This window comes from Blastococcus jejuensis, from assembly GCF_039534705.1.
Taxonomy (GTDB): Bacteria; Actinomycetota; Actinomycetes; order Mycobacteriales; family Geodermatophilaceae; genus Blastococcus_B; species Blastococcus_B jejuensis.
Genome location: NZ_BAAAVV010000002.1, coordinates 169,749 through 227,021, shown reverse-complemented (window position 1 = coordinate 227,021; position 57,273 = coordinate 169,749). Strand labels below are relative to the sequence as shown.

General features: G+C 71.7%; 51 protein-coding genes (2 of these 51 running past the window's edge). 27 read left to right on the top strand and 24 right to left on the bottom strand.

All coding sequences use genetic code 11. From position 1 onward, the window contains the following. On the top strand, nt 1-30 hold the final stretch of the coding sequence (locus ABD644_RS04790; protein WP_344687447.1) for a hypothetical protein. Its footprint begins 1,254 nt before the window's first position; 30 of the gene's 1,284 nt are visible here — the last part of the coding sequence; the start codon falls outside the window, past its left edge; its stop codon occupies nt 28-30. Between the two features lie 27 nt (nt 31-57). After that, nucleotides 58-786, top strand: coding sequence for an enoyl-CoA hydratase/isomerase family protein (locus tag ABD644_RS04785; RefSeq protein WP_344687446.1), 729 nt, complete (start codon nt 58-60; stop codon nt 784-786). 8 nt (nt 787-794) lie between these two features. Here the strand turns inward: ABD644_RS04785 and ABD644_RS04780 are convergent, their stop codons facing one another. The 3 genes from ABD644_RS04780 to ABD644_RS04770 form a co-directional block, all read right to left on the bottom strand. Next, the gene (locus ABD644_RS04780) at nt 795-1,589 is read right to left on the bottom strand and encodes an enoyl-CoA hydratase/isomerase family protein (RefSeq protein WP_344687445.1); all 795 of its coding nucleotides are present in this window, start codon (nt 1,587-1,589) and stop codon (nt 795-797) included. 97 nt (nt 1,590-1,686) lie between these two features. Beyond that, nucleotides 1,687-2,166: a DUF1707 SHOCT-like domain-containing protein gene (locus tag ABD644_RS04775; RefSeq protein WP_344687443.1), complete on the bottom strand. Its 480-nt coding sequence runs from the start codon at nt 2,164-2,166 to the stop codon at nt 1,687-1,689. A gap of 196 nt (nt 2,167-2,362) precedes the next feature. Then, nucleotides 2,363-3,169: a DUF6884 domain-containing protein gene (locus ABD644_RS04770; protein WP_344687442.1), complete on the bottom strand. Its 807-nt coding sequence runs from the start codon at nt 3,167-3,169 to the stop codon at nt 2,363-2,365. A gap of 275 nt (nt 3,170-3,444) precedes the next feature. Between ABD644_RS04770 and ABD644_RS04765 the strand changes: the two genes are divergently transcribed. Next, a complete protein-coding gene (locus ABD644_RS04765) occupies nt 3,445-9,327 on the top strand; it encodes an anti-phage protein ProA (protein ID WP_344687441.1) in 5,883 nt (1,960 codons plus the stop codon). A 36-nt stretch (nt 9,328-9,363) separates the two neighbouring features. Here ABD644_RS04765 and ABD644_RS04760 read toward each other — a convergent pair whose 3' ends face one another. From ABD644_RS04760 to ABD644_RS04740, 5 genes are all read right to left on the bottom strand, one after another. Beyond that, the gene (locus tag ABD644_RS04760; RefSeq protein WP_344687440.1) at nt 9,364-10,434 is read right to left on the bottom strand and encodes a DUF3048 domain-containing protein; all 1,071 of its coding nucleotides are present in this window, start codon (nt 10,432-10,434) and stop codon (nt 9,364-9,366) included. A gap of 146 nt (nt 10,435-10,580) precedes the next feature. Next, entirely contained in the window at nt 10,581-11,273 is a 693-nt protein-coding gene (locus ABD644_RS04755; protein WP_344687438.1) for a maleylpyruvate isomerase family mycothiol-dependent enzyme, read from the bottom strand. 17 nt (nt 11,274-11,290) lie between these two features. Further along, a complete protein-coding gene (locus ABD644_RS04750; RefSeq protein ID WP_344687436.1) occupies nt 11,291-12,256 on the bottom strand; it encodes a 2-hydroxyacid dehydrogenase in 966 nt (321 codons plus the stop codon). A 22-nt stretch (nt 12,257-12,278) separates the two neighbouring features. After that, the gene (locus ABD644_RS04745; RefSeq protein ID WP_344687435.1) at nt 12,279-14,459 is read right to left on the bottom strand and encodes a SpoIIE family protein phosphatase; all 2,181 of its coding nucleotides are present in this window, start codon (nt 14,457-14,459) and stop codon (nt 12,279-12,281) included. Between the two features lie 10 nt (nt 14,460-14,469). Continuing rightward, the gene (locus ABD644_RS04740; protein ID WP_344687434.1) at nt 14,470-14,835 is read right to left on the bottom strand and encodes an STAS domain-containing protein; all 366 of its coding nucleotides are present in this window, start codon (nt 14,833-14,835) and stop codon (nt 14,470-14,472) included. 104 nt (nt 14,836-14,939) lie between these two features. Between ABD644_RS04740 and ABD644_RS04735 the strand changes: the two genes are divergently transcribed. After that, a complete protein-coding gene (locus ABD644_RS04735) occupies nt 14,940-15,335 on the top strand; it encodes an ATP-binding protein (protein WP_344687433.1) in 396 nt (131 codons plus the stop codon). Here the strand turns inward: ABD644_RS04735 and ABD644_RS04730 are convergent. From ABD644_RS04730 to ABD644_RS04710, 5 genes are all read right to left on the bottom strand, one after another. Next, entirely contained in the window at nt 15,328-15,837 is a 510-nt protein-coding gene (locus ABD644_RS04730) for a flavodoxin family protein (RefSeq protein WP_344687432.1), read from the bottom strand. The genes ABD644_RS04735 and ABD644_RS04730 overlap by 8 nt on opposite strands. Nucleotides 15,838-15,932: 95 nt before the next feature. Then, the gene (locus tag ABD644_RS04725; protein WP_344687431.1) at nt 15,933-16,544 is read right to left on the bottom strand and encodes a hypothetical protein; all 612 of its coding nucleotides are present in this window, start codon (nt 16,542-16,544) and stop codon (nt 15,933-15,935) included. Between the two features lie 42 nt (nt 16,545-16,586). Continuing rightward, nucleotides 16,587-17,534, bottom strand: a complete 948-nt coding sequence (locus ABD644_RS04720) for a D-2-hydroxyacid dehydrogenase family protein (RefSeq protein WP_344687429.1) — start codon at nt 17,532-17,534, stop codon at nt 16,587-16,589. Between the two features lie 75 nt (nt 17,535-17,609). Next, nucleotides 17,610-17,774 carry a hypothetical protein gene (locus tag ABD644_RS04715; protein WP_344687426.1) on the bottom strand — a complete coding sequence of 55 codons (165 nt, stop codon included), beginning with the start codon at nt 17,772-17,774 and terminating at the stop codon, nt 17,610-17,612. A 101-nt stretch (nt 17,775-17,875) separates the two neighbouring features. Beyond that, nucleotides 17,876-18,067: a hypothetical protein gene (locus tag ABD644_RS04710; RefSeq protein WP_344687425.1), complete on the bottom strand. Its 192-nt coding sequence runs from the start codon at nt 18,065-18,067 to the stop codon at nt 17,876-17,878. A 126-nt stretch (nt 18,068-18,193) separates the two neighbouring features. Here ABD644_RS04710 and ABD644_RS04705 point away from each other — a divergent pair, with 126 nt between their 5' ends. Beyond that, complete coding sequence (locus tag ABD644_RS04705; protein ID WP_344687423.1) at nt 18,194-19,096, top strand: SMP-30/gluconolactonase/LRE family protein; 903 nt, start codon at nt 18,194-18,196, stop codon at nt 19,094-19,096. A gap of 33 nt (nt 19,097-19,129) precedes the next feature. Here the strand turns inward: ABD644_RS04705 and ABD644_RS04700 are convergent, their stop codons facing one another. Continuing rightward, nucleotides 19,130-19,300, bottom strand: a complete 171-nt coding sequence (locus ABD644_RS04700; RefSeq protein ID WP_344687422.1) for a hypothetical protein — start codon at nt 19,298-19,300, stop codon at nt 19,130-19,132. 71 nt (nt 19,301-19,371) lie between these two features. Between ABD644_RS04700 and ABD644_RS04695 the strand changes: the two genes are divergently transcribed. Genes ABD644_RS04695 through ABD644_RS04680 form a run of 4 tightly spaced genes read left to right on the top strand, consistent with a single transcriptional unit; the run spans nt 19,372 to nt 22,175 of the window. Beyond that, complete coding sequence (locus ABD644_RS04695) at nt 19,372-19,569, top strand: ribbon-helix-helix protein, CopG family (RefSeq protein ID WP_344688019.1); 198 nt, start codon at nt 19,372-19,374, stop codon at nt 19,567-19,569. Continuing rightward, on the top strand, nt 19,566-19,943 hold the full coding sequence (locus ABD644_RS04690) for a type II toxin-antitoxin system death-on-curing family toxin (RefSeq protein ID WP_344687420.1): 378 nt from the start codon (nt 19,566-19,568) through the stop codon (nt 19,941-19,943). The genes ABD644_RS04695 and ABD644_RS04690 overlap by 4 nt, the downstream gene beginning before the upstream one ends. A gap of 50 nt (nt 19,944-19,993) precedes the next feature. Further along, nucleotides 19,994-21,262 (top strand): hypothetical protein, encoded by a 1,269-nt coding sequence (locus ABD644_RS04685; RefSeq protein WP_344687419.1) that lies wholly within the window; start codon nt 19,994-19,996, stop codon nt 21,260-21,262. After that, nucleotides 21,255-22,175 carry a carbohydrate kinase family protein gene (locus tag ABD644_RS04680; protein ID WP_344687417.1) on the top strand — a complete coding sequence of 307 codons (921 nt, stop codon included), beginning with the start codon at nt 21,255-21,257 and terminating at the stop codon, nt 22,173-22,175. Before ABD644_RS04685 ends, ABD644_RS04680 begins: the two co-directional genes overlap by 8 nt. On the opposite strand, the gene ABD644_RS04675 is transcribed toward ABD644_RS04680, so the two are convergent. Both ABD644_RS04675 and ABD644_RS04670 read right to left on the bottom strand, forming a co-directional pair. After that, nucleotides 22,156-23,841: a CocE/NonD family hydrolase gene (locus ABD644_RS04675; protein WP_344687416.1), complete on the bottom strand. Its 1,686-nt coding sequence runs from the start codon at nt 23,839-23,841 to the stop codon at nt 22,156-22,158. The two genes, ABD644_RS04680 and ABD644_RS04675, sit on opposite strands and share 20 nt — an antisense overlap. Before the next feature lie 188 nt (nt 23,842-24,029). Continuing rightward, entirely contained in the window at nt 24,030-25,544 is a 1,515-nt protein-coding gene (locus tag ABD644_RS04670) for an aldehyde dehydrogenase (NADP(+)) (protein ID WP_344687415.1), read from the bottom strand. Between the two features lie 118 nt (nt 25,545-25,662). On the opposite strand from ABD644_RS04670, the gene ABD644_RS04665 reads away from it, so the two are divergent. The 9 genes from ABD644_RS04665 to ABD644_RS04625 all read left to right on the top strand — a co-directional run bounded on the left by ABD644_RS04665 (nt 25,663) and on the right by ABD644_RS04625 (nt 34,327). Next, complete coding sequence (locus ABD644_RS04665) at nt 25,663-26,385, top strand: GntR family transcriptional regulator (RefSeq protein WP_344687414.1); 723 nt, start codon at nt 25,663-25,665, stop codon at nt 26,383-26,385. Then, on the top strand, nt 26,382-28,028 hold the full coding sequence (locus ABD644_RS04660) for a thiamine pyrophosphate-dependent enzyme (protein ID WP_344687413.1): 1,647 nt from the start codon (nt 26,382-26,384) through the stop codon (nt 28,026-28,028). The genes ABD644_RS04665 and ABD644_RS04660 overlap by 4 nt, the downstream gene beginning before the upstream one ends. Next, entirely contained in the window at nt 28,025-29,158 is a 1,134-nt protein-coding gene (locus tag ABD644_RS04655; protein WP_344687411.1) for a mandelate racemase/muconate lactonizing enzyme family protein, read from the top strand. Before ABD644_RS04660 ends, ABD644_RS04655 begins: the two co-directional genes overlap by 4 nt. Next, nucleotides 29,155-30,075: an NAD-dependent epimerase/dehydratase family protein gene (locus tag ABD644_RS04650; RefSeq protein WP_344687410.1), complete on the top strand. Its 921-nt coding sequence runs from the start codon at nt 29,155-29,157 to the stop codon at nt 30,073-30,075. Before ABD644_RS04655 ends, ABD644_RS04650 begins: the two co-directional genes overlap by 4 nt. Then, entirely contained in the window at nt 30,072-30,557 is a 486-nt protein-coding gene (locus tag ABD644_RS04645; protein ID WP_344687409.1) for a RidA family protein, read from the top strand. The genes ABD644_RS04650 and ABD644_RS04645 overlap by 4 nt, the downstream gene beginning before the upstream one ends. Before the next feature lie 83 nt (nt 30,558-30,640). Then, nucleotides 30,641-31,654 (top strand): TRAP transporter substrate-binding protein, encoded by a 1,014-nt coding sequence (locus ABD644_RS04640; protein WP_344687408.1) that lies wholly within the window; start codon nt 30,641-30,643, stop codon nt 31,652-31,654. Further along, complete coding sequence (locus ABD644_RS04635) at nt 31,654-32,196, top strand: TRAP transporter small permease (RefSeq protein ID WP_344687406.1); 543 nt, start codon at nt 31,654-31,656, stop codon at nt 32,194-32,196. Before ABD644_RS04640 ends, ABD644_RS04635 begins: the two co-directional genes overlap by 1 nt. Continuing rightward, nucleotides 32,193-32,999, top strand: a complete 807-nt coding sequence (locus tag ABD644_RS04630) for a creatininase family protein (protein WP_344687405.1) — start codon at nt 32,193-32,195, stop codon at nt 32,997-32,999. The genes ABD644_RS04635 and ABD644_RS04630 overlap by 4 nt, the downstream gene beginning before the upstream one ends. After that, nucleotides 32,999-34,327 (top strand): TRAP transporter large permease, encoded by a 1,329-nt coding sequence (locus ABD644_RS04625; protein WP_344687404.1) that lies wholly within the window; start codon nt 32,999-33,001, stop codon nt 34,325-34,327. The genes ABD644_RS04630 and ABD644_RS04625 overlap by 1 nt, the downstream gene beginning before the upstream one ends. 130 nt (nt 34,328-34,457) lie before the next feature. Here ABD644_RS04625 and ABD644_RS04620 read toward each other — a convergent pair whose 3' ends face one another. Continuing rightward, the gene (locus ABD644_RS04620) at nt 34,458-36,113 is read right to left on the bottom strand and encodes a nuclease-related domain-containing DEAD/DEAH box helicase (RefSeq protein WP_344687403.1); all 1,656 of its coding nucleotides are present in this window, start codon (nt 36,111-36,113) and stop codon (nt 34,458-34,460) included. Nucleotides 36,114-36,255: 142 nt separating this feature from the next. Here ABD644_RS04620 and ABD644_RS04615 point away from each other — a divergent pair, with 142 nt between their 5' ends. After that, a complete protein-coding gene (locus tag ABD644_RS04615) occupies nt 36,256-37,665 on the top strand; it encodes an ADP-ribosylglycohydrolase family protein (RefSeq protein WP_344687402.1) in 1,410 nt (469 codons plus the stop codon). A 61-nt stretch (nt 37,666-37,726) separates the two neighbouring features. Further along, nucleotides 37,727-39,205 carry an aldehyde dehydrogenase gene (locus ABD644_RS04610; RefSeq protein WP_344687400.1) on the top strand — a complete coding sequence of 493 codons (1,479 nt, stop codon included), beginning with the start codon at nt 37,727-37,729 and terminating at the stop codon, nt 39,203-39,205. Nucleotide 39,206: 1 nt separating this feature from the next. On the opposite strand, the gene ABD644_RS04605 is transcribed toward ABD644_RS04610, so the two are convergent. Continuing rightward, nucleotides 39,207-39,902 carry an alpha/beta fold hydrolase gene (locus ABD644_RS04605; RefSeq protein WP_344687398.1) on the bottom strand — a complete coding sequence of 232 codons (696 nt, stop codon included), beginning with the start codon at nt 39,900-39,902 and terminating at the stop codon, nt 39,207-39,209. Between the two features lie 158 nt (nt 39,903-40,060). Here ABD644_RS04605 and ABD644_RS04600 point away from each other — a divergent pair, with 158 nt between their 5' ends. Genes ABD644_RS04600 through ABD644_RS04580 form a run of 5 tightly spaced genes read left to right on the top strand, consistent with a single transcriptional unit; the run spans nt 40,061 to nt 50,200 of the window. Beyond that, nucleotides 40,061-40,687, top strand: coding sequence for a hypothetical protein (locus ABD644_RS04600; RefSeq protein ID WP_344687397.1), 627 nt, complete (start codon nt 40,061-40,063; stop codon nt 40,685-40,687). A 50-nt stretch (nt 40,688-40,737) separates the two neighbouring features. Continuing rightward, on the top strand, nt 40,738-42,831 hold the full coding sequence (locus ABD644_RS04595; protein ID WP_344687396.1) for a hypothetical protein: 2,094 nt from the start codon (nt 40,738-40,740) through the stop codon (nt 42,829-42,831). Beyond that, on the top strand, nt 42,821-43,744 hold the full coding sequence (locus ABD644_RS04590; RefSeq protein ID WP_344687395.1) for a hypothetical protein: 924 nt from the start codon (nt 42,821-42,823) through the stop codon (nt 43,742-43,744). The genes ABD644_RS04595 and ABD644_RS04590 overlap by 11 nt, the downstream gene beginning before the upstream one ends. Nucleotides 43,745-43,763: 19 nt before the next feature. Then, nucleotides 43,764-49,229 (top strand): DEAD/DEAH box helicase, encoded by a 5,466-nt coding sequence (locus ABD644_RS04585; RefSeq protein WP_344687393.1) that lies wholly within the window; start codon nt 43,764-43,766, stop codon nt 49,227-49,229. Continuing rightward, nucleotides 49,226-50,200, top strand: coding sequence for a PD-(D/E)XK nuclease family protein (locus ABD644_RS04580; protein WP_344687392.1), 975 nt, complete (start codon nt 49,226-49,228; stop codon nt 50,198-50,200). The genes ABD644_RS04585 and ABD644_RS04580 overlap by 4 nt, the downstream gene beginning before the upstream one ends. 529 nt (nt 50,201-50,729) lie before the next feature. Here the strand turns inward: ABD644_RS04580 and ABD644_RS04575 are convergent. Both ABD644_RS04575 and ABD644_RS04570 read right to left on the bottom strand, forming a co-directional pair. Further along, entirely contained in the window at nt 50,730-51,692 is a 963-nt protein-coding gene (locus ABD644_RS04575; RefSeq protein WP_344687391.1) for a NaeI family type II restriction endonuclease, read from the bottom strand. Nucleotides 51,693-51,809: 117 nt separating this feature from the next. Next, nucleotides 51,810-53,075, bottom strand: a complete 1,266-nt coding sequence (locus ABD644_RS04570; RefSeq protein ID WP_344687390.1) for a DNA cytosine methyltransferase — start codon at nt 53,073-53,075, stop codon at nt 51,810-51,812. A gap of 110 nt (nt 53,076-53,185) precedes the next feature. On the opposite strand from ABD644_RS04570, the gene ABD644_RS04565 reads away from it, so the two are divergent. Beyond that, nucleotides 53,186-53,686 (top strand): very short patch repair endonuclease, encoded by a 501-nt coding sequence (locus ABD644_RS04565; RefSeq protein ID WP_344687389.1) that lies wholly within the window; start codon nt 53,186-53,188, stop codon nt 53,684-53,686. A 226-nt stretch (nt 53,687-53,912) separates the two neighbouring features. On the opposite strand, the gene ABD644_RS22685 is transcribed toward ABD644_RS04565, so the two are convergent. Together ABD644_RS22685 and ABD644_RS04560 are read right to left on the bottom strand one after the other, a co-directional pair. Beyond that, nucleotides 53,913-54,611, bottom strand: a complete 699-nt coding sequence (locus tag ABD644_RS22685) for an HNH endonuclease (RefSeq protein WP_425547394.1) — start codon at nt 54,609-54,611, stop codon at nt 53,913-53,915. Nucleotides 54,612-55,026: 415 nt separating this feature from the next. Further along, a complete protein-coding gene (locus ABD644_RS04560; protein ID WP_344687388.1) occupies nt 55,027-55,200 on the bottom strand; it encodes a hypothetical protein in 174 nt (57 codons plus the stop codon). Nucleotides 55,201-55,390: 190 nt separating this feature from the next. Here ABD644_RS04560 and ABD644_RS04555 point away from each other — a divergent pair, with 190 nt between their 5' ends. Beyond that, on the top strand, nt 55,391-56,638 hold the full coding sequence (locus ABD644_RS04555; protein WP_344687387.1) for an MFS transporter: 1,248 nt from the start codon (nt 55,391-55,393) through the stop codon (nt 56,636-56,638). Nucleotides 56,639-56,644: 6 nt separating this feature from the next. Here the strand turns inward: ABD644_RS04555 and ABD644_RS04550 are convergent, their stop codons facing one another. Next, nucleotides 56,645-57,178 carry a DUF4916 domain-containing protein gene (locus ABD644_RS04550; protein ID WP_344687386.1) on the bottom strand — a complete coding sequence of 178 codons (534 nt, stop codon included), beginning with the start codon at nt 57,176-57,178 and terminating at the stop codon, nt 56,645-56,647. A 72-nt stretch (nt 57,179-57,250) separates the two neighbouring features. Then, a protein-coding gene (locus ABD644_RS04545; protein ID WP_344687385.1) for a YybH family protein crosses the window boundary here: on the bottom strand, nt 57,251-57,273 show its final stretch. Its footprint extends 355 nt past the window's final position; 23 of the gene's 378 nt are visible here — the last part of the coding sequence; the start codon falls outside the window, past its right edge; it ends in the stop codon at nt 57,251-57,253.

Here is a 57,273-nt window from a genome sequence, read left to right as displayed (position 1 = left end):
ACCCAGATGCTCTGGCTGCTCGGGCCGTGAGCACTCTCCGTGCGCCACGATGGCCGCATGCTGATCAGCGAGGACCACGGCGACGTCACCGTCGTCCGCATCGAGCACGGGCCGGTCAACGCACTCGACCTCGACCTGCTGGAGGCGCTGACCGCCACCGTGACCGGTTCGGACCGGGCGCTGGTGCTCACCGGGACCGGCTCGGCGTTCTCGGCCGGGGTCGACCTGCGCCGGGTCATCGACGGCGGCCGGGAGTACACCGAGGCCTTCCTGGCGGCCCTGTCGCGGATGTTCCGCGCGGTGTTCGAGCACCCGCGCCCCACGGTCGCCGCGATCAACGGGCACGCCATCGCCGGTGGTGGCGTGCTGGCCCTCGCCTGCGACGTCCGCCTCATGGCCGGTGGGCGGATCGGCCTGAGCGAACTCGCGGTCGGCGTGCCCTTCCCGGTCGCCGCGCTCGAGATCGTGCGGCACGCGCTGGGCCCGGGTGCGGACCGCGCAGTGCTGCTCGCCGAGACCGTCGGCCGCGACCGGGCGCTGGAGCTCGGGTGGGTCGACGAGGTGACCGACGACCTGCTCCCCCGGGCGACGTCACTGGCGGCCGAGCTCGCCGCCCGAGCCCCGGAGCCCTACCGGATGGCGAAGGAACGCCTGCACCGGCCGGCGGTCCAGGTGATGGACGAGGGCGCCGAGCACGACGCCGACGTGCGTGCCACGTGGACGTCGGCCGATGCCCGCGGCCGGATCGAGGCGATGCTGCGGGAGCTGGCCGCCCGGCGTCGCTGATCAGCTGTTCAGCGACCGGTCCAGGTCGGCGGGCGCTTCTCGAGGTGGGCGGCGATGCCCTCCTTGCGGTCCTCGGACAGGTACGGGTTGGGGCCGACGTCGAGCCGCAGCGCCTGCCAGAGCGGGAGCTCGAGGCCCTTGACCGCGGTTTCCTTCATCCGCCGGACGCTGATCGGCGCGTTGGCGGCGATCGCCTCGGCCAGTCGCAGCGCCGTCGGCCGGACGTCGTCGGCGTCGACGAGCCGGTTGACCAGGCCCCACCGCTCGGCGACCTCGCTGGTCACGTACTCGCCGGTGTACAGCAGCTCGAGCGCGATGCCCATCGGGATGCGCTTGGGCAGGACGACGGAGCCGAAGTTGGCGCCCATGCCGATCTTCGCCTCGGGCAGGCCCATCGGGATGCCGCGGGCGGCGACGCGCAGGTCGCAGGCCAGAGCCAGCTCGAACCCGCCGGCGACGGCGGCACCCTGCAGCGCGGCGACGATCGGCACCGGCGTCTCGGTGACGACCTCGAACAGCGAGCGGGTGGGCCGGTTCATGGGCGGGCGGAAGTGCTCGCCCCGCTGGTCGCCCTCGCGGATCTCCTTGAGGTCGAAGCCGGCGCAGAAGGCGGGCCCGTTGCCGGCGAGGACGACCGCCCGCACCTCGCCGTCCTCGGCGCAGGTGAGCAGCTGCTCGACGAGGTCGGCCTGCAGGGCGGTGGAGAGCGCGTTGCGCCGCTCGGGCCGGTCCAGCGTCAGCACGCGAACGTGGCCGCGCGTCTCGACGATCAGTCCGGACTCGGTGCGCGTCGGCTCGCTCATGACCTGCACCTTTCGGGCGATCACGGCCGGGGGCAAGTGGGGTCGGCGATGCTTGTGCTCTGCCCACCACGGTGGGCAGAGCACAAGCATCCGCAGGTCACCTCTCGCCGGGCCCCCGGTGGGCGTTGCGGACGGCGAGCGTCGCGAACGTCGCCCCGGCCAGCGCCGTACCCGGGACCAGCAGCCACATCGGCCAGAAGTACGTGATCTCGCCGTTGCCCACGCCGACCAGGAGCCAGACGGTCAGGTTGACGGCCATCGCGACCGACCAGATCGACCACAGGATCTTGAGGGCCAGCGGCAGCCGCGCGAAGCCGGTCGCCAGGGCGTCGGGCTGCCGCACCGGAGCGGCGGGGGGCGGCGGCGTCGGCCGGACGGCGACCGGCGCGGGCGACGCCGTCGGGAGGTCGCCGAAGAGCTGGTCGAGGTCGGCGTAGGTGACGGCGCGGTAGGCCAGGCCGAGCCGGTGGTCGTACTCGTGGAAGTCCAGCCGGCCTTCCTCCAGGGCGCCCTTCAACCGGTCGGCGGCGGCCTGCCGCTCCCGGTCCGACACCCGCATCTCACGTCCCGTGGTCATGACTCCTCTTCCGCCCGGTTCGCCGCATCGTCGCACCGGCGGCACCCATCCGGAACGATTCAGGCCGGGTCGGGGAGGAGAACCGAGATCACGACGCCGACGCGTTCCCCTCGGCGCGCACGGCGAGTCGTGGTCGTTGGGCTGGCGACGCTTGTGGTCGGGGCCCGAAGCACCGAGGGCGGGACAGTTCCCCCGGTCAGGACGCCGATGCGTGCCCGCGGTGGCCGCCCATCAGATCGCGCAGCCGGTGCAGCGCCGCCTTGACCGGGGTCTCGGGCTCGTCGGCGTGCGACGTGCCGTCGGCGTCCCCGCCGTGGTCGGTGTCCCGCCACGAGCCGGGCAGGGGCAGGTCCAGCGACGCGCCGCGGCGGGTCAGCGGCTGGCGCAGCGGCTGGGCGAAGTCGACCCCGCCGTGCACCTCGACCGTCACGCCCTCGAGTGGCACCCGCTCCCCGAGCTGAGCCACGACCCACTCCCCCCAGGCCGCGCGGTACGCACCCGAGCGCTCGTCGATCTGCACGTCGTACGGGCCGACGACGTCCTCCGGATCGAGCAGCCCGTGCTTGGCGCTGAGCACGAACCAGGGCAGCCCCGACCGTTCCGCGTGCGCCCGGGCGCCGGCGAACTGAGGGCTCCGGAACAGCGTGGCCACCGGGACCGGGGCGTCCCCGTGCTCCCCGGAGGAGGCGATCAGGACCACGCGGAGGACGACGCGCGCCGGTGCGTCACCGACCGGGACCTCGACCGACGGCCCGCGGTACCGCTCGTAGAGCCCGCGGTCGACCCGGTGCAGCAGCGGCGTGCGGCCGGCGAACGGGTTGTGCCCGGCCGAGCCGGAGTTCGCCGTCGCGAACTGGACGTGCGTGGCGATCGAGGCGACGCCGACGTCGGGACGGCGGGCGCTGACCCAGTTGATGAGCGCGGCACGGCTGAAGGGCTCGGGCAGGGCACCCGCGGCCTCGGCCACGAGCTCCCAGATGGTGGGCAGTCCCCCAGCGCTCACAGTGCGCTCCTCGATGACGATCGACGGCCCGCACGCTAACCCCGTCGGAACACTCGCGGCCCGGTCACGAGCGCAGAAGCACGCAATCGGGGGTCCCTCTCCCGGGGACGCCTGCGGACCGCCCGGTTCCCGATCGGCAGCCACCGGCCGACATGGCACCGGTCGTCGATGCCACAGTTGTGATTCCGCGCATCGAACCGCCGCATCCGTCACACCCGTCCCACGCGTCGGGGACGATGGACGGACCGATCCCCCCGACCCGGTAGACAGGTGGCATGGAGATCTCTGCCGACACCCAGGTGGGCGACGTCGTCGCGCCGCGGGCGGCCGTCTCCATCGAGATCACGTCCACGCCGGTGCTCAGCTACGCACTGGCGCACAACCGGATCCCGGTCATCAGCCGGCTGGCGCTGACCTGCGACGCGACCGTGCGCGGCGCGACCGTGCGGCTCGGGGTCCGCGATGCGGAGGGCCCGATCGCCCGCGCCGTCGAGCTGCTCGTCGACCTCGACGAGGGCCGGACGACGGTGCTCACCGACCTCGGCCTGGTGATGGACCCGGCCGCGATGCTGCACGTCGAGGAACAGCGGCCCGGCGTCATCGAGGTCGAGGTCGAGCTCGAGGGCGAGCTGCTCGGCGAGGCGGGCCGGTCGGTCCAGGTGCTCGCCGCCCAGCAGTGGCTGGCCACTCCCCTGCCGCTCGCGCTGGAGATGCTCGCCGCGCACGTCGTGCCCAACCACCCGGCGATCACCGCGCTGGTCAGCGACGCCGCGGGCGTGCTCGAGGAGCAGACCGGCGACGGCTCCCTGGACGGCTACACCGCCGGGCCCGAGCGGGTCGACGCGATCGTGACCGCCACCGCCGCCGCCATGCAGCGCCGCGGCATCCGCTACAGCGAGCCGCCGGCCAGCTGGTCCGACCTCGGCCAGCAGGTCCGCTCGCCCGGCGACGTCCTCACCTGGCTGGTCGGCACGCCGCTGGACACCGTTGTCGTCCTGGCCGCTGCCCTGGAGCAGGCGGGCATCCGGCCGCTGCTGTGGCTGGCCGAAGGCCACGCGTTCCTGGGCTACTGGCGGGAGGAGCGCAGCGCCGAGTCCGCGGCCACCACCGACGCCACCTCGCTGGTCAACCTGGTCGACCTCGGGCTGATCGGCCTGGTCGAGACCACGCTGCTCACGAGCATGGGCGAGCCCGGCGCCGACCTGCACCGCCCCGCCTACACCGGCTGGCTCACCGGCGACCTCGACCGGATCCTCGGCGTCACCGACGTGCACCGGGCCCGCCGCGACGGCATCGTGCCGCTGCCGGCGCGGGCGCGGGACGAGAACGGCGTCCTGCAGATCGTCGAGTACCGCCCCGCGGTGCACAGCGCCGCGGTGGCGCCCCAGCCGAGCACGCCGCCCCCGGCGCACCGGCCCGACGAGCCGGCCCGCGTGCAGCAGTGGAAGAACTCGCTGCTCGACCTGAGCCTGCGCAACCGGCTGATCAACTACACCGAGCGCGCCGGCCTGCCGCTGGTCGTGCCGGGCACCGCGCTGTCGGTGCTCGACAACTTCGTGCACGACGGGACGCCGATCTCGCTGCTGCCGGCCGACCAGCTCGCCGCCGTCCAGAAGGAACGCGGCATCACCAGCGCCCGGGAGCTGCCCGAGGCGCAGCTGACCGAACTGCTCGTCGACCGCCGCGAGGTGCACGCCGACGTCACCAGCGGCGGGTACCTGCCGCGGCTGCGCAACCTCGCCTACAAGGCGAAGACCGTGCAGGAGGAGACCGGCGCCAACAACCTCTACCTGGCGCTGGGCTCGCTGGTCTGGGAGCTCGACGGCCGCCCGCTGCGCAGCCCGCTGGTGCTCGTCCCGGTGGTGCTGAACCCGCTGTCGCGCAACGGCGGCTACCGCCTGTCCTTCGACGAGGCCGGAGCGAGCACCCCGAACTACTGCCTGCTGGAGAAGCTGCGCCAGCTGCACGGCCTCGTCGTCCCGTCGCTGACCGAGTCGGTCGACGGCGCGCTCGACCTCGACGCGGCACTGGAGGCCATGCGGGTCGCGCTGGTCGGGCACGGCCTGCCCTACCGGGTCGAGGCGACGGCGGACCTCGCGATCCTCCAGTTCGCGAAGTACCGGCTGTGGAAGGACCTCGACGAGCACTGGGGCGCGCTGGCGGAGAACCCGCTGGTCGCCCATCTCGTGCACCAGCCGACCGAGGCGTTCGAGGACCCGGTCCGCGACACCGGGCGCTACGTCGACCTCGACGACCTCGCCGCGCAGCTGCCCGCCCCCGCCGACTCCTCGCAGCTGCGGGCCATCGCCGAGGCCACCGCCGGCCGCACGTTCGTGCTGGAGGGCCCGCCCGGCACCGGCAAGTCGCAGACGATCACCAACCTGCTCACGCGGGCGGTCGCCGAGGGCAAGAAGGTGCTGTTCGTCGCCGAGAAGCGGGCGGCCCTCGACGTCGTCGCGCGGCGGCTGGACGCCGTCGGCATGGGCATGTTCGCCCTCGACCTGCACGACAAGGGGTCGCGCGCCTCGATCGTGCGGGCGCAGATCCGGCTGGCGCTGGAGCACGCGGTCGCCGTCGACGAGCAGGGGCTCTCGGCGTCGTCGGAGGACCTGCGCTCGGCCCGCCGGATGCTGGCCCGCTACGCCGACCGGCTGCACGACGCGAACGCCGCGGGCCTGTCGCTGTACTCGGCGCGGACGGCGGAGCTCACCGCCGGCACCGACGTCGACCCGGTGCCCGTGCCGCTGCCGTTCGTGGCCAACGCCCCGGCCGAGGTGCTCACCCAGGTGCGCCGGGCGCTCGCGCTGCTGCCCGACATCGCCGACCTGACCCGCCCGTCGCTGCGCCACCCGTGGGCGTTCGTCGACGACCCCGGGATCGACCTGATGGCCACCCAGGCCGCGGCCGCCGAGGTCGACGCCGCGGTGCGCGGGCTGACCGGGTTCGGCGAGCTGTCCGGGGTCCTGCGGCACGCCCGCACGCCCGCCGACCTCGACGCGCTGGCGCACCTGCTGTCCGGGCCGGCGATCAGCCTCGACGTGCTCGACGAGACGTTCACCGGCCTCTGGACGGCGTCGACGTCGGCGGTGCTCGGCGAGGTGGCGGCGTTCATCGCGTTCCGGCACCCGGGGCTCGACGTCGCCACGCCGAACGCGCTCGCGCTGCCCCTGGCCGAGATCTACGTGGCGGCGCAGACCGCGGCGGCGTCGTCCTGGTTCGGACGGCGGCGGAAGCTGATCGCCGTCCGCGACCGGCTGGCCCCCTACCTGCGGCCCGAGGCGCGGGTGAAGCCGAAGGACGTGCCTGCCCTGGTCGAGAACCTGTGGCGGGTGCAGACCGCGGTCGCGGCGATCGCCGCCCGGGCGTCGTCCATCCCGGGCCTGTCGGTGCCCGAGGGCTGGAACCCGTTCGGCGACGCCGACCTGCTCGACCGCCGGGTCGCCTGGCTGCGCCGGGCCGGCACCGCCGTCGACGGGTCCTCGCCCTTCCACGTGGCGCTGCGCAAGCTGATCGTCTCCGGGCTGCCGTCCGACGCCGGGGCGGCGGCGGCCGTCGCCCGCCTGCGCGACGCCGTCACCACGCTGCTCACCGCGTGCCGGAGCAACCCCGACGCGCTGTCGGCCTGGGCCGGCGACGACGGGTTCGTGCTGCGCTGGTCGATGACCCGCCCCGAGCGGGGGGTCGACAGCTCGGTGCTCATGTCGCTGCGCCGCTGGGTGTCCTTCCTCGACACCCTCGAGCCGCTGCGCTACGCGGGCCTCTTCGACGCCCGCCGGCTGCTCGTTACAGGCGCTGTAACCGCCGACGACGCCACCCGGGCGTTCGAGCGCGGGCTCGCCGCGGCCTCCGTGGCCGAGCGCCTCGACGCGACCGGCCTGGACATGTTCGACAAGCGGGCGCACGAGAAGGCGATCCGCCGGTTCACCGCCGCGTCCAAGGCGGTGCGCGAGCACCTGACCGCCGCCCTGCCGGCGAAGGTGCTGGGCACCCGGCCGTTCGACGCGGCGTCGGGCAACGGGCAGGTCGGCGCGCTGCAGCGCGAGCTGGCCAAGCAGCGCCGCGGGCTCGGGGTGCGGCAGTTGCTGTCACAGTACGGAGAGCTCATCACCGCGGTCATGCCGTGCGTGCTGGTCTCGCCCGACTCGGTGGCACGGTTCTTCCCGGCCCGGGCGGCGCAGTTCGACCTGGTCGTGTTCGACGAGGCCTCGCAGATCCGGGTGGCCGACGCGGTCGGCGCGCTGGGCCGGGCCCGCGCCGCCGTCGTCGTCGGCGACTCCAAGCAGATGCCGCCGACCTCGTTCGCCGAGCCCACCACCGGCTCCGACGACACCGACCCGATCGAGATGGGCGTCGAGGACGAGGAGTCGATCCTGTCCGAGTGCGTCCAGGCGCGGGTGCCGCGGCAGTGGCTGTCGTGGCACTACCGCAGCCAGGACGAGTCGCTGATCGCGTTCTCCAACGCCCAGTACTACGAGAACCGGCTGTCGTCGTTCCCGGCGCCCACCCACGGGCGGGCGTCCTCGGAGCCCGACGGTCGCGGGGTCTCGCTGGTGCGGGTGCCGGGCACCTTCCACCGGTCCAACGCGGGGCGGCTGCTGCGCACCAACCCGATCGAGGCCAAGGCGATCGTCGCCGAGATCCGCCGCCGGTTCGACGCGGTGCCGAAGTGGGACGGGATGGACGTCGTCCCCTCCATCGGCGTCGTGACCTTCAACGCCCAGCAGCGCTCCTACATCGAGTCGCTGCTGCGCGACGCCGACGACGACCGGCTCGCCCAGGCGCTGGACCGCACCGACGGCGAGGGCCTGTTCGTCAAGAACCTGGAGAACGTGCAGGGCGACGAGCGCGACGTCGTCTTCTTCTCCACCGGCTTCTCCCCCCGGCCCGACGGCACCCTGCCGCTGAACTTCGGGCCGCTGAACCGGGTGGGCGGCGAGCGCCGGCTCAACGTGGCGATCACCCGCGCCCGGCGCCAGGTCGTCGTCTTCTCCTCCTTCGACCCGGAGCAGCTGCGGGCCGAGGAGACGTCGTCGGTCGGCATCAAGCACCTGCGGGCGTTCCTCGACATGGCCGCTTACGGCACCGACGTGCTGCCCCGCGATGCGCGCTCGACGTCGGTGGTCGACCGGCACCGGGAGACGATCGCCGCCGCGCTGCGGGCGCGGGGCCTCGTCGTCCGCACCGACGTGGGCCTGTCGGAGTTCCGGGTCGACTTGTCGGTTTCTCGACCTGTCGATCCGGAGACACCGGTGATGGCAGTGCTGCTCGACGGCCCCGCGTGGGCGCGCCGCGGCACGGTCGGCGACCGCGACGGCCTGCCGGTCGAGGTGCTCGGCGAGATGCTGCGCTGGCCGGTGGTCGAGCGGGTGTGGCTGCCGTCGTGGCTGGCCTCGGCCGAGGCCGTGGTCGACCGGCTGGTCGAGGCCGTGGACGCGGCGCCGTCGTCGGCGCCGGTCGCCGAGCCGATCGCGCTGCCGACGGCGGCGGTCGAGTCGTTCAAGGGCGTGGCGGCCCTGCGCTCGGCGGTGACGGCGTCGGTGGCCGTGCCGGCCGCCCCGAAGCCCGCCGCGAAGCCGGCTGCGCCGAAGAAGCCGTCCGGGCCGGTGGCGCTGGACGGCGAGACACCGTTCGTCCCCTGGATCCCGAAGACGGCCGGTGAGAAGTCGGTGCTCGACGAGCTGCCGGCGGCGAAGGCGGCGCGGGTCGTTCGCCGGGTGCTGACCGCCGGGATCAAGGCCGAGGGGCCGATCCACGTCGACCGGCTGGCCAAGTTGACGGTCGGCGCGTTCGGGCTGAACCGGGCGACCGAGGCACGTCGCGAAGCGCTGATGTCGACGCTGCCACCCTCGGCCGTGGTCGACGGCTACCTGTGGCCCGAGGGCGTCGACCCGGCCGGGTGGACCGGGTTCCGCCGCCAGGTGTCGTCGACGGACCGACCGCTGGAGCACGTCGCGCCCGAGGAGATCGGCAACGCGATGGTGGCGCTGTGCCGCTCAGCCGCCGGCATGCGCCGCGACGAGCTGATGACGGCGACGGCCGCGGTGTTCGGTTACAAGCGGCGGGCCGCGTCGGTGACGCCGGTGCTCGAGGCCGCGCTGAAGGCGGCGCTGCACCGGGGCCGGCTGACCGAGCAGGGGTCGGGCCTCATCACCTGCTGAGGTCGCTCGCGTGCGGACCCGAGGCGGCCCACCCGCTCAGCCGATGACGACCGAGCCCGTTCCCTTCGGCACCAGCTCGATCCACGTGTTGCCGGGAGCGAGCCGCACCGGCTGCCCGTCGGCCCCGGTGAGCACCACCGGCGCGTCGACGGATGTCTTCGACCAGGTGGCCGCCACGGCCCGGCCACCCGTGGCGACCCACGCCTCGCCGCTGCCGACCATCACGGTCTCCGGCACGTGGTTGCCGGCGGCGTCGGTGAACGGCGTGCTGACGACGTCGACGCGGAGGACGACCACGTTGACCGCCCGCAGCGGTGCGCCGTCGGACTCGAGCGCGAGCGTGCCGCCCTCGTACCGGACCCAGCGGCCGTCCGACGGGCTCCAGTTCCAGCTCGGCCGGGCGATGCCGGAAAGCTTCAGGTCGACCACGCTCGCCGGCCCGCCCGCCAGCGCCGAGGGCAGTTGCGTGCCCGTCGCGACGACGAACTGCGGGGGCGGCGGGGCCTGGTGCGCCGCGTCGGCCTGGCCCAGGAGGGCGTGCGGGTCGGCGTAGATGTTGTGCGGAGCCGCCCGGCCGGTGCGGTAGAACCCGGCGGCCCCGGCGTCATGGCTGACCACCTGGAGCCCCGCAGCGGCGACGGCATCGATGAAGGGTCCCTGGCCGCCGGAGAAGGCGAGCAGACCGTGCAGGGGGCCGGCGATCCCCGGGTCCATGGGGCGGACGGAGCGCACCGGTCCGATCTCCGTCGGCACGGTGGAGTGGTAGACGGCGACGAACCGGCTGATCCCGCCCTCGACGATCTGCTCCCAGACGAGGTCGGCTGCGTTCAGCCCGGTCTGCGGTCGCGCCGCGGTCGAGTTCTCGATCTTGACGGCGAGCGCGGGGCCGGTGACCGCCGCCGTCGCCCCCACCCCCGTGAGCGGCCAGCGCACGGGCTCCGGCTCCGGGGTGGGGGTCGGCGTCGAGGTGGGAGACGGCGCGGCCGGCGAGGTGGTCGGGCTGGTGGCCGGTGCGGCGGCCCGCGGCGTAGAGCCGCAGGCCACGGTGGTCGCCAGGACGCTACCGACGAGCAGTGCGGTGGCCAGGCGGCGCGGCAGCGTGCGCACGAGCCCTCCCCCCGACGCGGCGGCCCTCCCGGCCGGAGGAGCCCGCCGAACTGTACGAACGCAGGGGGCACGCAGGGTGGGTCTCGGCGACCGTCGTCCCTCGAAGTGACGACGCCCGCGACGGGCCACCGCGGGCGCTCCAGCTCCTAGAGCCAGGTGGGGGGTGGCGGAACCTCGCCGGTGAGGCCGGAGGTGTCGCCGCGCGTCAGCCAGGCCGCGACCGCGCAGACCGGCCCGCTGACCGCCGGCCCGCCGGACCCCCAGGTGCGGCCCACATCGGTGGCCGTCACGGTCGCCTCCAGCGGCTGGCCGCGCTCGGCGAACAGGCCGAGGACGTCGTCGACGAGCGCGGTGCAGAAGTCGGCCGGCAGGTCGGCGAAGGTGAGCCCCGCGGCGAGGTCGACGCCGTGCACCCACACCTCCTTGGCCCGCATCCACGGCACCTCGGTGCCGGGCACCGGGCGGTCGAGCATGGTGCGGACCTCCCCCGCCCACGCCGCCTCCGGCATCGTCTCGACGGCCTCGGCGAAGCGACCGGCCGCGTCGGCGTAGTCGGTGCGGAGCTCGTCGGGGGCCAACGCGGCGGTGGCGGCGATCCCGGCGTTGCGGTCCTCGCGGGAGGGGTACATCCGCTTCTCGATCCCGGTGCGGGCCCACGAGAGCAGGTTGCCCAGCGCGTCGGCGTTGCGGGCCAAGTGCGCGACGACGTGCGCGCGGGTCCAGTCGGGCAGCGTCGAGGGCGCGGCGAGGTCGTCGTCGGACAGCCCCGCGACCAGGCCGGCCACGACGCGCTCGCCGTCGGCCCACCACTGGCGGGAGGTCTGCGGGTTCGGTGACATGCCGGTGAACCTACGACTCAGCCGACCGGCGTCCTGGGCGGCTCCCCCGCGAGCACCGCCCGCACGTTCTCCACCGCCAGCCGGCCCATGGCGTCGCGGGTCGCCTCGCCGGCGCTCGCGATGTGCGGCAGCAGGACGACGTCGTCACGCCCGAGCAGCCCGGGGTGCACGCGCGGCTCGTCCTCGTAGACGTCGAGCCCGGCCCCGGCGATGACGCCCCGCGCCAGCGCGTCGGCCAGCGCGGCCTCGTCGACGATCGGTCCCCGCGCGGTGTTGACCAGCAGCGCGGTCGGCTTCATGGCGGCCAGCTGCTCGGCCCCGATCAGGTGCCGGGTCTCGGGGGTGAGCGGGCAGTGCAGGGTGACGACGTCGCTCTCCGCGAGCAGCCGGTCCAGGTCCGCGGCCTCGACGCCGTACCCGGCCGCCTCGTCGCTGGTGGCCCGGCTGCCGGTCGCGAGGATCCGCATGCCGAACGCGGCGGCCCGGCGGGCCACCGCCATCCCGATCCGGCCCAGGCCGACGATGCCGAGCGTGGCGCCCGCGCTGACGTCCAGGCCGACGAACAGCCGGGGGCCCCAGATCCAGTCGGCGCCGCTGCGCACGAAGCGGTCGGCCTCGACCAGCCGGCGGGACGTGGCCAGCACCAGCCCGAACGCGACGTCGGCGGTCGCCTCGTCGAGGACGCCCGGGGTGTTGGTGACGACGACGCCCCGGGCGCGAGCGGCCGCGACGTCGACGTTGTCGTAGCCGACGGCGCAGTTGGCGACGATCCGGAGGTCGCTCCCGGCCGCGTCGAGCACCTCCCCGTCGACCCGCTCGGTGAGCAGCGTGATCAACGCGCTGGCCCCGCGGACATCGGCCAGCAGCTGCTCCCGAGCAGGCGGCCGGTCGGGATCGTCGTGCACGACGACCGGCACGCCCAGCGACCGGACGGCCGCCATCGCGCCGTCGGTCAGCTCGCGGCTCAGGTACAGATGGCCCACCGAACTCAGCCTCCCTCCCGCGTCACCGGCGCGCGATGCCCACCAGCGTGACGTCGTCGGCACCCTGCGGGTTCAGCGCACCCAGCACCGCGTCGAGCAGGTGCTGCGGGTCGGCCGGGGCGCCGGCGACGACGTCGCGCAGGGCGTCGAGCCCGATCGCGAGGTCGGAGCCGCGGCGCTCGACCAGGCCGTCGCTGAACAGCAGCAGCCGGTCGTCACCGGTCAGCTGCAGCCGCGCCTCGGGGTAGTCGGCGACGTCGAGGACGCCGAGCGCGGGCCCCCGGACCTCGTCCAGGAAGCCGGCACCGGCCGCCGTCGCGTGCAGCATCGGCAGGTGCCCGGCGTTGGCGACGACGACGTCCCCGGTCTGCGGGTCCAGTTCCGCGACGAGCGCCGTCGCCATCTCCCCCGGTAGCAGCGAGGCGATGACCTGGTTGAGCCCGTCGAGCGCCGCGGCCGGACCGTCGGCCCGCAGCAGGTGCGCGCGCAGCGCGTGCCGGAGCTGGGCGGTGATCGCCGCGGCGGCCAGCCCGTGCCCCGCGACGTCGCCGAGCACGATCGCCACCCGACCGTCGGGCAGCGGGACGATGTCGTACCAGTCGCCGCCGACGACGTCCTCGGCGCTGGGGATGTAGCGGGCGGCGAGCGCCAGGCCCGGCACCTTGGGCAGCTCGTCGAGCAGCAGGGTGCGCTGCAGCGCGGCGGACAGCCGGTTGTCGTCCTCGGCCAGGGCGAAGGTGGCGGCGGCGAGGTGGCCGGCGAGCGTGCGGGCGGCCGCGACCTCGTGCTCCCGCCACGGGCTCGAGGTCCCGCGCACCGTCTCGCTCCAGGCGGCGAACGAGTGCCGCGGGCTCAGCCGCGGGCCGGCGTCGGTCTGGGCCACCTTGGACTGGTACGGGTTGCCGCCCCAGGTGACGTCCTTGAGCGTCTCCGGCCGGAACCAGGCGAGGAAGTCCTCGCGGCCGAGGGGGACGGCGAGCACCCCGCTGGCGGTGTCGGCGAGGTCGGCCGCCTCGGGCAGCACCGAGGAGACGGCGTCCGTGGCGGTGATGCCGGCGGCGACGAGCCCGGCCACCAGCGGCGCGACGCGCTCGGCGGGCGGCGTCGTCCCGAGCAGCCGCAGCCGGCCCCCCAGCCGGACGGCGGCACCGGCGGCGGGCAGCAGGTCGAGGACGGTGACGTCCTCCTCGGTGAGCGCGGCGGCCAGCGCCCGCGGCGTCCGACCGACGGCGGCGGTGAGCTCGGTGGTGCGCCGCGCCACCTCGACGACGCCGTCGGTCTCCCCGGCCGCGACGGCGGTGTGCAGCAGCAGCGAGGCGGTGCGGCCGAGGAACTCGGCGGCGGTGCGGTCGGTGTAGGACGGGCGGTGCGGCCCGGCGTAGTGGTGGCAGGAGATGAGGCCCCAGAGCCGGCCGCGGTCGATCAGCGAGACCGACATCGACGAGACCACGCCCATGTTGGCCAGGTACTCCAGGTGCACCGGGCTGACGCTGCGCAGCATCGCGCCCGAGAGGTCCAGGGGCGCGCCGGTGTCGGGGTGGACCGAGGGCCGCAGCGGCGCCGGCGTGTAGCCGGCGTCGGGGATGATCCGCATCCAGTTGGTCTGGTAGAGCGTGCGGGCCTGGGCGGGGATGTCGCTGGCCGGGTAGCGCAGGCCGAGGAAGGGCTCGAGGTCCTCGCGGCGGTCCTCGGCGATGACCTCGCCGTTCCACTCGGGGTCGAAGCGGTAGACCATCACGCGGTCGTAGCCGGTCAGCGCGCGCACGTCGCGGGCCAGCACCGCGCCCAGCTCCTCGAGGGTCTGGGTGGCGGCGAGGCGCTGCAGCACCGTGGGCAGCCGGCGGTGCCAGGCACTGCCGGCGTCCTCGGCGCCGGCGACCGGTTCCCACTCGGTGACCAGCAGGCCGTTCGCGCGGTGCAGGACCAGGTCGACGTCCTGGCCGCGCAGCTGCACGCGGACGGGGTTGGCCTCGGCGAGGTCGCCGGCCAGCGCGGCGCGCAGGGCCGACGCGTCGGTGAGGTCGTCGAGCGTGGCGCCGGTGACGTCGCGGCCGAACAGGTCGGCCGCGTTGGCCGAGGCGATCACGACGACCAGGTCGGGTTCGGTGACGGCGAGCAGCGCACCGTGCGGCTGGATCGCGCCGGGTATCGCGATCGGCTCGTCGGCGCAGCGGAGCAGGGCTTCATCGGCGGTGACCGTCACCGCCGCGACGTTACGGGCGGCCGTCCTGCGGGGCGACGGCGGTGGCGATCTCGGCCGGCGACTCGACGATCGGCACGAGCCGGTCGAGCTCGAGCAGGTCGACGGTCAGCCGCACCGGGCTGTTGCTGCGCGGGCAGACCACGTGCAGCGCGACCCCGACCGCAGCGGCCTGCTTGGCGGTGCGCATGAGGGCGCGGGCGCCGGAGGAGTCGAGGAACCGGGTGGGGGTCAGGTCGATGACCAGGCTGCGGGGCGCGGCGGCCAGCTGGGCCTCGACCGCGGCAGCGAGCTGCGGCGCCGTCGCCAGGTCCAGCTCACCCCGTACGGTGAGCGCGGGGCGCCCGGCAACCGTCGTCCGTTCTACGTCGAACAGCACGAATCGGGCTCCCTCGTCATGGCGATCTGCCACGTCGAGGGTAGGTCACGCCGGTTCCGAGAGAGTGGGTTGCCGTGAACATCTCCTTCAGCGTCCGACTTCCGGTGGACGCGCACAGCGTTCCGCTGGCCCGCGGGATGCTGCGCCAGGCACTCGAGCACCTCGGGGTGGTCGAGTCGGGGATCGAGGAGATCGTGCTCGCGCTGACCGAGGCGTGCGCCAACGTCGTCCAGCACGCCGGGGAGCACGACGAGTACCAGGTCGACGTCGCGATCGACGACCACGTGTGCCGGATCAGCGTGCTCGACAACGGCGAGGGGTTCGACGTCGACGCCGTGGCGTCGACACCGCCGGGGTCGCCGCTGGAGCGCGGGCGCGGGCTCGTCCTGATGCGCGCGCTGGTCGACCGGCTGGCCTTCAAGGAAGCCGAGGACGGGCGGCACCGGGTGATCCTGGAGAAGGAGCTGGTCACGCAGCCGAAGCTGCGCCTGCTCAGCTGACCTTCCCTGCCAGGCTCCTCCCCCACTGGCTGGCGCGCTCCTCCTCGCCGTCGACCAGCGGGCCCTTGGCGTCGGTCACGTAGAAGTGCTCGGCGTCGGCGACCAGGGTCGCGCCGAGCCCCTTGAGCAGCTTTTCCTCGGTCTTCGACGCGTGGTCCATCTTGATCAGCAGCTTCGGGTGGTCGCTGCGGGTGTCGAAGGCGGCGGCCCGCGTGCCCTGCGCCAGGCGGACGGCGTCGAGCCACTCGTGCAGCCCGTGCTTGGTGTCCTCGACCACGGCGCCGTACTGCTTCACCGCGCCCTCGCGGGTCGACTCGCGGGGCATGGAGAAGCCGTGGTTGGGGCCGCCGACCACGAGCAGGTCGACGTCGACCTCGTGCGGGGCCTCCGACGCCGCGACCACGTCGACGTCGTGGCTGCCCTTCAGGCCTTCCGCGACCGCTTCGGCGATCTTCCGGGCGTCGCCGAAGATCGATTCGTAGACCACGAGTGCGCGGGCCATGACTGCCTCCTGTCGTCGGTTGCTGCCGACGCTAGGGCCGCGGACCGGCTCCGGAACGGACCGGACCGCCCTGTCGACGGGGCCGGAGGTCCCGGTCAGGTCGTCGCGTCGGCGTCGCTGCCGACGTCGCGGGCGAGCAGGTAGGTGGCCCCGCCGAGGATCAGGCCGGCGACGGCGGAGAGCAGCACGATGACGACGGTGTTGACGTCGCCCAGCAGCGCGACGACGAGAGAGTGCGTGCGCGAGGTGGGGTCGGCGAGGACGACGCCGACGAACACGGCGACGAGCAGCCCCGCGCCGAACGAGAAGACGTGCGAGAACCGGCCGGTGAACCCCCACCGCTCGCGCAGCGTGTCGGCCGCCTTGACGATGCGGCCCGCCCGCAGGATCCGCAGCGCGCCGACGGTGCGCACCAGCCGCAGCACCTGAACCGGGCCGACGGCCAGGACGACGGCCGCGACGACGAGCAGGGTCATGCCGATCAGGCCGAGATGGCCCTTGATCCAGGCCCGCTTGTCCTCGGCGACGACGACCAGGATCACCGTCTCGGCGACGAGCACGAGACCGCTGGCGATGTCCACCCAGCGCCCGGTGGTGCCCAGCCAGCCGTCGGCGACCGACAGGAACATCGCCGGGATGGAGGCGAGGGCGGCGACGAGGACCGGCAGGGCGAGGCGGTCCTGCCACTTCTCCTCGCGCGTCGCCATCGCCGTCCACGGTATCGGCGGGCGCACAGCCGCGCCGCCCGGTCAGAGCACGCGGACCGGCTCCCCGGCCATCCAGGCGGCGACGTCCTCGACGGCCTCGCGGTAGAAGACCTCGTAGGTCTTCTCGGTGACGTAGCCGAGGTGCGGGGTGAGGACCGTCCTGGGCGCTGACCGGAGCGGGTGGTCGCGCGGGAGCGGCTCGCGGTCGAAGACGTCGAGGCCGGCGCCGGCGATGGTGCCGTCGCGCAGCGCGGCCAGCAGTGCCGCCTCGTCGACGATCGGGCCGCGGCTGGTGTTGACCAGGAGCGCGGTGGGCTTCATCTGCTCGAGCTCGGTCGCGCCGATCAGGCCGCGGGTGCGGTCGGAGAGGACGAGGTGGACGGTGACGACGTCGGCGGTGGCGAACAGTTCGTGCCTGTCGACGCGGCGGGCGCCGACCTCGGCGGCGCGCTCGTCGGTGAGGTTCTGGCTCCAGGCGACGACGTCCATGCCGAACGCCCGACCGATCTGCGCGACCCGGGCGCCGAGCCGGCCGAGGCCGAGGACGCCGAGGGTGGCGCCGTCCAGGTCGGTGCCGACGGTCTCCTGCCAGCCGCCGGCGCGGACCGACGCGTCCTCTCGCGGCAGGTGGCGGGCGGCGGCGAGGATCAGGGCCCAGGTGAGCTCGACGGGGCCGGAGGCGTGGCTCGCGGTGCCGGAGACGGTGATGCCGCGGTCGGTGGCGGCGGCGACGTCGATCGAGGCGTTGCGCCGGCCGGTGGTGACGAGCAGGCGGAGGTTCGGGAGCCGGGTCAGGACCGCGCGCGGGAACGGGGTGCGCTCGCGCATGGCGACGACGACGTCGAAGCCCGTCAGGCGCTCGACGAGGGCGTCCTCGTCGTCGAGGTGGTCGGCGAACGCGACGACGTCGACGGGTTCGGGGAGCAGGGACCAGTCGGCGAAGCGGGCGGCGACCGATTGGTAGTCGTCGAGGACGGCGATCCGGTGCATGCGCTGGGTCTACCGCATCCCCCGGACGCGCGACGGCCCCGCACCGTTCGGTGCGGGCCCGTCGTCAGCGTTGCGTCAGTAGCGGGCGCCGGGCTTGCGCCCCGGGCCGGAGCCCTTGCGCTTCGCCTGCATCTGGCTGACGAAGTCCTTGATCTTGGCCTGGTTGTGCGGCTTGCGGGCCTCCTGGATGACCTTCGCCGCGATCCCCGACGCCATGAGCTTCTTGATCATGCCTGCCATGTTCGGCCTCCTTGATGGTCGATTGGCCTCTTGGGTGCCCTAACGCGCGGCGGCTCAACCACGTGCCCGGACAGATCACACTGTCAGGTCACACCGTCAGGTCACTTGTCGAGCACCTTGAAGGCCGCGTGCACGAGGAACGCGGGCCACACCATCGCCTTGAGCACGGCCAGCGCCTTCTCCTTGGGGTCGCGCGCCTGCGGCCAGAACCAGGTCACCGCCCCGATGAACCCCAGCCCGTAGACCGGGCTGCCTCCGCCGCCCTGCGGCGGTGCCTTCACCTGCTTGGGCACGTTTCCCTCCTCGCGTCGTCGTCTGACGGCGACGCTATGAACACCGTCGACGTCCCGACCAGGGCAGGACGTCCCGTGGGTCGCGGGCGTTCCGGTGCCGGCCGTGGACCCGTAGCGTCCGGGCCCATGGCAGAGCGGCAGTTCCGGACGGTGCTCGAGGGCGGCTCGTACTTCGAGGGGCCGCGGTGGCACGAGGGCCAGTGGTGGGCGTCGGACTTCTACCGGCACACGGTCAGCCGGGTGACTCCTGGCGAGCCGGAGACGGTCGTGCTCGAGGTGGAGAACCAGCCCTCGGGGCTGGGCTGGCTGCCCGACGGGTCGCTGCTGGTGGTGTCGATGAAGTACCACCGGCTGCTGCGGGTCGCCTCCGACGGCTCGGTGTCGACGCACGCCGACCTGTCCGAGGTCTGCGGCGGGCTGCTCAACGACATGGTGGTCGACGCGTCGGGCCGGGCGTTCGTGGGCGACTTCGGCTTCGACCTGATGGGCGGCGGCGCGCCGGCAACGGCGTCGGTGAAGCGGGTCGACCCGGACGGCTCGGTGGTCGTGGTCGCCGAGGACCTGCTGTTCCCGAACGGCTCGGTGATCACCCCGGACGGCGGCACGCTGATCGTCGGCGAGACGTGGGGCAACCGGTACACCGCGTTCGACATCAGGGCCGACGGCGCGCTGACCAATCGGCGGGTGTGGGCGTCGCTCGGGCCGGAGCCGGTCGGCTCGTCGGTCGAGGAGCTGATGGGGCAGATCGTGGTCGCGCCGGACGGCTGCAGCCTCGACGCCGAGGGGCACATCTGGTGCGCCGACGGCTTCGGCAACCGGGCGGTGCGGATCGCGCCGGGCGGCGCGATCGTCGACGAGATCGCCGGGCCGGGCGGGATGGGCGTCTACGCCTGCGCCCTCGGTGGGGACGACGGCACGACGCTGCTGCTGTGCTGCGCGCCAGACTTCTACGAGCACACGCGAACGCCGGTGCGCGAGGCGGTGCTGGTGTCGACGGAGGTCGCCGTCCCCCACGCCGGCCTCCCGTGACCGGGTGACCGGATGCCCCCTACGCCGGGGCGCTCAGCCGGCCGGCCTGTCGATGAGGTGCTCGACGAACCAGCCGCGCGCCGCGCCGGAGGAGACCTCGAAGCCGGCTCCGGTGTAGGCGTCGAAGTGGCCGCCGTGGACGGTGACGAGCCGCTTGGGGTGGACGGCCGCCTCGTACGCCCGCAGAGCGAGTCCGCCGTCCACGAGTCGGTCACCCGGCGCCACCACCGCGCACGGTTATCTGGTATCAGAGGTGGTATCATCCAGAGGTGGCCATGACGCTCCGACTCGATGAGCAGGAATCCGACGCTCTGCGGCGTCGAGCTGACCTCGAAGGCCGATCCATGCAGGACGTCGCTCGCCAGGCGGTGCGCGAGTACATCGAGCGGACCAGCAAGCGAGAGCTGCTCGACCGCGTCCTGGACAGCGAGTTGCCGCGTTATGCCGAGGCGCTCGAGCGCCTAGGCCAGTGATCTACCTCGACCTCGAGGACCTCTTGCACATCGCGACCCGAACCCTCGGCGAGGTGCCGGTGCGGGACGTCGGATTGCTCGAGGCAGCCCTGGCCAGGCCGCGTTCCACGGCGTTCGGCGAGGACGTCTATCCCTCCATCCATGCGAAAGCGGCGGCGCTGTTGCACTCGATCGCCCGCACTCACCCGCTGGTCGACGGCAACAAGAGGCTGTCCCTCGCTGCGACAATCGCCTTCCTGGGCATGAACGGGCTGCGACTCACCTTGTCGAACGACGAGGCGTACGCGCTGGTGATGGCGGTCGCCGCCGGCGAGCTGGACGAGGTCGAGCCGATCAGCGACCGCCTGGCGACCGGGACAAAAGCCTGGCGCTGAACCTCGGCCGGACCGGTGGACTCGGCGCCCGCGGCCACTAACCTGCCGTGATGGCCAAGCGGGCGAAGCGCAGCGGTGGCGCAGGCAAGAGTCCCCGTCGGGGTGGCAAGGGGCGCCGCCCGCAGCACCGGCGGACGGAGCGGGCCGGCACCGACGCCCTGCTGGGCGCCATCGAGGCCGCCTTGGCCGCCGACGAGCCGCTCCCCCTGCTCGACCTGGCCAGCACCGCACTGCACTTCGCGGACCCGCGGAGCGACGACCTACTGGAGCAGCGCGGCACGCCGAGGGACTCGATCGAGACGCTGATCGCCAACCTGTTCGACGCGCCGATCGAGGAAACGTCGGCCCTGCTGACCGCGGTCGCCGTCCTCACGGGTGACGGCGAGCTCTGCCGGCGAGTGCACCGCGAGATTGCCAACCGCGGCCATGTCCTCCCACGGTGGCTGGTGCAGTTGGAAGCGACACGGCCTACGCGTGTGCTGAGCATCGAGCACGTCCTCGGCGACGGTGACGAGATCCTGCTGGGCGTCGAGCTGCCCGACGGCCGGCCGCTGACCGCGTCGGTCTACGTCGACCACAACCTTGGCGCGGTGGTGAAAGACGCGGTCGTCGTCCCCGTCGATCCGGACACCACTGCGGAACTCCTGCGGCAGGGCTTCGACCCCGACGTCACCGTGCGCCAGCTCGACCTCGCGGACGCCCGTGCCAGGCTGACCGAGGCAATCGAGCACGGGGCGCTCATCTACCCACCGCTCGAGAGCGACACCTGGCCGAGCAGCCGTCCGCTCATCGAGTGGATGGTCGGCCTGCTGCCCGACGGCGGCACCGGCTACCAGCGTCCGGAATGGACGCCGGAGCAGCGGCAGGAGCTGGCCGAGAGATTCCTCACCACGCCGTTCGCCGCAGATCTGACCATCGACGACGACCTGCGCGAGCTGCTGGACGACGTGCTGTGGTTCGGCACCGACTACGGCCCCGGTGACCCGCTGCGCTGGAGCCCGGTGAACGTCGAGATCCTGCTCGCCGACTGGATCCCGCGGAAGATCGTCGCCGAGGTCTCTCGGCTGGAACGGGCGCCGGACCTGCTGCGGGCCTTCATCCGGTACTCCCACGCGGAGCGCGGAATCCGCGAGCAGCTGACGGTGGAGACTCTGGACGCCGTCGACGAGTGGGAGCCCGAGTACCAGCAGGCGATCCGGACGCCCCGGCTGCAGGGCCCGGAGGCTCTTCTCGCCCGGATGGGGGTGCTGGACGAGGACGCGGCGCTGGCCGCGCGGGAAAGGCCGGAGGAGGACGACGACCCACCGCGCCATGGCTGAACCCGTGACGACTCACTCGCCTCCGTGGCCCCGGGCTGCCGGTTCGGGCCCGGTCGTGGCGCTGGGCAAGCTGGTCGCCGACCAGGTGCTCCAACTGTCCGCCCCGCTGATGGTCGGCAGTCAGCAGCGGGTGGTTCGGACGACGACGGCGGGCGGCGCACCGGCCAACGTGACCGCGAACCTGGCCCGCCTCGGCGTCCCGGCGCGGTTGGCCGGCTGGGCCGGCGCCGACCCGCTCGCCGACGAGCTCCTGGCCGGGCTGGCGGCGCGGGGCATCGAGATCGACGTGGTTCGCCGCGGCCGCACACCGGTCTCCACCGTGCTCGCCCACCCCGACGGCGAACGGACGCTGCTCAGCGACGGCGGCGAGGGTGGCCTCGAGGCCGACGACGTCCGACCGGAGTGGGTGGCCGGCGCGGCCGTGCTGCACGTCGACGGCTACGACCTGCTGCGCTACCCGGCGGCGCTGGCGCGAGCCGCGGCGATCGCACGGGAGGCCGGGGTGCCGGTCAGCGCCGACGTCGCGGCGGCGTCTCGGATCGAGGCCCACGGCCGGGACGCGTACATGGCCCTGCTCGCCGACCTGCGTGCCGACGTCCTGTTCTGCAACGCCGCCGAGGCGGCGGCGCTCGGGCCGACCGGCGACCTCGCCGAGCTCGTCGTCGTGCACGCCGGCGCCCGGCCGACCCGCGTGCTGTGGCGCGGCGACAGCAGAGAGGTGCCCGTCGATCCGCTGCCGGACGGCGCGCTGCGGGACACCACCGGATGCGGTGACGCCGTCGCCGCCGGGGTGCTCGCCGGCTGGCGCGCCGGGGTCCCGGTGATCGACGCCGTCCGCGCGGGTCACGCGGCCGCGGCGGTGGTCGCGAGCGTGATCGGCGGCCAGCCGCCGGTCAGCCGACCGGCAGGCTGACCGTCGACGGCGAGCCGGCCGAGTGCCCGATCCGGTGGGTGACCGGCACGCCGTGCGTGGCGGAGCCGATCGGCTCGCCGGTGCCGACGTTGCGCGCATAGCGCGGGTGGGCGCCGCCGGAGACCTGCAGGCGGATGCGGTGCCCCGCGCGGAACCGGTGGGCGGTGTCGGGCAGCGTGGCCTTGACCGTCCGCTCCCCCGCGGCCGGCGGCTCGCCGTCGGCCGGGTCGAGCCGGACCAGCCGGTCGGTGACGTTGACCGAGCGGCCGCGCTCGTCGACGTCGCACAGCCGGAGGAAGAGGTCGGCGTAGGGGTTGTCGGAGGTGACGCGCAGCTCGACCCGGGCACCGCCCAGCAGCTCGACCGGAGCATCCAGTGGCTCGGTGGTGAAGGTGCGGACGTCGTCGCGCGCCTCGAGCTTGCGGTTGTCGCGGCGGCCGGCGCGGAACGTGAGCACCCGGCCGCCGACGGACGGCGTGGGGGCCATCGGGTCGTAGCGGAAGGACGTCGTCCCGCCGTCATCGGTCGGTGCGGCGTCGGCGAGCCGGCCGCCCGGGTGGAGGAACCAGGTGCGCACCGCGCGGTCGGACGGCGGCCAGTCGGGCAGGCCGCGCCACCCGCCACCCCCGGTCACGTAGACGCGCACCCGGTCGGGCCGGGCGGGCGCCTCGGCGCCGTCGACGGGCAGGTGGGTGGCCAGCCAGGCGAGGCTCTCCGCGGTGGTGACCGCCGGGTCGATGGCCAGGTGCGCCCACGGGCCGACGGTGAGCCCGACGTCGACGCCGCGGTCGCGCAGGGCGGCGTACTGGTACAGCGTCTGCTCGAGGAACCAGTCCTGCCAGCCGCCGACCAGCAGCGTGGGCACGGTGCTCGAGTGGACGGCGGCGGTGGCGCGGTACCGGTCCCAGTAGGGGTCGGCGAGGTCGGGATGCTCCAGCCACTCGTCGAACCACGGGGTCGCTGCCCCGCCGAGGCGATCGGCCAGCCCCTGCAGCGGCAGCCCGTGCAGGTGCGGGGCCAGCCGCCGCTCCGCGGTCAGCAGCCGGGCCGTGCCGCGCACCGGGCCGAACAGCTCCTGGTGGGCGATCAGCTCCGTCCACGTGGCGACGTTCTGCAGCTGGAAGGAGCCGTCGACCAGGCCGGCCGCGGCGAGGTCGTGCGGGCCGATGTGCACCACCATCGCCGCGAGCTCCGGCGGCGGGTCGAGGGCGAGCGCCCACTGGGTGTAGCCGAGGTAGCTGGGCCCGAGCGTGGCCAGCCGCCCGTCGAACCAGGGCTGCTCGCGCAGCCAGCCGACGGTGTCCTGCCCGTCGTGCTCCTCGTTGACCACGGGCTGGAACTCGCCGTCGGACCCGAACGTGCCGCGCACGCTCTGCACCACGACCGCGTAGCCGCGCGCCGCGTACGGCAGGGCGAACAGCGCCGGGAACCCGCCGCTGCGCCGGTAGGGCGAGCGCAGCAGCACGGTCGGGTGCTGCTCGCCGGTGGCGGGCAGGTAGACGTCGGCACGGAGGACGGCGCCGTCGCGCATGGGCACGGTCCGGTCGCGCAGGACGCCGACCTCCGACGTCGCCGGAGGGAGTTTCCAGCGCCTGCCGACGGCGGCGGTCGCGAGCCGGACGGCGCGCGGCAGCGGCTGCGCGGTCCCGCGGTCGAGCGGCGGCACGGGCGGACTCCTGGTCGGACGGCGGGTGACCCGGACCCTAGTGCGACAGCCGGTCAGCCCGGCGGGCCGTAGACCTGCCGGAAGGAGCGCTTGATCGGCGCGCCACCCTCGTTCCCTGCGTCGCCTGGACGAGGCCCAGTCCCAACAGAGACGCCACCAGAGACGTGGTCGCCTCCCTCCCAGACGGACTACTCAGGCAGCTGGAGTCGGCCGTCGATCCGGCGGGGGACGTCCACAGAGCCGTCGCGCAGCTCCGCGGGGAGCACGTGCTGCGGGGCGTCCTGCCACGCCGTAGGCCGGAGGAAGCGGCGGACCGCCGACGTCCCCACCGACGTGTGCAGGCTGTTGGTCGCCGGCCACGGGCCGCCGTGGTGCTGGGCCCACGACACGCTGACCCCGGTCGGGAAGCCGTCGTAGATCAGCCGCCCGGCGACCCGCCGCAGCAGGTCGGTCAGCCGCCCGGTCAGCTCCCCCTCGGCCGGCGCGCTGTGCACGGCGGCGGTCAACGACGACGGCAGCTTCGCCACCGCCGCGGCGAGCTCGTCCTCTCCGTCGTAGCGGACCAGGACCGTCATCGGGCCGAAGCACTCCCCGGTCACGGCGTCGTCCAGGTTCTCGACGTCGACGGACAGCAGCAGCGGGGCCGCGCGGAAGCCGTCGGCAGCGGAGCCCTCCCCCTGAGCCACGACCGACACGGAGGGCAGCGTGCGCAGCCGACCGGTCGTCGACGCGTAGTCCGCCGCGATCCGCTCGTTGAGCAGCACCTGGTCGCCGGTCGCGCCGACGGCCGCAGACACGGCCTCGACCAGCGCGTCCCCGCCCGCGCTCCGAGGCACCAGCACGACGCCGGGCTTGGTGCACAGCTGGCCGGCCGCCACCGTGAACGACCCGACCAGACCCTCGGCGATCGCCGCGGCACGTTCGTCGGCGGCACCCGGGGTCACGATGACGGGGTTGATGCTGCCGAGCTCGCCGTAGAACGGGATCGGGTCGGGACGGCGGTTGATCAGGTCGAACAGTGCGCGGCCGCCGGCGGGTGACCCGGTGAAGGCCACCGCCCGGATCTCCGGGTGGCTGACCAGGTCCGCGCCGGCCTGCCGGCCGTGCACGAGCGACAGCGTGCCCTCGGGGCAGCCGAGCTCGTCCGCGGCGCCCCGCATGATCGAGAAGCACAGCTCCGACGTCGCCGGGTGCGACTCGTGGGCCTTGATCACCACCGGACAGCCGACGGCGAGCGCGGAGGCGGTGTCACCGCCGGGGACCGAGAAGGCCAGCGGGAAGTTGCTGGCGCCGAAGACGGCCACCGGGCCGATCGGCACGAGCATGCGGCGAAGGTCGGGGCGGGGGCCCATCGGCGTCTCCCCCGGCGGGTCGATGGTCGCCTCGAGATAGCTGCCCTCCTCCAGCACCTCGGCGAACAGCCGCAGCTGGTAGCAGGTGCGCCGCAGCTCCCCACCGAGGCGGGTGGGACCGATCGCGGTCTCCCGGTCGGCGGTGGCGACGATGTCCTCGCCCCGCGCCTCGAGGGCGTCGGCCATCCGCCGCAGCAGGCCGGCGCGGAAGTCGCGCCCGGCCGCCTCCAGCCAGCCCGCGGCATCGGCCGCCGCCCGGCACAGCCGGTCCAGCTCCGCAGCGCCGGTCTCCTCCGCGACGACCTCGCCCCGGGTCCCGGTGCGCGGATCGATGCTCGCGACCACGGTCATCTGGCTCTCCTCTTCGCTCGGCGTCGCTGCCGTCGCTCGGACCGCTCAGGTCCCGAGAGACGTGTCATTTCGGCATGGCCTCTTGACGGCGGCTCGGTTTCTCTTTTCTATAGGATCTATGGAACCTTCGGCAAGCGTCGAGCTCCCGGCGCGGACGGCCCTCACCGACCGGGTCTACGAGCTGCTCCGCAACCGGATCATCGATCTCGTCCTCGAGCCCGGCGCCCGGCTCAACGCCGACAAGCTCGCGGCCGACATGGACGTCAGCCCCACCCCCGTCCGCGAGGCACTGAACCGCCTGGCCGCCGAGGGACTGGTCACCGCCGCCCCCTACCGCGGGTTCCGGGTCTCTCCGCTGCTCAGCCGCTCCGACCTGGCGCAGCTGCTCCGCGCTCGCCAGGTGATCGAGTGCGCCGCGGTCGAGCAGGCCGCGAGCAAGCGGGGCAAGCTCGAGCTGCAGGAGCTGTCCGCGCTCGTCGCCCGGATGGACGAGCTCACCCGGGCCAAGCCACTCGACGTGAAGGCGTTCAACTCCGCCGACGCCGCGTTCCACCGCCTCGCCGTCGGGGCGTCGGGCAACCGCTTCCTGCTGCAGGCGCTCGAGTCGCTGCACGTGCACATCCAGCTGGCCCGCCACTACCAGGGCCGGTCGGTCACCGAGGCCAAGCGCGCCAACGCCGAGCACCGGGTCCTGGTCCAAGCCCTCACCGACGGCGACGGCGCCGGCGCCTGCCAGGCCGCGCGCGATCACCTCGACGGGGTGCTCGACCGCCTCCAGACCCACCTCGACACCCACGACGGCGGCCGCGCCCACGACGCAGAAGAAGGAACCACCCGATGAGCACCGACCCCCAGGCCCCCGTCGCGGAGGTGGTCGCCGACCTGCTCGTCGAGGCCGGCGTCCGGCGGGCCTACACCGTGCCCGGCGAGAGCTTCCTGCCGCTCATCGACGCCCTGTCCGCGCACCCGGAGTTCACCGTCGTGTCCACCCGGCACGAGGGCGGCGCGTCGTTCATGGCCGAGGCCGACGGCAAGCTGACCGGCGTTCCCGCGGTGGTCATGGCGACCCGCGCCGTCGGGACGGCGAACCTCGCCATCGGCATCCACACCGCGCGCCAGGACAGCACCCCGATGCTGGCGCTGCTGGGCCAGGTCGAGACCGACCACCTCGGCAACGAGGCGTTCCAGGAGGTCGACCTGCCGGCCTTCCTCTCCCAGATCACCGTCTCGGCGACGACGGTCACCCGCACCGACCGGGTGGCCTCCACCATCGCCCGCGCGCTGGCCCGCACCACCACCGGGCGGCCCGGCCCGGCGGCCGTGGCCCTGCCCTCCGACGTCCTGGAGGGCACCTCGGCCCCGCAGCGTCCGCTGCTCCCCCGCCCGCGCCCGGTGGCGCACGAGGACGACGTCGCCGCGGTGGCGCGACTCCTCGCCGCCGCGCAGCGCCCCGTGGTGATCGCCGGCCAGGACTCCGACCACGCCGCGCTGCGGGCGCTGGCCGAGACCTACGGCGCCGGCGTCTACGCCGCGTTCCGGCGCCAGGACAGCTTCCCCAACGACGACGAGCACTACCTGGGTCACCTCACGCTGGGCACCCCGCCCGCGGTGATCGCGGCGCTGGAGCAGGCCGACCTCGTCGTCGTCCTCGGCGAGCGCCTCGACGAGACGACGACGCAGAGCTACCGGCTCCCCGCGCCGGGCACGCGCGTGGTCCACGTGCACCGCGACCCCGCCGTGCTGGGCGTGCACCAGCGCGCCGACCTCGCGCTGGTCGCCGATGCGGCCGACCTCTGCCGCCGCCTCGTCGCGCGGGCCGACGACGCCACGCCCCCGGCCCAGCCGTGGTGGCGGGAGGGGCACGAGGCCTACCTGGCCGCGGCCCGCTCGTCGGCCGCGCCGGCCCAGAGCGGCGGGCTGCACCCCGGCCGCGCGGTCGAGGCGGTGCAGGCGGTGCTCCCGTCGAACTCCGTCGTCGTCAACGACGCCGGCAACTTCTCGGTCTTCCTCCACCGGCAGTGGGTCTTCACCGAGCCGCGCACGCAGGCCGCCCCGATCTCGGGTGCGATGGGCTACGCCGTGCCCGGCGCGATCGGCGCGGCGCTCGCCCGGCCGGACCGGCAGGTGCTGGCCGTCGCCGGCGACGGCGGCTTCCTGATGACGGCGAACGAGCTGGAGACCGCCGCCCGGCTGGGCGTGGGCATCAAAATCCTCGTCCTGCAGAACGGCCTGTACGGGACGATCGCCATGCACCAGGCCCGCGGCGGGCTGCCGATCAACGCCTGCGACATCTCCGGCGTGGACCTGGCCGGCCTGTCCCGGTCGCTCGGCGCGACCGCCGTGGCGTGCGACAGCGAGGACCAGCTGGCCGACGCCGCCGCCGAGTTCGCCAAGGCCGAGGGACCGGCCGTCATGGTGGTGCGCACCGACCCCGACGTGATCGCACCCGGCACGTCGCTCTCGGCCCTGGGCGGCGCCGCGTGATCGCGCGCATCGCCACCGTCGAGGCCATCCCCCTGCGGTATCCGCTGCCGGACGGCGGCTACGGCTCCTCCCGCGGCCTGGTGCCCGCCCGCGAGACGACGCTCGTGCGGCTGGAGACCGGCGACGGCGCCGTCGGCTGGGGCGAGTCGTTCGGCCCGCCGGCCGCGGTGGTGCCGCTGGTCCGGGAGTCCGCGGCGCTGCTCGTGGGGACGACGCTGGACGCGCCCGTGCCCTTCGTCGCCGAGCGGCTCCAGGCCCACTACCACCGCGGCAACGGCCTGCACGCCAGCGCGCTCTCCGGCGTGGAGACGGCGATGTGGGACGCCCTGGGCCGCACCCTCGGCGTGAGCGTCGCGACCCTGCTCGGCGGCCGCGCCCGCGACGAGGTGACCGCCTACGCGTCCACCGGATACGTCACCCGCGACCGCGACCTCGGCCTGTTCCGCGACATGCTCGACCGGCACGTCGGCGACCTCTCCGGCGCCAAGATCAAGTGCGGGCTCGGCGTGCGGGAGGACCGGGAGCGGGCGGCCGTCGCCCGCGAGGTGCTGGGCCCGGACCGCGCGCTGATGGTCGACCTCAACGGCAACTGCACCGTCGACCAGGCCCGCGCGGTCATCCGCCGGCTGGCCGACCTCGACATCGCCTGGCTCGAGGAGCCGCTGCCGCCCGACGACGTCGACGGCCTGAAGAAGCTCGACGGCTCCCCCATCCCGCTGGCCACCGGCGAGGCGCTGCACACCCGCGCGCCGTTCCGCCGGCTGATCACCGAGCGGCTGGTCGACTTCGTCCAGCCCGACGTCGCCAAGGTGGGGGGCCTGGCGGAGGCCCGCGCGGTCGCCGAGCTGGCCCGGGCCTGGAACGTGCGCTTCTCGCCGCACGTGTGGGGCGGCGCCGTGGCCCTGGCGGCGACGCTGCAGCTGCTCGGCGCCGTGCCCGACTACCCGCACACCGGTCACGTGCCCGAGCCGCTGTGGATCGAGCTCGACCGCGCCGACAACGGCCTGCGCGAGCAGCTGCTCACCGAGCCGTTCGTCCCGAAGGGCGGCCGGCTGGCCGTGCCCGAGGGCCCGGGCCTCGGCGTGGACGTCGACGAGGACGCGGTGCGCGCGCTCCGGGTGGACGCATGACCGCGCGACGGGTCCTCGTCACCGGCGCCTCCGGCTTCCTGGGTGAGGCGGTCCGCCACTCGCTGGAGGCGGCCGGGGCCGAGCCGGTGGCGACCGACGCCCGCCCGGCGCCCGGCGTCCGCGCCGTCGACGTGTGCGACCCCGACCAGCTCGACGCGGTGCTCGACGGCGTCGACGCCGTCGTCCACCTGGCCGCGATGGGCGTCTCCGACCAGGGGCTGGTCGCCGGAGCGGACGCCGATCCGGCGCGGGCCGTGCGGGTCAACGTCGAGGGTTTCGTGCACGTGGTGCAGGCCGCCGCGCGCCACGGCGTCCGCCGGGTCGTCTGGTCGTCGTCCACGACGGTGTACGGGCCGGCCGCCGGCTACGGCCCGGCGCCGATCGACGAGGCCGCGCCGCTGCGCCCGACGACCGCGTACGGGGTGACGAAGGCCGCCTGCGAGCACATGGGCGCCGTCCTGTCCGCGCGGCTCGGCCTCCCGGTGGTCTCGCTGCGGCTGCCCATGGTCTACGGCCCCGACCGCTGGTACGGCGGCAGCCAGAAGCCGCTGGTCGACCTGACCGAGGCGCTGCGCACCGGCGGGCCGGCCACGGTGCAGGCCTGGGCCGGGGACGCCGACTGGATCCACGTCGCAGACGCGGCCGACGCCCTGGCCCAGCTGGCCCTGGGCGACGCGGCACAGCCCGCCTACCACGTGGTCGGGCACCGGGGCGGGCTCGCCGAGCTGGCCGGAGCCCTCGTCACCGCGGCCGGCGCCCCGGCGTCCGCCGTCGTCGAGACGGTCCCCGGCGGCGCACCCGACATCCCGGCGATCGACGACGCCGCGCTGCGCCGCGACACGGGTTTCACCCCCCGCTTCCCCGACGCGGCGTCCGGCGCCGCCAGTTACCTGACCCCCGAGAGGACGACGTCGTGACCACTTCCACCCCGTCGGAGCGCCTGGCCGAGCTCGGCCTGACGCTGCCGGACCCGGCCAGCCCGTCGTTCGACTACGTGCCGGTGCGCCGCGAGGGCCGGATCCTCTACGTCGCCGGGCAGCTGCCCAAGGAGGACGGCGAGGTCCGGATCACCGGGCGCTGCGGTGAGGACGTCGACGTCGCCACCGCCCAGCGCGCCGCGGAGATCTGCACCCTCCAGGGCATCGCCTGCGCCGCCGCCGAGGCCGGGGGCATCGACGAGCTCGACAGCGTCCTCCGCGTCACCGGCTTCGTCGCCTCGACGCCGGACTTCCACGAGCAGCCGCGGGTGCTGGACGCCGCCTCGCGCCTGCTCGGCCAGATCTTCGGCGAAGCGGGCCGCCATGCCCGTTCCGCCGTCGGCGTCGCGGCGCTCCCGCGCCGCGCACCAGTGGAGATCGAGTTCCTGTTCACCGTCCGCGACCTGGCAACCGGCCGCTGATCCCTTCCGAGTCCGACCGAAAGGCACTTCGAATGCTGCACCGACGCACCATCCGACACCGGTCCGCCCTCTGCCTGACGGCGGTGACTGCACTCACCCTCACCGGGTGCGGGTTCGCCACCGGCGAGGAGAGCGCATCCGGCGGGGAGTCCGGCTCCGGCGACTGCGCCGAGGTCACCCTGCGCCTGGCCACGATCCGCACCGACGACGACCCCACGACGATCGCGGCGCAGTCCTTCGCCGACGCGGTCGACGAGGCGACCGACGGTCAGGTGACCGTCCAGGTGTTCCCGAACAGCCAGCTCGGTGACGCCAACGACCTGTTCGCCGGCATGGCCAGCGGCCAGGACGTCGACATGTTCTACGAGGGCATCAGCCTCTACCCGACGCTCGAGGGCGCTTCGGACTTCGCCGTCGTCAGCGTGCCGTTCATGTGGGACAGCTACGAGCAGTTCAAGGCGGTGCTCGAGACCGACCGCTACCAGGAGCTGCTCGACCAGGCCGCCGAGGCCACCGGCGTGCGGGTGGTCGCGACCGCCGGCGACGCCGAGCCGCGGGCGCTGAGCGCCAACCGCCCGATCCGGACGGCCGACGAGATGGCCGGCCTCAAGCTGCGCATCGCCGACGCCCCCATGCCGCAGGCGTTCGCGACCGCGCTCGGCGCCGAGCCCACCGTGGTGCCGTTCTCCGACCTCTACCTGGCGCTGCGCCAGGGTGTGGTCGACGGCCAGGAGAACGGCGCGATCACGATGGTCAACCAGAGCCTCTTCGAGGTGCAGCCGTACTTCATGCCCACGAACTACATCCGCGACGTGCGGTCGTGGTACGTCAGCGACCAGGTGTGGGGTGGGCTCTGCGCGGACCAGCAGGACGCGATCGTCGAGGAGGCGAACGCGGCCGGTGACGTCGCCACCGAGGAGGTCGCCACCCAGCTCGAGGAGGCCATGACCGCCCTCGAAGGCAGCATCGAGGTCGTCGAGCCCGACGTCGAGAGCTTCCGCACCGCGCTCGAGGGCACCTTCGAGCAGTTCGACGGCGAGCTGTGGCAGGAGGGTCTGCTCGAGGAGACCCGGCAGCTGGCGGAAGAGAACCGGTGATGACGGCGGCCCTCCGGGTCGCCCGCAGCACCCGGGCCGCCGCCGTCGCGGCGGCGGCCTGGGTGGCGGGGATCTTCTTCGGGATCATCTTCGCGATCAACGTCGCGCAGATCGTCCTCCGCCAGTTCGACGCCGGGTTGATCTGGGTCTCCGACCTCAGCCGGCTGCTGTTCACCTGGACGGTGATGCTCGGCGCGGCCGCGGCGTACGGGAAGCGCGAGCACATCGTGGCCAGCTTCATCGTGGAGAAGGTGCCTGCGCGCTGGCAGTGGGTGCCGGCGCTCGCCGTCCGCGTGATCGAGGTGCTGGTGGCCCTGCTCCTCGTGGTCGCCGGCCTGGCCGTCGCCCAGAACCGGGCGCAGATCGACTACATCCAGCTCGAGGGCGTCTCCACCGGCTGGGCCTACGCCTCGGTGCCGGTCCTCGGCGCCCTGATCCTGCTCTGCGCCCTCACCCTGCCGCTGCGCCCGGAGACCACCGAGGAGCAGATCGCGCAGGAGACGGCGGCACTGACCGGAATACCTGTGGAGGCCGCACGATGACCACTCCTGCTCGAGCAACCGAGCACCGCCTCGACCGGCTGACGACGGTGCAGGCCGCCGACGCGATGGCGGCCGCGAAGGTGGCCCTGATCCCGGTCGGGGCCACCGAGCAGCACGGGCCGAACCTGGTGTGCGGCATCGACTGGATGACCGCCGAGGCAGTGGCCCAGCGGGTCGCCGCGGAGGTCGACCCGCTGGCCGTCGTCGTCCCGCCGCTGCCGTTCGGGCTGTCGGGCCACCACCTCGACTTCCCCGGCACCCTGCACGTCTCGGCGGCGACCTTCAGCGCCGTGTGCAAGGACGTCGCGCGCAGCCTGGCGCGGCACGCCATCACGAAGGTCGTCTTCGTCAACGGACACCGCGGCAACGAGAACATCCTCGGCGTCCTGGTGACCGAGCTGACCTACGAGATGGGCATCGAGGCGGCGTCGGCGTTCTGGATGACCCAGGCGGCCGAGGAGGTCGCGCGGCACAAGAAGACCGATCGGTGGGGCCACGCGTGCGAGGTCGAGACCAGCATCGCGCTGGCCATCTCCGATGACCTGGTCGCGCCGTCGCTCGAGCCGGGTGACCTGATCGAGGAGTACGGCGCCTTCGAGGACAACTACGCGAAGCACTCGCTGGTCACGGCGCGGACCTTCGCGTCCCGGACGCGCAACGGGGCGTTCGGCGACGCGACGCTGGCGACCGTCGAGGCCGGTCGGGAGATCCTCGACGCCGCGGTGGCGCGGACGGCGGCGTTCGTCCGTGACTTCGCGGCGCGCGCGCCACGGGGTTCGGCCGCGGACGGCGGGGCCTTCTGATGGAGATCCTGCTGCTGTTCGGGGTCCTCTTCGGGCTCATGGCGTTCGGCGTGCCGGTGTTCGTCGCGATGGCCGCGTCGGCCCTGGTCACGCTCGCCGTGACCGGGCTGGGGGCGGCCACCGTGCTGGCGAACACGATGGTCGGCGGGGTCGACTCGTTCGAGCTGCTCGCCATCCCGTTCTTCGTGCTGGTCGGCGAGCTGATGAACAAGGCCGGGCTGACCCAGCGGATCATCGACCTGCTGATGTTCTTCCTCGGCCGGTTCCGCGGCGGGCTGGCGCAGGCCAGCGTCGGCGTGAACCTGTTCGCGTCGGGTGTGAGCGGTTCGGCTCCGGCGGACGCCGCGGCGGTGTCCTCGGTCATGCTCCCGGCGATGCGCCGCGAGGGTTACACGCCGCAGTACGCGGCCGCGGTCAACGCCAGTGCCGCGGTGGTCGGGCCGATCATGCCGCCGAGCATCCCGATGGTGTTCGTCGCGCTGGTGACCCAGCTGTCGCTCGGGCAGCTGTTCCTGGGCGGCGTCGGGCCGGCGATCATCCTGGCCGGGTCGATGGTGGGGCTCATCGCGTGGCACGCGGTCCGCGGCCGGCTGCCCTCGCGCAAGACGGCTGCCGTCACCGTGGGCGGGGGCGGTTCCTCGGAGGCCTCCGCTCCCTCGGACGAGCGCTCGCTGGGGCGGCTGTTCCTCGAGGCGCTGCCGGCGCTGCTCGCACCGGCGTTCATCATCGCCGGCGTGTTCGGTGGCTTCGCCACGATCACGGAGATGGCGGTGCTGGCCGCCTTCTACGTGCTGCTGCTGGGGCTGGTCTACCGGACGCTGAAGGTGCGCGAGGTGCCGGCCGTGCTGCGGGACGGCGCGGTCTTCTCGTCGACGATCATGATCCTGTTCGCGGCGGTCGGGTCGTTCACCTACGTGATCGCGGCCCAGCGGGTCGGCGACCAGGTGGCCGAGTTCGTCTCGGGGCTCGACGTGGGGCCGACGACCTTCCTGCTGCTCACGATGGTGTTCTTCCTCGTGGTGGGCATGGTGCTGGACGCCGTCCCGGCGATCCTGATCTTCCTGCCGATCCTGCTGCCGGTGGCCGTGGAGCTCGGGGTGGACCCGATCCACTTCGGCGTCCTCGTCGTGGTGAACCTGATGATCGGCCTGCTCACGCCGCCGGTCGGAGCGCTGCTCTACGTGCTGACGAAGATCGGCAAGGTCCCCTTCACCGCCCTGGTCAAGGAGACGATGCCCTTCGTGGCGGTCATGCTGATCGGGTTGCTGCTCATGGTGCTCGTCCCGTCGATCGTGACGGCGCTGCCGGAGCTGGTGTTCGGCGGCTGACGCTCGTCGACCCTCTGGCGCAGGCCGGACGGACCCCTCACTCGGGGACCGTCCGGCCTGCGTCGTCGTGGAGGGCTTCGTCAGGCGGCGATCCGATCGTCGTGCCGTACCGGGAAGGGCTGAGGCGTGGTCATGCCAGCGGTCCGGTCCGGCCCGATGTGAGCCGGTGCGCGACGGCGTCGCCGCCCACCCGGCGGATCAGTTCCAGGTCGCCGCAGACGACGAGCAGGTCCCGAGCACGGGAGAGGCCGACGTAGAGCATCTCGCGGGCGCGTTCCTCGTCGCGGAACCCGTTGACGGCCAGCACGACGGCCGGCCGTTCGAGGCCCTTGAAGCCGAGGACGTGCCCGTAGAAGAGGTCGTCGTCCTCCCAGAAGGAGGCCCAGTACGCCTCCGGTCCCTGCTTCTGCCGCGCCGCCTGCTCGGGGTGCCTCTTGTAGGTGGTCAGCAGGGCGACGGCGTCGTTCGGCCAGCTGGCGTCGAGGAGCTCGACCGCCGCGTCGTCGGCGGCGTCGAGCGCCGCCTCAGTCGCGCACTGGATGAACCGCACGGGGACGCCGTCGCCGCCGCGGTACTTCATCTGGCTCGGCGTGAGGCTGCCGAAGGTGCCGGCGATCTGCTTGGTGTTGCGCAGGTTCTCGTTCAGGTTGAACGGGGTGAGCGCGACCGGTGGGCGGCCCTGCCGGGCGAAGACCCGCTGCCCCTCGTCGGCGAAGACGTAGAGACAGCCGTCGTCCGGAGACCGCAGCGCTGCGACGACGGCGGGCCACCAGCTCTCGGCGAAGTCCTGCGCCTCGTCGATCACGATCCCGTCGAACCGCTCGCTCTCGGGCAGGGCACCGGCCAGCGACACCATCTCGCCCGGCAGGTACTCCTCCCAGTAGCGGCTGTCGTCGTCGGATCCCTCCCCAACTCCCCAACCGATGCCGAGGTAGTGGAAGGTGCCGACGTAGGCGGGGCGCTGCTTCTCCGGCCACGTGGCGACGCGGCGCTTCAGGTACTCCGCCAGGCCGCGGGAGTAGCACATGACGGCGACCCGCTGGCCGGCCGCGGTCATCCGCCGGGCCTTCTCGAGCGCCAGCCAGGTCTTGCCCGACCCGGCACCGCCGCGGACCTCCACACGGGTGTTGTCCTCGAGCATGTCGAGCACGCGCGCCTGCTCGCGGGTGAGCAGGTCGCACTCGGCCTCCCGCTCGTGCAGGTTGGCGACGAGGTCCTGCTGCGGGATGCCGACACCGGCCAGGCACTCGACGAGCCGCTCCACGTCCTCGGGCGTGGGCGGCGCGGTGTCGTGCTCGAGCTGCCGCAGGGCCGAAGCGATGCGTCCGGCGGCGTCGGAGAGGTCACCGTGGTCCAGCACCATCCACCGGGGCGCGTCGGGGGCCGCGAACTCCTCGGGCAGCGTCGTGGTCGGCAGCGCGACGAGGTGCGCCATCCGCGGGTCACCGGCCGTCCAGCGCCGGTCGCTCCGGAGGTAGCTCCGCAGCGCGTACTTGCAGCCGAGCGCCTGGTCGACCGGCCGGATCCGCTTGTCGATACCGCCGCCGTGCTGGCGCCACTCGCCGTTCCGGAAGGACACGCTGCCGCCCTTGACCTCGATGACGGCGACACCGAAGCCGGGCCAGGCGACGATGAGGTCGGCCTCGCGGTCGTCCTTGCGGTCGGTGAACCGCTGCCCGCACACCATGACCGCCTCGTCGGGCAACTGCTCGCGCAGCGCCTGCGCGAACAGCCGCTCCGCGTGCGACTCGAACGTCGGCTCCGCGGGGAAGACGCGCGCGCTCATGGCGCCCCCGTGCGTGGTGTCACTCCGTACCCCCGTGGCTCGGATCGGCCGATACCGGCACCCTGGCAGCCCCTACCGACAAAGTGGCAGCGCACGGCCGCGTTGTCATCCGGTCGGGCGGACGGCCGGAGCAGGATCTGGGATGTTGGGCGGTATGTCGCCGGCCATGCACCGCTCCCACCGGGTCGCCGGCGCGCTGGTCGGCTCCGCGGTCGGCGACGCGCTCGGCGCCCCGTTCGAGTTCGGTCCCCCGGGGCAGTTCACCGCCCGCTTCCCGGTCCCCGCGCGCGGTGCGAAGACGGAGATGTGCGGCGGCGGGTCGCTGGGCTGGGCGCCGGGCGAGTTCACCGACGACACGCAGATGGCGCTGCTCGTGGCGTCGTCCCTGATCGAGCACGACGGACTGCACGAGGCCGACCTCTTCGACCGCTTCCGCACGTGGGTCGAGGCCGGGCCACCCGACGTCGGCAACCAGACGCGAGCCGTCCTCGGGTCGAACCGCCCGTGGGACGTCGCCGCGGCCGAGCACTTCCAGCGCGCGGGTCACGCGGCGGGCAACGGCTCGCTGATGCGGACGACGCCCGCCGCGATCTTCTTCGCCCGGCACGGGCGCGACGCGACCATGGGCGCGGCCCGGCGCATCTCCGCGCTGACCCACGGCGACCCGTCGGCCGGCGAGGGCTGCGCGATCTTCCACGAGCTGATGCGGGCGGCGCTGGACGGCGACGACCCCCTGGCGGCCGTCCCCGCGGCGCTCGACCTGGTGGCTGACGACCACCGCGAGCGGTGGGCGACCGTGCTGGCACCGGACTGGACGCCGTCGGACGCGACGGAGTCCAACGGGGCGGTGTGGCCGACGCTCGGCCAGGCCGTCTGGGCGCTGCGGCACGGGCGCGACTTCGCCGAGGTGCTGCGGCTGGTCATCGACCTCGGCGGGGACACCGACACGGTGGCCGCGGTCACCGGCGGGCTCGCCGGTGCGGTGTTCGGCATGGGCGGCATCCCGATGCGCTGGTCGTCGGCGGTGCACGGCCGGGTGCCCGGCTTCGGCGACCGGCGGTGGGGGCTGGCGGACCTCCAGGAGCTGGCGGCGGCGCTGGACGGGAAACCGCTGGTCTCCTACGACCCCGGGGTGATCCCGCGGATCGGCCCGCGGGAGGTGCTGCCGGGCATCTGGGCGGGCAACCTCGACGGCGCCCGGTACAGCGAGGACGACTTCGCGGTCATCTCCCTGTGCCGCCTCGGCGACCCGTTCCCGCACGAGGTGCACCGCACGGCCTACGTCGCCGACAACGACTACAACCACGACGTCGACACCGTGCTGGCCGACGTCCTCGACGACATGGCGGCGCTGCGCGCCGAAGGACATCGACTGCTGGTGCACTGCCACGGCGGCGCCTCGCGCACCGGGCTCGTACTGCGCGGCTGGCTGATCCGTACGGAGGGCATGTCGGTCGAGGAGGCGACGGCGCACGTCGCCGAGCGCTGGCCGCACCTCGGTCTCTGGAACGCCAGCTTCACGGCCGCGCTGGAGCGTCTCGTTCCGGGGTGAGCCTTGACCAGCCCCGCGCACGGGGTCAGGGTGCGAGCACAGCTCACGCTCTGGGGGACGCATGGCCGAGGAGCAGCTCGAGGAGTTCCGGCTCTTCATCAACGGGAAGACGGTCGACGCGCTGTCCGGGCGCACGTTCGACTCGCTGAACCCCTACACCGGCCGGCCCTGGGCCCGGCTGGCCGACGGCGGCCCCGACGACGTCGACGCGGCGGTCGCCGCCGCGCGCGCCGCGTTCGACGGCGAGTGGGGGGCGATGACCGGCTTCCAGCGAGCCGCGATCATGCGCGCCTGCGGCGAGGCGCTGACCGAGCACACCGAGCGGTTGGCGCTGCTCGAGGTGCGGGACTCCGGCAAGCTGCTGCGCGAGATGCGCGGGCAGATGCAGGCGCTGTCGCAGTGGTTCTTCTACTTCTCCGGGCTGGCCGACAAGCTCGAGGGCCGCACGATCCCGCCGGCCAACCCCAACTACTTCGGCTACACCCGCCGGGAGCCGGTCGGCGTCGTCGCGGCGATCACCCCGTGGAACTCGCCGCTGCTGCTGCTGACCTGGAAGCTGGCGCCGGCGCTGGCCGCGGGCAACACCGTCGTCGCCAAGCCGTCGGAGCACTCCCCCGCGTCGACGGTCGCGTTCGCCGAGGTGCTGTGCGCGGCGGGGCTTCCCGCCGGAGTGTTCAACGTCGTCACCGGCTGGGAGCGAGCGACCGGCGAGGCGCTGGCCGGGCATCCGGGCGTGGACAAGGTCGCCTTCACCGGCTCGACGGCGACCGGGGTCCGGGTGGCGCAGGCGGCCGCGGCCAACGTCAACCGGGTCACCCTGGAACTGGGCGGCAAGAGCCCGCAGATCGTCTTCCCGGACGCCGACCTCGACGCCGCAGCGAACGGACTGATCGCCGGGGTCTTCGCGGCGACCGGGCAGACCTGCATGGCCGGCTCGCGGCTGATCGTGCACGCCGACGTGCACGACGCCCTCGTCTCGAAGGTGGCCGAGCGGGCGCGGTCGATCCGGCTCGGCGACCCGACCGCGGCGGAGACCGAGATGGGTCCGGTCGCCAACCAGCCGCAGTACGAGAAGGTGCTCGGATACCTGCGGGGCGCGCAGGACGAGGGGGCCACGTTCGCCTGCGGCGGCTCGGCGTCGGCCCTGGGAGGGCTGTTCGTCGAGCCGACCGTGGTGACCGGCGTGAGCCCGGGGAGCACCGTCGTCCGCGAGGAGGTGTTCGGGCCGGTGCTCGCCGCGCTGACGTTCACCTGCGAGGAGGAGGCCCTGAAGCTCGCCAACGACACCCCCTACGGGCTCGCCGGCTCCGTGTGGACCAAGGACGTGCACCGCGCACACCGGGTCGCGGCGCGACTTCGGGCCGGCACGGTCTGGATCAACGCCTACCGGGTGGTCGCGCCGAACATGCCGTTCGGCGGGTTCGGGCGCAGCGGGATCGGCCGGGAGAACGGCATGGAGGCCGTCAACGAGTACACCGAGACGAAGTCGGTGTTCGTCGAGCTGACCGGCGGCACGCGGGACCCGTTCCAGCTGGGCTGAGCTACCACTCCTCGGGTTCGAGCACGGTCTCGAACTGGGCGAGCAGCTCGAGCAGCCGCTCCGGGCCCTCGGCCAGCACGTCGTGGCCGGTCGGCCACTCATGGACGGTCCAGGCGGGGTCGGCGCGCACGCGCTCGACGATCGGGGCGAACGGGGACTGTCTCGGCCAGTCGGTGGCGGCGACGTAGTGCTTGGCCGGCACGGTCTCCCACGCGCCGGTCAGCTGGATGCGTTGCAGCAGCGTGGCGCGCGGATGGGGCCGGGCCCGGGGGTCGAAGTGCGGCAGCGGCTGGACGGCGTCCTCGGCACCCGCGTCGCCGAGCCACCACTCGCGCTGCTCGTCGTCGGTCAGCGAGTAGCAGGAGTCGCCGTCGTCGGGCACGAAGGCGTCCACGTAGACCAGCGCCCGGACGTAGTACGGCAGCCGGTCGGCGACGCCGGTGATGACGCTGCCGCCGTAGTCGTGACCGACCAGCACGGCGCCCCCCGGGTCCTGCGACAGGATCACGGACGAGGTGGCCTCGGAGATGTGGACGTCGAGGTTGATGGGCCGCATCCTGTCGAGCTGGTCGTGCGCGCCGAGGCCGCTGAGACTGACCGCCGACGCGGTATGCCCCTGCTCGGCGAGGCGCTCGATAACCGGGTCGTACCACCACCGGCCGTGGCAGACCCCCGGGACCAGGACGAATGTCGTCATCGGTGCCCTCCCTCAGGGAGGCTGAACGGTTGCCCGTACAAGCCTTCTCCTGAACCGCTCGGCGCACCACCGCTGGCACAGAATCGAGACGCAGTCCGCCGCGGGTCAGCTGGGCCGACCGGGCGTCGAGCCCACTCGCGAGGCACTAAATTGCCTGCGTGGACGCGGGCCCGCCGGACGGCGGCCGGCCGCCCCGAGGACGGCTGGTCCGCGCGGCCCGGCTCGCCGCGCTGCCCGCGGCGCACCTCGGGCGCTCCGCCGTCGGGCTGGGCAAGCGGATCGGCGGGCGCCCGGCGGAGGTGGTCGCCGCCCAGGTGCAGCAGCGCACCGCGGAGCGGCTGTTCGCCACGCTGGGGCAGCTCAAGGATGGGGCGATGAAGGTCGGCCAGGCGATGTCGGCGATGGAGGCCGCGCTGCCTGACCAGCTGGTCGGCCCGTACCTGGAGCTCGTCTCTCGCGTCGCCGGGCGCTGGTTCTCCGGCAAGCACCGCTGGCACGCACTGGACTGCCTGCCTGAGCCGCCGGACTTATTCACAGGCCGCCAATTGAGTGGTCGGCGAACCAGTCAAGTCCCTACGCCCGAAGCTCGCAGATACTCCCCCAGCCGCACTGGAGCTCCGACGCTTCTCGCGTCATCAAAGACCGGGCGACGACGCATGTGCTGGAAACAGACTTCCATGGTCCCGGCAAGCGGGAAGATGGCCGTCGACCACGTCTCCTTAGCCTGCCACCGCGGCCCCTGGATGCCGAGCCAGCAAGATGTCCTGCAAGGACCGATCGAATGACACGACTGGGCTTACCGGCGTTTGTCGGGGTACCGCCGTACGTTCCTACCGTGACCGCAGTCAGCTCTCCGCCCCTGCTGCCGGAGGCATACGCCCGGTGGCAGGAGCGGCTTGCGCAGTCGTTCTTCGCTGGCCGGGGACACCAACCGGTCGTACTATTTGTCGATCGGGACGAGCTGCAGCGATTGTCTGACCCCGGCGAGGACGGGGCACGTTCGTTGGCGGCGGCTGTGCGTGACATCGTGGACGTGGCCCGCGGCGCAGGCATGTTTGGTCGCGCGCAGCGGCTCGAATCGCTATGGCGCCAGGGCACGCGCGACATGCCCCCGCCTACGCTCCCGATCCTAGCCTTGAGCGTGCTAGCAGCGTCCGAAATGCGGACGGATTCCAGCGCCCGCCGAAATGCCTATTACAAGCGACTGGTTGGCATCCTAGTGCCTGATTCTGAGGATGAGGCAGGCGAGATACGACTCCTGATGGCGCTCCGTAACGGCGGCGCTTTCCTCGCCGTGGTTGAGATGTGGGAGCAGCTCGATCGCTGGCTTGTCGAGAAGGACGGCGCATTTGGCATATCGACCATTCGTGCCGGCGTCGCTAACGAGTCCCGCATCGGGTATCCTCTGTCGCAAACACTGGTTCGCCGGAGTGACCGCGCGGCCCTGACCCGCTTCTTTTCGACCGCGCGCCTGAAGTCAGCGGGCGTGCCCAGCGCCGATTCTCTCCTGCGGATGCTCCGCCGCTGGGTCACCCACCGGGGCCACGGCCTCACCGATCGATTCATTGAATCGCTGCACGACGACGGGGTTTTGCCGATCCTGGGTCCACTCCTCCACGATCTGGCGACTGCGTGGGACGGCAAGATCATTACGGCCGAGGGTCTTCGCCGACTCGATCTCCGGTTGGCCTTGGATCTGGACGATGCGTGCGGCTGGTGGGTCATTTCCGCCGTCCGTGACCTACCGGGCGACCTGCTGAAGGGCGTGAGCGACGGCCATCCATTCGAGGCACGCATCACGACCGACGTACACAGCACCATGTACCGCACCGAAGGCATGCCACCGGTGCACGCCTCGACCCTGGCCGCAGGGCTCGCCGCCCGCGGCGAGCGGTGCGTCGCCGAGTTCCAACCAGCCAAGGTGCTCGTCCTCGCCAGCAATGCCGACGCCGGTGGCTGGATGTCGATTGACTCGGTTCAGCCGTTTGAAGAGCATGTCTTTGTCGCTGCCACTGACGCAGCGCGCGCGGTGAGCCAAGCACTGCGCTCCGCGGCGGACCCGGGCTGGCGTCCGCTCGATCCGGCGTTCACGGCGAAGCTGCTCGGCAGCGGGTTCAGCATCTTCGATCGCGTCGTGTTCTCCGATCAGGAGCGCCTCGATAGCGCACTGGCCGCGATGCCGGGCGCACTCGCGTCAGGTCTTCGGCGAGGGGCCGCCGTCCGGCCACGCCTCATAGGCGGTCTACCGATCGACCGCAGGATCGCCCCCAACATTTACCTGGCCGGCGGCGAGCCCGACCTGGTGCTGCCAGTGACTGACGAGACGCGCTATGTCGAGGTCAGCTTGGACGGGATGGCAAGTCGCCTCCGGGCGTCGCTGTTCCCGATTCCATTGTGCCGGTTTCAAGGCGGCATGGAATCCGGTGAGCACACGGTCAACGCCGACGAGGAGACCCTAACCTTTGTGGTCGAACGGGGATCGATCGACGACCGCGCGCCGGAGAACGTCGCCAGCATCGGCTGGGTTGAAGGGGTGCTGCAGGAGAATGCCACGGACGCGGTAGCGATCTGTGGCGCAATGATCAGCGACGCGGAGATCGATCGTCCGGAGCTGGCGCGACGTGGCTCAGCCCTGACCGTTCTTATCAGCGCCGCCGGACGAATGACCAAGGTTAGCGATCCACCGCCGCCCACTCTGCCAGGGCTGACGTTCGCGTTCTTCGAGCTGCCCTCCAGCACGGCCGTCTGGCTCGCACAGAAACGGACAGCGGGTTGGACGGTCACCAAGCTGCGGAGCGCCGAGCCGGCATTCCGCGGGCTGACGGACGCGGACCGTGCGTTGTGGGAAGAGCTCTACGTCGGCGTGCAGAACCCCAGTCCGTTATGGCGCCTGTACGGCCGAGCCTGGGAGCGCTGCCGTGCGCGCTGACACGATGCTGGCGTGGATGAGTGAGACCGGTTCGGGTGATCTCCTGGAACTGCGGCAGCGCGTCACCTGGCTGGCACGTACCGCCAACCGCAACCCAACCAAGACCGAGCCGGGCCGCTGGCTGCGCGACGTTTCCACGCTCGGTCACGCCGAGGTCGACTGGGAGAGGGATCGCTGGGCGATTGCATCCGCAACGGCGGTGCTGCTCCCAGCCAGTGACGGCACCGTTGTGCTCGCCGGGCGGCGGCCGCTCGACTTCGTCGAGCAGCTTGAAGCTGACTTCGCGGTGCACATCGCAGAGCCAGACGCGAACGACGCCTCACGGCTTCCGGTTCCCTCGACGGTCTACCTCCAAACTGAGTCGCTGGCGGAACTCGATCAGGCGCTCCGTCCGGTTGGCGTCCGCTACGTCGGATGCGCCGCACGGGCAATCGCCGAACGCTTGCCGCGGGTGCAACTCGGCGAGCCGGCCGGTCAGCCTGCGTGGGGTACGCCAGTTGAGCACCTCGTCGCTGGGGGCGGGCGTGGTGTCGACTTTGTTCGCGGTATCCCGGATGGTGACGGACTCTTCCGCTTTCTCGTGAATGGACGGCAGCAGTACCGCTACCGAGTCGGCGGCGACTGGCTCCGCACCGATCATGCACCCGGAATTTGGTGGGCGCTTGCCGAACGCCGTGAACAGGTGATCCGCTGGCGACGCGAGCGGGACTCGAACGGCGAAGACATCGGCACGTTGTTTATCGACCAAGGGGCACCACTGCCGCCGTTGCAGGCCCGGGCCCTCGTGCTGTGCAGCGGATTGCCGACACACTTGGGCAGTAGAGCTCGAACTGCGATCTATACAAACATCCCTCGGTCAGTGGCAGATCTGGTGGCAAGGTCAGTGCGCCAGTTCGTCTCGGTCATCGACTGACTGCGTGCTGGGAGGGCACATGTCATCACTTTCACCCCGCGGTCTGGACGTCACGGGCACATTCGAGCGGCTACGCGAGGCGTATTTCCGCTACTACGACACGCCGTTCGGGCTGGTAGACAAACGTCTCCAGACGGAGCGGCGCAAGCTCTTCGATCGCGACAATGGCGTCTACCGTCGACCGCTCATCGAGCTCCGGCCCGAATACGTCACCGCCCCCCGTAACCTGGCTGAGTCGGTCGCGGCCTCTCATGGCCCAGACGAACTTGGCGCATTCGCTGGTGCGGGCCTCATCCCACCGGGACGGCCGCTCTACCTCCACCAGGAGCAAGCGCTCGAAGCCGGCCTTACTCCTGGCCGCAACATGGTGATCACGGCCGGCACCGGGTCGGGCAAGACCGAGTCATTCCTGCTGCCGATCCTCGCTTCATTGCTTGAAGAGTCACGCGGTTGGAGCGACGGCTCCGCACCGCTCGTGCCATGGTGGCGCACACCCGGCGGCGGCTTCCACTCGCAGCGCCAGGGCGAGACCGGGCGGCCCGCCGCGGTTCGGGCGCTCATCCTCTACCCGATGAATGCGTTGGTCGACGACCAGCTCATGCGTATGCGGCGCGCGCTCGACAGCGACAACGCCCGCGCCTGGCTCGACAGCAATCGGCACGGCCACCGCTTCTTCTTTGGCCGCTACACCGGTGCTACGCCCGTAACAGGCAGCCGTACCAGCGACATCGCGGTGGAGCGACTGCAGCAGATCCTGCATGAAACTGAACAGCGCGCCGCACGAGCCGCCGCCGTCGCGGCGGCGGCCGGCAAGGACGATGTCCGCTACTTCGTGCCGCGACTCGACGGTGCGGAGATGCGTTCGCGCTGGGACATGGCTGACGCCCCACCCGACGTACTCGTCACCAACTACTCGATGCTCAACGTGATGCTGCTGCGGGAGCGCGATGAGCACTTCTTCGATTCAACACGGGCATGGCTGGATGCCGAACCTGCTCACCGGTTCACGTTGGTCATCGACGAGCTGCACATGTACCGAGGTACGGCCGGGACCGAGGTCGCCTATCTGCTGCGCAATCTAAAACAGCGGCTTGGTCTTACGGATCGCCCGGACAAGCTTCGAATCCTGGCCGCGTCCGCATCGATCGACGCTGACCGCGACCAGGAATACCTCGAGCAATTCTTCGGCGTCGATGCCGCTTCATTCGACTTCGTCCGTGGCAGCCTGGCGATGCCGACCAATGCGCCGACCGGCACTACTGCGGATGCAACCGCGATTCGCACCGCCGAGCCGGTCGACGCTGCCACGTACGCCCGCAGCCACGGTCTCCTGGACGCTGTCCGCCGGGCCTTTGTTGACCCCGCTGAGAACGGTGAAGACATCGCTTCTGCGAAGGCGCTGCCGGCGCTGTCAGCGCGCGTCTTCCCGGACACTGCTGCCGCGGAGCGAGACGAGGCGCTGACGCGCCTGCTACGCGGCATGGCCCAGTTGCCGGTCGACACCGACCCCAAGGTTCGGGCCCACTACTTTTTCCGCAACGTCCCTGGTGTATGGGCATGCACTGATCCCAACTGTCCCGATGCGCCTGATCGTGCCGAGCCGCGCCCGGTCGGCCGTCTGTTCAGCGAACCGGTGACGCGCTGCAGCTGCGGTGCTCGGGCGCTGGAACTGCTCTATTGCCAGAACTGTGGCGACGTCCTGCTTGGCGGTTTCACGCCAGAGGGAGCCACGCAGAAGCCGACCGTCCGCACCCTGCTCCTTGGCGACGTGCCGGAGCTCGCCAAGCTGCCCGACCAGGTACGGCTGGAGCGTACCGCCGAGAACTACCTCGTGTACTGGCCGAACGCGGCGGAGAACCTCGATGGTCCCGAAACGACGCGCTGGACCCGCGACGGCGGCAACGTCAGCTACAGCTTCCGCCGCAGCGCGTTCAACCCGGCAAACGGCGAAGTGCGCAACGTTGGCGCCACGGGCGGGCACACCGGTTGGACGTTCCACGCCGTCGTCCGGCCGAGGCGTGACATCGCAACTGTCAGCCCATTCCCGACGTGTTGCCCGAACTGCGGCGACGACTGGGCGATTGAGTACGGGCGGAGTGGTCGTCTCCCGCACACTGACCCGGCCACGCAACGCTCGCCGATCCGCGGCATGCGCACGGGTTTTGAAAAGATCAATCAGGTACTGACAACTGAGCTGGCAACGGACCTGGCGGTGCAGGACCGGAAGGTCATCCTCTTCACCGACAGTCGGCAAGACGCGGCTAAGTTGTCTTCCGGCCTCGGCCTTCGCCACTACCAGGACCTGTTGCGGTTGCTGCTGGTCGAGTACTTGAATGCCACTAGCGATCCGTCGGCCGATCTGGCCCTGGCGCGGACACACTTTGTCGGCAACGACAAGACAGCCGAGACGTGGGACGCGATCGATCGGCTGGAAGCCCGTGACGCGAACCTCTTCGGCCAGCTGCGCAAGATATGGGAAGGCCGACCGGGCACCGACCCCGGGGACGAGCCGGAGCTGGTTGCGCGCCTATCCGTGGGCTCGACGCTGGACGTGAGTGCCGGTGCGATCGCGCAAGTGCTGCTCGGTCTCGGCCTGAACCCGGGTGGGCCGCACGCCAGCCTCCAGGAGACCGCCCGCAAGCCGAAGCGACGCTGGACGACGCTCTACGACTGGGATGCGAGTCCCGTGGCGCCGCGGGCCGGCCTCTCACCTGAGCAAGGCGCTCTTAGGGCCGAGATCAACCAATCGCTGGTCGTCGAGATCGTGAATGGGTTGTTCTCCGGGGCCGGACGTGACTTCGAGTCGCTCGGTCTCGGCTGGCTGGCGCTGGCCACTGATACCCGACCGATCGGTGAGCCGGTCACGACCGACCTCGCATACGCGCGGGCGAGTCTTCGCGTGCTCGCTGACACGCGCCGCTTTGACGGGATGCGCGATCCGCGGCCCGGTCCGCCCCGCCAGCTTAACCGCTTCTGGCGCAAGATCGAACAGGCCGGCGGACCATCCGTGGCCGACCTGACCCGTATCTTCGCCGAGCAGTGTGGCCCGGCGGTACGCGACTACCTCATCGATCCGGCACGGGTTGTCCTGCGCCATGGTGACGGGCGTGCGTGGGCGTGCACCAACTGCCATCGCAGGCACCTCACGCTCGGCTGCGCCTACTGCACCTACTGCGGGACGGTGCTGCCCGATACCCCCAGCGCCTACGTGGTCGATGAGGACTATTACGGCTGGCGCGCCACCACGGGGTCAGGACGATTCCGCCTCAACAGTGAAGAGCTAACGGGCCAGACCGACCGAATCGACGCCCAACAGCGCCAGTCTCGGTTCCAAGAGGTCTTCCTGGAATCGGGAGCGAACCCCGAGGTCCCGATCGCGGATGGCATCGACATGCTCAGCGTGACGACCACGATGGAGGCCGGCGTGGACATCGGCGCTTTGTCGGCCGTTGTGCTCGGCAATATGCCACCGACCCGTTTCAACTACCAGCAGCGCGTCGGCCGTGCGGGCCGGCGCGGCACGCCGGTCGCAGTGGCCTTGACGGTCTGCCGGGGCCGGAGCCACGACGAGTATTACTTCGATGCACCCGACCGCATCACGAACGATCCAACCCCTGAGCCCTACCTCGCGATGGGCCGTGTGGAGATTCTCTTGCGCTCGCTGCACGGCGAGACGCTGCGGCTGGCCATGCCAGAAGTCGCGGACGCGATCGACGCGACCGGCGTGCAGTTCAACCGGACTAACAACGTGCACGGCCCCTTCGGCACGGTCGCCGATTGGCTGACCGTCCGGCCATTGCTCGTCAACTGGCTGACCCGCAACCACCAGCTGGTTGAGCAGGCAGCCGTTGCGATCACCGATCGGACGCCGCTGGCGTCGCAGGCCACCGACCTGGCAAGCCGGTGCATCGCCGAGCTGCCGGGCCTGATCGACACAGCCGTGGCGAGCGTGGGAGACGACGAGCTGAGCCAGCGACTGGCTGAGCGCGGCGTGCTGCCGATGTTCGGCTTCCCAACGAGCGTCCGCTACCTATACCTACGCCGCCCTGGATCCTCGTACCCCTGGCCGCCGCGTATGACCATTGACCGCGACCTTGCGATGGCCGTCAGTCAGTTCGCCCCGATGAGCGAAGTCGTCCGAGACGGGCGGGTCTACACGTCTGTGGGGGTCGCCGCCTTCGAGGGTGTCGGCAAACCTCCCCGCCTTCCGACGGATGACGCCCTCGGCGTCAGTCGCGACATCTATCTATGCCGATCATGCTCATTTCTCTCTTCAGGCAACCTCGGTGACATCACCATCTGTCCGCAGTGCGGCTCCCCGAATGCCTTCGGGCGCTTCACACTGCGCGAGCCACTCGGCTTCCGGGCGGGCGCCTGGCCACGAGACTTTGATGGCAACTTCAGCTGGACGCCCCGGTCGATGGCAGCCCGTGCGCTGGCGGACCTGTCTGCGTTGCACCAGGAACCGCACGGCGCGGCTTTGGCGTACTCCGGGTCGGGCCAGCGCTATGTGATCAACGACAACGGCGGTCGGCTGTTTAGCTTCCGCCCCGCCGCACCACCGCCGACAGGAAATGCCCCTTGGGGTGGATATGTCTCGACCGAGGCAGTCGCCAAGGGTCTGGTCCCGCCCAACGACGTAATGGGCGACGAGTTTGAGGTTGCTTTGGGCGCAGTGCAGCCGACCGACTTCCTGTTCCTCGGTCCCGAGCGCGGCACGCTGCCCGCTGAAGGCCTGCGCCTCAATTTCGCCTCCCGGTTCCAGCCGAGCGGTGCGGCCGACCCATCCGACGGGCGGCGCGCTGCCTGGTACTCGCTGGCCTTCATGCTGCGTAAGGTCGCGGCGGCGAAGCTGGATATCGAGCCGCTCGAACTGGTGGCTGGCATCTTTGCAGGCATGGCGAACGGCGAGCCAGCGCCGTATGCGTTTATCGCTGACACGCTGGAGAACGGCGCAGGATTCAGTACTCACCTAGGTGACCCAGCGGTCTTGCCGTCGCTCCTCGATGACGTCGACACCTACCTGACGCGTCTGGCGGAACCGGATCACGCCGACATCTGCACCGCGTCCTGTTACCGGTGTCTGCGCGACTATGGAAACATGTCGTATCACGCCTTGCTGGACTGGCGCCTCGCTCGGGATCTGCTCGCGGTCCTGCGAACCGGCCATCTCACCGTGGACCTTGTCGATCAACAACGGGCATTGGATAACTGGTCGCACGGCTACCACGCGGCCCCCATCGCGGCCGTGCCCGGCACGGCACGATTCACCCATCCGCAGCTGGGCGACTACATCTTGGTCGTGCGACACCCGCTGGAAGCATCCGAAAGCACGTTCCTCAATGAGCGGCTGGCCGAGGCCGCCGCGTTTGCGGAGGCCGAGGTCGGCAGTGCCAAGCAGACGTTCTTCGTCGATGCCTTCACACTCGACCGCGACCCGGGCAGGGTGTTCCAGCTCTGCGACGACGTCGCCGGCCAGCCGTGAGCGCGCCCGCCGATGACGGAGGCTGGCTGTCTCCAACGCGTGCCTGGCGGGTAGCGCAATGTCCCGCCTCGGCGGGGCCGGGCGTGTCGGGGGTGGTACAGATCGACCGGCCCGCGCAGAACAAGGGATCTTTGGCGCACCGGGCGCTCGATTTCTGGGTACGGGCCCACGGCTACGAGGCGGCTGATGTGCGCGGGTCCATGCGCACAGCCATCGATCAGGCCGTAGCCGAGCTTGGTTCTGAGGCGCCGTCGGATTGGACACTGACCGGCAAGCGACTGCTTGCGCGTGCACCCGCGTTGGCCGAGGCGTTCGGCGATGAGGTCGACGACGTGATTCCGGAACGGACCATCCGGGATGCCGCCCTGCGGATCTACGGGACGCCCGACATCGTGGTGCTGGGAAAAGAGATCACGCTCATCGACTTGAAGACCGAGCAAATCGATGATGACGAACTATCGCCATGGATCAAGTTCCAGCTGAGCGTCTACGCGCATCTCGTCGCGCAAGAACACGGTCGGCTGCCTCGTCGTATCGAGGTCTTCAGCACGCAGCGCGGGCGCATGCCGGTACAGCTCAGGGACACCGACATCTCGGCGGCCTTAGCTGCGTTTGAGGCTGCCCGCCGAGCCGATCCGTCCGCCGCGAACCCCGCCGAGGACACCTGCCGCTATTGTCACCGAAGACTGCGATGCGATGCACAGTGGCATGCGGCGCCCTCGTGGTCGAAGAGAGACTGCGTCGCCGGGCGCGTCACCCGGACTGAGCGATCCATGAACGGGCTGACCGGACTCTGGTTGGAAACCGCCGACGGTCCGGTACTGCTAAGTGGCGTCCCGACGGTGCTCGTGCCGGATGTCGACGGCGCATCGATCCGCGCAGTGCGCGTCAGCGCGTCGCCGCGCGCGGATAGCGACCAGCCCAACTGGCGGTGGGGCACCCGTAGCGCGCTTGCTGTGATGTCGCCTTAGCCGTACTGACCAGCGGCGTTGGTCGAGGGCTTGCGACGACGGGATCCGACTGAGCGGTCTAGTAGAGGGCGGACCTCCTGAAGCGCCGCCCCGATCGACGTGCGCGCGGCCCCGCGCGAGCGGCGACAGTAACGCGTGACCGTCCTGGGCGCAGGTACCAAGCTTCGGTGGTTGAACCGCCATTTCGGGAGCCTCCCCTCGACTACCGCGGCCCTTTCGAGGGTCAGCCGCGGCAGCGCGCTGGCGCGGCAGCTCATTTGGACCGGCATCGGATGCGCCTTGCCAGGAACGCCCAACTCGCGCCGGGTCGCCCGCGCCCACCTCGGGCCTGTACGCCCCCGGAGGGCGCATGGCGGCGCGGATGCCGACACGGGTGATAGTGCTCCTGCTACCTCACCCCGACCAAACCGCCCTGTTCCGCGTTGCCCAACTGATACACCGGCTGCCACGACGAGGGGCCTCTGGCTACAGACCTCGGTGCTTGCCGGACCAGTCGACCACCAGCCGGCTTCCACGACCACAAATACAGCTAGATCCGCTTCCGCGGAATGACCGGCGCAGGGACGGCAGGATCGGCAAGTTCAGCGAGACGCCAGTAGCTACCCGAGATCTCGGCTGCATCTAGATCCCGAGCGGGCTCACATGGAACCACCCGGGCAGACACGAATTCACCCTTTTTCGGCAATTGGAGTCCCAAATCACGGGCCACCAGCGGATCATTCTCCTGGTGCCCCAGCACCAGAATCCCCTCCGGCTGAAGGTGCGTTCGCGCGCCACCGTTGCCCCTAGCTCGCTTCATGAAATCGTCTTGCTGAGCGACTGTGGCCAGCTCAGCCCGACGAATCAGGCGTCGTTGAACCAGTCGGAAGAGCTGGTTAACACGAGCCTGTCCGTGGCTAGAACCTCGCTTCGAGCGTGCCAAGAAGATGGCATCTCGGGTCGGCCCGTCCAGCTCGAGAAAGAGATTCGGCGCTAGATAACCGTGTCCCTCCCACAGCCATCGGATACGTAGCCGACCAGCCAGCGAAAGCACGCCCTTGGCGTCCCGGTTTCTGCCGGGATTCATTAGCTCCTCAGTTACGCGGATCAGACCTGCACGCCAGGAACTTCGCTGGTCATCCGCCGTCACAAGCAAGGCCAGGTGACCGACGACCTCGGGCGGGAGAGTCCAGCCTCCTTCGCGCATGGAGTACTTACAATCCACCTGGACGCCAGCGATCCGGTAGTCGGTGGCATCCCCACCATCGAACTTGAATCGACGCTGCAGGTTGATCTCTATGAGAGTCCCCATGTGCGTCTTCTCGGTCTTAAAGAGCTGGTCGAAGCTCCAGCGACCGCTGTGCTGGCCGTCGTAGAGCTGGTCGAACGTATCGCGAATGACCTCGGCGACGGCGTCCCCCGTCGAGTCAAGCGCCATCAGGGCATCCTCGACTGCGTCTAACTCAGCATCTTCTCCGCGGACTGGCGGACGGGGCGCGGCATCTACAGACACGGTAACGCAAGGTAGCCGGCCGGCATACTGCTAGCGATGAGCTTGCAGTATGCCGACAAGCAGTCGGCTCCGATCGGCTCAGTCTGGGATGACGACGATCCGGGTCGGGGCGAGCAGCTAACTGATTCGCGAGCGCCCGGACCTGTTCGCGAAGGCCTCGTGCCGGTGGTGATCTTCCTGACCGACGAATGCCTTGAACTCCCCGAGCTTGTAGGTCGGCCCCGACTTGGTCTCCACCATGTCAATGGCGAAGTCCTTGCTGAGGTGAGCGATGCGCCTCTCCAACTTGATTGCGTCGTATGGGACCGAAAGCCGGCCGAGTATGGCGGCCGTGCTGAGGTGCCCCTCCGCCTCCTTGAGTACCCGATACACGTCATCGTGCAGGGTCGCGCTCGCAAGTTCGGGCATGTCGTGTGGCTCACCCTCGTGCGCCAGTGCGCGCGCGATCGACCGGCCCACCGCCTCAGCGAGCGGCGGCGGAAACGCATTGCCAATCTGGCGGTACTGCGCCGTCTTCCGGCCCGCCAGGCGCCAACCCCATGCCTCATCCCACCCTTGGAGACGTGCCACCATTTGCACCGTCAGCTTGGGCGGCTTGATGGTCGGGTGCGGATCGTCGGGCCCAGGCGCCTCGTTGGCGACGCCAAGAGCGTCGACGCCCAATTCCCGCCAAGCCCGCTTCGCTCGCGTGGGCCCGAGGTCAGCTCCGCCATGCTTCTTGCTGCCGCCAACGAGCGTCGGTGCGATGTCATTGGCCAGCCGCACCCAATCGTCCACGTGCGGCCAGCCATTGGCACCCATGAGGTCGCGCAAGCACTCACCCACCGTCAGCCGGTGCGATACCGGGTCCGGCCACTGGAAGTAGGGGGCGTCCTCTTCCTTCAAGGCCACGAGGACGAAGCGGGGGCGAAGCTGAGGAACGCCGAAAGCTGATGCGTGCAGCAGACGCCAGTCCCCCACATACCCCGCGGACGCTAGGCGATCCAGGACATGCTGCCGATACGCGGCGAAGCGGGGCATTGAGAGCCCACGGACGTTCTCTAGGAGCAGCGCGCGCGGCTGAACCTCGTTGACGCACAGCTCTACCGCCCAGGCGAAGAGATCACGCTCATCGCTCGCCCCTAACTGCTTCCCGGCGATGGAGAACGGCGGACATGGGACGCCACCCGCCAGCAGCGCGACGCCGGCGTAGTCGGACGGCTTCCACAGCTCCCGATCCGCAACGTCACCCTCGGCGACCTTCCAAGCGGGCCGGTTCTGACGGAGCGTCGCGCATGCAAAGCCGTCGATCTCGACGGCCAGCGCATGCTCAAAGCCCGCACGCTCGAGTCCGATCGCCTGCCCACCCGCACCGGCGCAGATTTCCACCACGTCGAGACTCATCACTGCTCTCCCTCATCGACACCAGCGCGGTCAGGGAGAGCGCATGCCATGCGACCCATACTCCCCCATGAGGCGGCCTGCCCCCACCACCAACGCTCTAGATTGCGACTGTGACCTCTGGTGGCACTGGCGCCACACCCCGCGCCGCCCAGCCGCTGCCCAAGAGTGCGGGGCGCTCGCGCAACCTGGCGGCCATCCGCCGGAGCAACACGAAGCCCGAGGTGGCGCTGCGATCGTTGCTGCACCGGAGAGGTCGGCGCTTCCGCAAGGACTACCGCCTCGACCTGCCTGACGCTCGTGTCCGACCCGACCTTGTCTTCACGCGTAGCCGCGTAGCAGTGTTCGTCGACGGCTGCTTCTGGCACGTGTGTCCCATTCACGGGCGTGAGCCGACGCACAACGAGTGGTACTGGACGCCGAAGCTGCGCAGGAACGTGGAGCGCGACCGCATCGCCGACGCCGCGCTGACGAAGGCGGGCTGGAAGGTCGTCAGGGTCTGGGAGCACGTCCCGGTGCAAGAGGCAGCGTCACTGGTGGAAGAGGCACTCAAGGATTCCCTATCGAACACCTGTTCGACTGTACAGGGCGTCGACCGACCAGTCGAGTGGTAGGAGGGTCCCCTGACGTCGGGACCTCTGACTTGGACAAGTGACGGCCGCTTGTTCGCAGTGCCGCGGCGAGCAAACGCGACACGTCTGAAGGGTCACCTCGGCAGACGGAGCCTATGAATGGCCATGGCAGCCAGCACGCAACGCTCAGCTTCCGCGCGCGAGGCGACCCGAAGCACGAGCTATCGACGGACCAGAGGTTGATCGGCGTCGAAAAGGTGGTGACCCGCTAGGCACTCCGCGCAGACCGCTCTCGCCGCCGAATCTCGGCCCTGATGTCTCCCCGCGGCCAGGGCTCCCAATGAGATGCCCGATAGTAGGTATGGATTCTTCCGGCCACATCGCGCCGCTTCTGAGTCTCGATCACCCAGCCGAGCGTCCGTAGTTCGCGAGTTCGCTTTTGCCAATCCTCCTGATACTGAATTGCACTTGCGACGACGCCCAGCATGCCCCCGGGAACCCAATCCCCGCGGAATGCCTTCAGCAGCTCGCCTATCCGCCGATGCGGTTCATCGTAAGTAATCGCTTGCCGAATTTGCGAAGCAGCTGCGTCGTAGCTGCTGTAAAGGTCGCGCTTGCCATGATTGCACTCCTCGCAGAGAGGCTGGAGATTCTCTCTCTCGTTTGAGCCACCCCATTCACGCGGGATCATGTGATCGACGACGAGCACAACGCCATGATCCAGAGGAGTGCGTCCACACTGGGCACATCGCTGTGGCGAGAGCACCTCCGCGCGGAGGCGTCCACTGATACCCGATCTGTCCTCTAGAGGCCCACCTGCACGCCAACCGCGCAGGACATATCGATAGCCACCGTCGAGGTACTCGCTCGGGACCTCGAAGGCGTCTCGAAGGTCACGCACACGACGATCGGTCTGCGCCGGAGCCTCACCCAGCTTTCTTGCGAGGAAGGCGCGGATCTCCACCATGGTCGGGGGGTTCTGCCGTCGCTTAAAGAGAAATCCGTAGATCAGACGGGTCGTGGTGTCCCGGACGAGCGTCTGGAGGATGGGATCGCTCGGGTGCGGCAAGGGCCGCGAGGCGGGCTGGGCCTGATCGCCCGCGCATGACTTGGACCGTGCCCGCCGCCGACGGTCGGAACTCTTCGCCATGTCTCGATCATCGGCAGATCACTCGCTCAACGAATCAATATGCGGCGGCGTTCACCCGAGCGGGTCAGCGGCAGCCGTGTCGCTTGCGCAGTATTGCCAGGCGGCTATGCACAGCTCGCGGGTTCAACCCGCCGATTGGCGCATGGACCACTTCTGCGCGGGGCGCTCCGACTGCACGGCGACGTCCCAGCCGACCGCTCCGCCCGAACCACCCCGCGCACTCGATCGGGGCCTACGCCATCACCGTCGCCGACTCCGCCAGCCGGCACAGCGCGTCCACCCGACGCACCTGCTCCGGCGTGCGCACCGGCGCGTCCAGCAGCAGCGGGCTCAGCACGACCACGGCGAGCGCCTGCGCCCGCGACACCGCCACGTTCAGCCGGTTCAGGTCGTACAGGAATGACACTCTGACTCCGAACCACTTCCCTCTCTGGGGACTCGGCAGGAGCAGCGACCACCTGACTCCCCACAGGCGTCGGGGCCGCCGTGACTCCGGCCCCGTTAGACTCGACGGCGTTCAGAACGTGTAACTACCTGCTGTCAGCCTCGCTGACGGATCAAGGCGGCACGCCCGATCCGCAGATACACCGAGGTTCATGACGCTCCCCCGACTCACCGAGTCCTCGCTCGTCCGGCACGCCGGCTTCTCCTACTTCCCGATCGCCTTCATCGCGCGCCTGCCGTTCGCGATGATGGTCGTCGGGGTGCTCACCCTCGTCGTCGCCGAGCGCGACTCGGTGGCCCTCGGCGGCCTCAACGCCGCGGTCGCCGGCATCGGCACGGCGCTCGCCGGCCCGCTGCTGGGCGCCGCCGCTGACCGGCTCGGTCAGCGCCGGGTCCTCGTCCCGCTGGGGCTCCTCAACGCCGTCCTGCTCGGCATCTTCGTGCTCGTCGTCAGCAGTAGCGCCCCCGATCTCGCCGTCCTGGCGCTGTCGGTGCTCATCGGCGCCAGCGCGCCGCAGGTCCCCCCGCTCTCGCGCACCCGGCTGGTCGCGATCATCAAGCAGAAGGTGCAGCCCGACCGCCGGGAGAAGCTCCTCAACGGCACCATGGCCTACGAGTCCGCCGCCGACGAGATGGTCTTCATCGTCGGCCCGTTCCTCGTCGGGCTGCTCGCCACCGCGATCGCCCCCTGGGTCGCCATCGCCGGCGCCGCGGTGCTCACCTCCGTCTTCGTCACAGCCTTCGCCCTGCACCCCACCGGCCGGCTCCAGCCGGGCACGGCCGGGCACCGCACAGATCAGGCGCCCGCCCGCGAGCTCGTGACGTCGCCTGTGATGACCGTCGTCGCCGGCACGCTCGGCGTCGGCATCTTCTTCGGCGCCACCCTCACCAGTCTCACCGGCTTCCTCGAGGAGAGCGGCGACGGCGACCGCGCCGGCCTGCTCTACGGCGTCATGGGCATCGGCTCCGCCGCGCTGGCCCTCGGCTCGGCGGCCCTCCCGCAGCGGTTCACCGCCAAGGCGCGGTGGCTCGTGTTCGCCTTCCTGCTGCTGGCCGCGGCCCTCGGGTACGGCACGGCGCGCTCGGAGACCGGCCTCCTCGTCGCCCTCGCCGTCCTCGGGTTCGGCATCGGACCGACGCTGGTCGCGCTCTACAGCCTCGCCGCGACGCTCAGCCCCGCCGGCCGCTCGGCGACCACGATGACGATGCTCGGCTCCGCCGTCGTCGTCGGCCAGGCGGTCGCCTCCGCTGCAACCGGCTACGTCGCTGACCAAATGAGCCCGGAGACGGCGCTGCTCCTCCCCGCCCTCGCGGCCGCGCTCGTCGTCGCCGCCGGCCTCGCCCACCGAGCACCGGCCCGGCAGCCGACCGAGCCGGCCCGGGAACTCGTTTCCGCCTGAGGCGGGTCAGACCCCGAGGTGCGCCAGCGCCTGCAGCAGCAGCGTGCTCTGCCCGTTCTCGAACTCGGCCAGCACTACCGGGTCGCGCGCCTCGATCGGTGAGAACCAGGTCAGCTCCAGCGCGTCCTGCTGCGGCGCGCAGTCCCCCTCCACGGGCACGACGTAGGCCAGCGACACCGCGTGCTGCCGCGGGTCGTGGAAGGGCGTCACCCCCGGGGTCGGGAAGTACTCGGCGACGGTGAACGGCTGCGGCGCCGGCGGGATCCGCGGCAGGGCCAGCGGGCCGAGGTCCTTCTCGATGTGCCGGAGCAGCGCCGCGCGGATCCGCTCGTGGTACAGCACCCGCCCCGATACCAGCGCCCGCTTGATCTGCCCGTCCTCGCCGGCGCGGAGCAGCAGCCCGACCGCGATCACGGTGCCCTCCTCGTCCACGCGCACCGGCACCACGTCCACGTAGACGATGGGCAGTCGCTCGCGAGCGGCATCCATCTCCTCGCGGGAGAGCAGTGCGCCACCGGTCGCCGTCGTCAGCTCGGTCATGAGCACTGTCTAACCGATGACGATCACGTCCGCGTGGAGGCGAACCCACGGCGGGGCTCCGCCGCCCTAGGGCTACCCCGTGGCCGGGGCGCGGT

Coding starts and splice junctions, on each gene's coding strand:
- ABD644_RS04775 (WP_344687443.1), bottom strand. CDS start 2,166: ATGACCACGGGACGTGAGATGCGGGTGTCGGACCGGGAGCGGCAGGCC.
- ABD644_RS04635 (WP_344687406.1), top strand. CDS start 31,654: ATGACGGCGGCCCTCCGGGTCGCCCGCAGCACCCGGGCCGCCGCCGTC.
- ABD644_RS04670 (WP_344687415.1), bottom strand. CDS start 25,544: ATGACCGTGGTCGCGAGCATCGATCCGCGCACCGGGACCCGGGGCGAG.
- ABD644_RS04705 (WP_344687423.1), top strand. CDS start 18,194: ATGGCAGAGCGGCAGTTCCGGACGGTGCTCGAGGGCGGCTCGTACTTC.
- ABD644_RS04720 (WP_344687429.1), bottom strand. CDS start 17,534: ATGCACCGGATCGCCGTCCTCGACGACTACCAATCGGTCGCCGCCCGC.
- ABD644_RS04665 (WP_344687414.1), top strand. CDS start 25,663: ATGGAACCTTCGGCAAGCGTCGAGCTCCCGGCGCGGACGGCCCTCACC.
- ABD644_RS04550 (WP_344687386.1), bottom strand. CDS start 57,178: ATGACCGAGCTGACGACGGCGACCGGTGGCGCACTGCTCTCCCGCGAG.
- ABD644_RS04680 (WP_344687417.1), top strand. CDS start 21,255: ATGGCTGAACCCGTGACGACTCACTCGCCTCCGTGGCCCCGGGCTGCC.
- ABD644_RS04765 (WP_344687441.1), top strand. CDS start 3,445: ATGGAGATCTCTGCCGACACCCAGGTGGGCGACGTCGTCGCGCCGCGG.
- ABD644_RS04725 (WP_344687431.1), bottom strand. CDS start 16,544: ATGGCGACGCGCGAGGAGAAGTGGCAGGACCGCCTCGCCCTGCCGGTC.
- ABD644_RS22685 (WP_425547394.1), bottom strand. CDS start 54,611: ATGGTGGAGATCCGCGCCTTCCTCGCAAGAAAGCTGGGTGAGGCTCCG.
- ABD644_RS04620 (WP_344687403.1), bottom strand. CDS start 36,113: ATGAGCGCGCGCGTCTTCCCCGCGGAGCCGACGTTCGAGTCGCACGCG.
- ABD644_RS04555 (WP_344687387.1), top strand. CDS start 55,391: ATGACGCTCCCCCGACTCACCGAGTCCTCGCTCGTCCGGCACGCCGGC.
- ABD644_RS04650 (WP_344687410.1), top strand. CDS start 29,155: ATGACCGCGCGACGGGTCCTCGTCACCGGCGCCTCCGGCTTCCTGGGT.
- ABD644_RS04780 (WP_344687445.1), bottom strand. CDS start 1,589: ATGAGCGAGCCGACGCGCACCGAGTCCGGACTGATCGTCGAGACGCGC.
- ABD644_RS04625 (WP_344687404.1), top strand. CDS start 32,999: ATGGAGATCCTGCTGCTGTTCGGGGTCCTCTTCGGGCTCATGGCGTTC.
- ABD644_RS04755 (WP_344687438.1), bottom strand. CDS start 11,273: ATGTCACCGAACCCGCAGACCTCCCGCCAGTGGTGGGCCGACGGCGAG.
- ABD644_RS04785 (WP_344687446.1), top strand. CDS start 58: ATGCTGATCAGCGAGGACCACGGCGACGTCACCGTCGTCCGCATCGAG.
- ABD644_RS04615 (WP_344687402.1), top strand. CDS start 36,256: ATGTTGGGCGGTATGTCGCCGGCCATGCACCGCTCCCACCGGGTCGCC.
- ABD644_RS04610 (WP_344687400.1), top strand. CDS start 37,727: ATGGCCGAGGAGCAGCTCGAGGAGTTCCGGCTCTTCATCAACGGGAAG.
- ABD644_RS04685 (WP_344687419.1), top strand. CDS start 19,994: ATGGCCAAGCGGGCGAAGCGCAGCGGTGGCGCAGGCAAGAGTCCCCGT.
- ABD644_RS04605 (WP_344687398.1), bottom strand. CDS start 39,902: ATGACGACATTCGTCCTGGTCCCGGGGGTCTGCCACGGCCGGTGGTGG.
- ABD644_RS04660 (WP_344687413.1), top strand. CDS start 26,382: ATGAGCACCGACCCCCAGGCCCCCGTCGCGGAGGTGGTCGCCGACCTG.
- ABD644_RS04695 (WP_344688019.1), top strand. CDS start 19,372: ATGACGCTCCGACTCGATGAGCAGGAATCCGACGCTCTGCGGCGTCGA.
- ABD644_RS04570 (WP_344687390.1), bottom strand. CDS start 53,075: ATGAGTCTCGACGTGGTGGAAATCTGCGCCGGTGCGGGTGGGCAGGCG.
- ABD644_RS04630 (WP_344687405.1), top strand. CDS start 32,193: ATGACCACTCCTGCTCGAGCAACCGAGCACCGCCTCGACCGGCTGACG.
- ABD644_RS04730 (WP_344687432.1), bottom strand. CDS start 15,837: ATGGCCCGCGCACTCGTGGTCTACGAATCGATCTTCGGCGACGCCCGG.
- ABD644_RS04715 (WP_344687426.1), bottom strand. CDS start 17,774: ATGGCAGGCATGATCAAGAAGCTCATGGCGTCGGGGATCGCGGCGAAG.
- ABD644_RS04585 (WP_344687393.1), top strand. CDS start 43,764: ATGTCATCACTTTCACCCCGCGGTCTGGACGTCACGGGCACATTCGAG.